Annotated in this window: 54 protein-coding genes, 1 tRNA gene and 1 riboswitch (1 of these 56 cut by a window edge); of the genes, 40 read left to right on the top strand and 15 right to left on the bottom strand. The window is 67.0% G+C overall.

Annotation, left to right across the window (positions count from 1 at the left end):
* Positions 1-563: the 3' portion of an anhydro-N-acetylmuramic acid kinase gene (locus AAG816_RS07830; protein WP_341989023.1), read on the top strand. It extends 550 nt beyond the left edge of the window; only the last 563 of its 1,113 coding nucleotides appear in the window; the start codon falls outside the window, past its left edge; its stop codon occupies positions 561-563.
* Positions 564-626: 63 nt separating this feature from the next.
* Positions 627-2,279, top strand: coding sequence for an APC family permease (locus tag AAG816_RS07825; RefSeq protein WP_341989022.1), 1,653 nt, complete (start codon positions 627-629; stop codon positions 2,277-2,279).
* 105 nt (positions 2,280-2,384) lie between these two features.
* On the opposite strand, the gene AAG816_RS07820 is transcribed toward AAG816_RS07825, so the two are convergent.
* The gene (locus AAG816_RS07820) at positions 2,385-3,059 is read right to left on the bottom strand and encodes an alpha/beta hydrolase (RefSeq protein ID WP_341989021.1); all 675 of its coding nucleotides are present in this window, start codon (positions 3,057-3,059) and stop codon (positions 2,385-2,387) included.
* Between the two features lie 305 nt (positions 3,060-3,364).
* Between AAG816_RS07820 and AAG816_RS07815 the strand changes: the two genes are divergently transcribed.
* From AAG816_RS07815 to gltS, 23 genes are all read left to right on the top strand, one after another.
* Positions 3,365-4,543 (top strand): cysteine desulfurase family protein, encoded by a 1,179-nt coding sequence (locus AAG816_RS07815; RefSeq protein ID WP_341989020.1) that lies wholly within the window; start codon positions 3,365-3,367, stop codon positions 4,541-4,543.
* 49 nt (positions 4,544-4,592) lie between these two features.
* Complete coding sequence (gene sufB, locus AAG816_RS07810) at positions 4,593-6,062, top strand: Fe-S cluster assembly protein SufB (RefSeq protein ID WP_341989019.1); 1,470 nt, start codon at positions 4,593-4,595, stop codon at positions 6,060-6,062.
* Positions 6,063-6,185: 123 nt separating this feature from the next.
* On the top strand, positions 6,186-6,941 hold the full coding sequence (sufC, locus tag AAG816_RS07805) for a Fe-S cluster assembly ATPase SufC (protein ID WP_341989018.1): 756 nt from the start codon (positions 6,186-6,188) through the stop codon (positions 6,939-6,941).
* Positions 6,942-6,948: 7 nt separating this feature from the next.
* Entirely contained in the window at positions 6,949-8,277 is a 1,329-nt protein-coding gene (gene sufD / locus AAG816_RS07800; RefSeq protein WP_341989017.1) for a Fe-S cluster assembly protein SufD, read from the top strand.
* Between the two features lie 126 nt (positions 8,278-8,403).
* Positions 8,404-9,651 (top strand): cysteine desulfurase, encoded by a 1,248-nt coding sequence (locus tag AAG816_RS07795; RefSeq protein WP_341989016.1) that lies wholly within the window; start codon positions 8,404-8,406, stop codon positions 9,649-9,651.
* Positions 9,648-10,022, top strand: coding sequence for an SUF system Fe-S cluster assembly protein (locus AAG816_RS07790; protein WP_341989015.1), 375 nt, complete (start codon positions 9,648-9,650; stop codon positions 10,020-10,022). Before AAG816_RS07795 ends, AAG816_RS07790 begins: the two co-directional genes overlap by 4 nt.
* Positions 10,023-10,026: 4 nt before the next feature.
* A complete protein-coding gene (locus AAG816_RS07785; RefSeq protein ID WP_341989014.1) occupies positions 10,027-10,458 on the top strand; it encodes a VOC family protein in 432 nt (143 codons plus the stop codon).
* 169 nt (positions 10,459-10,627) lie between these two features.
* Positions 10,628-11,476, top strand: a complete 849-nt coding sequence (locus AAG816_RS07780; protein ID WP_341989013.1) for a siderophore-interacting protein — start codon at positions 10,628-10,630, stop codon at positions 11,474-11,476.
* Positions 11,477-11,690: 214 nt separating this feature from the next.
* Positions 11,691-12,074, top strand: a complete 384-nt coding sequence (locus AAG816_RS07775) for an iron-sulfur cluster assembly accessory protein (RefSeq protein ID WP_341989012.1) — start codon at positions 11,691-11,693, stop codon at positions 12,072-12,074.
* 198 nt (positions 12,075-12,272) lie between these two features.
* Positions 12,273-12,641 carry a DoxX family protein gene (locus tag AAG816_RS07770; protein ID WP_341989011.1) on the top strand — a complete coding sequence of 123 codons (369 nt, stop codon included), beginning with the start codon at positions 12,273-12,275 and terminating at the stop codon, positions 12,639-12,641.
* 143 nt (positions 12,642-12,784) lie between these two features.
* Positions 12,785-12,871, top strand: a tRNA-Leu gene (locus tag AAG816_RS07765).
* A gap of 265 nt (positions 12,872-13,136) precedes the next feature.
* Positions 13,137-13,643, top strand: coding sequence for a Na+/H+ antiporter subunit E (locus tag AAG816_RS07760; protein ID WP_341989010.1), 507 nt, complete (start codon positions 13,137-13,139; stop codon positions 13,641-13,643).
* Complete coding sequence (locus tag AAG816_RS07755) at positions 13,636-13,950, top strand: monovalent cation/H+ antiporter complex subunit F (protein ID WP_341989009.1); 315 nt, start codon at positions 13,636-13,638, stop codon at positions 13,948-13,950. The genes AAG816_RS07760 and AAG816_RS07755 overlap by 8 nt, the downstream gene beginning before the upstream one ends.
* Positions 13,947-14,252: a monovalent cation/H(+) antiporter subunit G gene (locus AAG816_RS07750; RefSeq protein ID WP_341989008.1), complete on the top strand. Its 306-nt coding sequence runs from the start codon at positions 13,947-13,949 to the stop codon at positions 14,250-14,252. Before AAG816_RS07755 ends, AAG816_RS07750 begins: the two co-directional genes overlap by 4 nt.
* On the top strand, positions 14,249-15,184 hold the full coding sequence (locus AAG816_RS07745) for a hydrogenase subunit MbhD domain-containing protein (protein WP_341989007.1): 936 nt from the start codon (positions 14,249-14,251) through the stop codon (positions 15,182-15,184). Before AAG816_RS07750 ends, AAG816_RS07745 begins: the two co-directional genes overlap by 4 nt.
* Positions 15,181-15,528 (top strand): NADH-quinone oxidoreductase subunit K, encoded by a 348-nt coding sequence (locus AAG816_RS07740; RefSeq protein ID WP_341989006.1) that lies wholly within the window; start codon positions 15,181-15,183, stop codon positions 15,526-15,528. The genes AAG816_RS07745 and AAG816_RS07740 overlap by 4 nt, the downstream gene beginning before the upstream one ends.
* Complete coding sequence (locus AAG816_RS07735) at positions 15,525-17,048, top strand: proton-conducting transporter membrane subunit (protein ID WP_341989005.1); 1,524 nt, start codon at positions 15,525-15,527, stop codon at positions 17,046-17,048. The genes AAG816_RS07740 and AAG816_RS07735 overlap by 4 nt, the downstream gene beginning before the upstream one ends.
* A complete protein-coding gene (locus AAG816_RS07730) occupies positions 17,045-18,691 on the top strand; it encodes a complex I subunit 5 family protein (protein WP_341989004.1) in 1,647 nt (548 codons plus the stop codon). Before AAG816_RS07735 ends, AAG816_RS07730 begins: the two co-directional genes overlap by 4 nt.
* Before the next feature lie 276 nt (positions 18,692-18,967).
* Positions 18,968-20,059, top strand: a complete 1,092-nt coding sequence (locus AAG816_RS07725; protein ID WP_341989003.1) for an efflux RND transporter periplasmic adaptor subunit — start codon at positions 18,968-18,970, stop codon at positions 20,057-20,059.
* A complete protein-coding gene (locus tag AAG816_RS07720) occupies positions 20,056-23,142 on the top strand; it encodes an efflux RND transporter permease subunit (RefSeq protein ID WP_341989002.1) in 3,087 nt (1,028 codons plus the stop codon). Before AAG816_RS07725 ends, AAG816_RS07720 begins: the two co-directional genes overlap by 4 nt.
* 61 nt (positions 23,143-23,203) lie before the next feature.
* Positions 23,204-24,244: a patatin-like phospholipase family protein gene (locus AAG816_RS07715; protein WP_341989001.1), complete on the top strand. Its 1,041-nt coding sequence runs from the start codon at positions 23,204-23,206 to the stop codon at positions 24,242-24,244.
* 4 nt (positions 24,245-24,248) lie between these two features.
* Positions 24,249-25,703 (top strand): GntP family permease, encoded by a 1,455-nt coding sequence (locus AAG816_RS07710; protein ID WP_341989000.1) that lies wholly within the window; start codon positions 24,249-24,251, stop codon positions 25,701-25,703.
* Between the two features lie 136 nt (positions 25,704-25,839).
* The gene (gene gltS / locus AAG816_RS07705; protein WP_341988999.1) at positions 25,840-27,048 is read left to right on the top strand and encodes a sodium/glutamate symporter; all 1,209 of its coding nucleotides are present in this window, start codon (positions 25,840-25,842) and stop codon (positions 27,046-27,048) included.
* Between the two features lie 6 nt (positions 27,049-27,054).
* Here the strand turns inward: gltS and AAG816_RS07700 are convergent, their stop codons facing one another.
* Positions 27,055-28,206 (bottom strand): alpha/beta hydrolase, encoded by a 1,152-nt coding sequence (locus AAG816_RS07700; RefSeq protein WP_341988998.1) that lies wholly within the window; start codon positions 28,204-28,206, stop codon positions 27,055-27,057.
* A gap of 281 nt (positions 28,207-28,487) precedes the next feature.
* Here AAG816_RS07700 and AAG816_RS07695 point away from each other — a divergent pair, with 281 nt between their 5' ends.
* Positions 28,488-29,033 carry a hypothetical protein gene (locus AAG816_RS07695; protein WP_341988996.1) on the top strand — a complete coding sequence of 182 codons (546 nt, stop codon included), beginning with the start codon at positions 28,488-28,490 and terminating at the stop codon, positions 29,031-29,033.
* A 113-nt stretch (positions 29,034-29,146) separates the two neighbouring features.
* Positions 29,147-30,211: an AI-2E family transporter gene (locus tag AAG816_RS07690; RefSeq protein ID WP_341988995.1), complete on the top strand. Its 1,065-nt coding sequence runs from the start codon at positions 29,147-29,149 to the stop codon at positions 30,209-30,211.
* A gap of 10 nt (positions 30,212-30,221) precedes the next feature.
* On the opposite strand, the gene AAG816_RS07685 is transcribed toward AAG816_RS07690, so the two are convergent.
* Both AAG816_RS07685 and AAG816_RS07680 read right to left on the bottom strand, forming a co-directional pair.
* The gene (locus AAG816_RS07685) at positions 30,222-31,700 is read right to left on the bottom strand and encodes an alpha/beta hydrolase (RefSeq protein WP_341988994.1); all 1,479 of its coding nucleotides are present in this window, start codon (positions 31,698-31,700) and stop codon (positions 30,222-30,224) included.
* Positions 31,701-31,825: 125 nt separating this feature from the next.
* Positions 31,826-32,575 (bottom strand): SDR family oxidoreductase, encoded by a 750-nt coding sequence (locus AAG816_RS07680; protein ID WP_341988993.1) that lies wholly within the window; start codon positions 32,573-32,575, stop codon positions 31,826-31,828.
* Positions 32,576-32,661: 86 nt separating this feature from the next.
* On the opposite strand from AAG816_RS07680, the gene AAG816_RS07675 reads away from it, so the two are divergent.
* Together AAG816_RS07675 and AAG816_RS07670 are read left to right on the top strand one after the other, a co-directional pair.
* Positions 32,662-33,282: a TetR/AcrR family transcriptional regulator gene (locus tag AAG816_RS07675; protein WP_341988992.1), complete on the top strand. Its 621-nt coding sequence runs from the start codon at positions 32,662-32,664 to the stop codon at positions 33,280-33,282.
* Positions 33,283-33,452: 170 nt separating this feature from the next.
* Positions 33,453-34,673, top strand: a complete 1,221-nt coding sequence (locus AAG816_RS07670; RefSeq protein WP_341988991.1) for a YbfB/YjiJ family MFS transporter — start codon at positions 33,453-33,455, stop codon at positions 34,671-34,673.
* Between the two features lie 314 nt (positions 34,674-34,987).
* Here the strand turns inward: AAG816_RS07670 and AAG816_RS07665 are convergent, their stop codons facing one another.
* Entirely contained in the window at positions 34,988-35,290 is a 303-nt protein-coding gene (locus AAG816_RS07665; RefSeq protein WP_341988990.1) for a hypothetical protein, read from the bottom strand.
* A 291-nt stretch (positions 35,291-35,581) separates the two neighbouring features.
* Here AAG816_RS07665 and AAG816_RS07660 point away from each other — a divergent pair, with 291 nt between their 5' ends.
* Complete coding sequence (locus AAG816_RS07660) at positions 35,582-35,962, top strand: hypothetical protein (protein WP_341988989.1); 381 nt, start codon at positions 35,582-35,584, stop codon at positions 35,960-35,962.
* 81 nt (positions 35,963-36,043) lie between these two features.
* Here AAG816_RS07660 and AAG816_RS07655 read toward each other — a convergent pair whose 3' ends face one another.
* The 5 genes from AAG816_RS07655 to AAG816_RS07635 all read right to left on the bottom strand — a co-directional run bounded on the left by AAG816_RS07655 (position 36,044) and on the right by AAG816_RS07635 (position 41,125).
* Positions 36,044-37,555 carry an amino acid permease gene (locus AAG816_RS07655; protein WP_341988988.1) on the bottom strand — a complete coding sequence of 504 codons (1,512 nt, stop codon included), beginning with the start codon at positions 37,553-37,555 and terminating at the stop codon, positions 36,044-36,046.
* A 132-nt stretch (positions 37,556-37,687) separates the two neighbouring features.
* Positions 37,688-38,467, bottom strand: a complete 780-nt coding sequence (eutC, locus tag AAG816_RS07650; RefSeq protein ID WP_341988987.1) for an ethanolamine ammonia-lyase subunit EutC — start codon at positions 38,465-38,467, stop codon at positions 37,688-37,690.
* On the bottom strand, positions 38,464-39,852 hold the full coding sequence (locus AAG816_RS07645) for an ethanolamine ammonia-lyase subunit EutB (protein ID WP_341988986.1): 1,389 nt from the start codon (positions 39,850-39,852) through the stop codon (positions 38,464-38,466). Before AAG816_RS07645 ends, eutC begins: the two co-directional genes overlap by 4 nt.
* Before the next feature lie 90 nt (positions 39,853-39,942).
* Positions 39,943-40,344 carry an NUDIX domain-containing protein gene (locus AAG816_RS07640; RefSeq protein WP_341988985.1) on the bottom strand — a complete coding sequence of 134 codons (402 nt, stop codon included), beginning with the start codon at positions 40,342-40,344 and terminating at the stop codon, positions 39,943-39,945.
* Between the two features lie 175 nt (positions 40,345-40,519).
* Entirely contained in the window at positions 40,520-41,125 is a 606-nt protein-coding gene (locus AAG816_RS07635; protein WP_341988984.1) for a glutathione S-transferase family protein, read from the bottom strand.
* A gap of 424 nt (positions 41,126-41,549) precedes the next feature.
* Here AAG816_RS07635 and AAG816_RS07630 point away from each other — a divergent pair, with 424 nt between their 5' ends.
* From AAG816_RS07630 to AAG816_RS07610, 5 genes are all read left to right on the top strand, one after another.
* Positions 41,550-41,984 carry a MarR family transcriptional regulator gene (locus AAG816_RS07630; RefSeq protein WP_341988982.1) on the top strand — a complete coding sequence of 145 codons (435 nt, stop codon included), beginning with the start codon at positions 41,550-41,552 and terminating at the stop codon, positions 41,982-41,984.
* A gap of 190 nt (positions 41,985-42,174) precedes the next feature.
* Positions 42,175-42,274, top strand: a riboswitch (TPP riboswitch).
* Positions 42,263-43,468, top strand: coding sequence for a glycine oxidase ThiO (gene thiO / locus AAG816_RS07625; RefSeq protein ID WP_341988981.1), 1,206 nt, complete (start codon positions 42,263-42,265; stop codon positions 43,466-43,468). (Overlaps the previous riboswitch by 12 nt.)
* 7 nt (positions 43,469-43,475) lie before the next feature.
* The gene (gene thiS / locus AAG816_RS07620; protein WP_341988980.1) at positions 43,476-43,760 is read left to right on the top strand and encodes a sulfur carrier protein ThiS; all 285 of its coding nucleotides are present in this window, start codon (positions 43,476-43,478) and stop codon (positions 43,758-43,760) included.
* 95 nt (positions 43,761-43,855) lie between these two features.
* On the top strand, positions 43,856-44,653 hold the full coding sequence (locus AAG816_RS07615) for a thiazole synthase (protein WP_341989094.1): 798 nt from the start codon (positions 43,856-43,858) through the stop codon (positions 44,651-44,653).
* 32 nt (positions 44,654-44,685) lie between these two features.
* Entirely contained in the window at positions 44,686-45,303 is a 618-nt protein-coding gene (locus AAG816_RS07610) for a thiamine phosphate synthase (protein WP_341988979.1), read from the top strand.
* A gap of 14 nt (positions 45,304-45,317) precedes the next feature.
* On the opposite strand, the gene AAG816_RS07605 is transcribed toward AAG816_RS07610, so the two are convergent.
* Positions 45,318-45,728: a DUF2019 domain-containing protein gene (locus AAG816_RS07605; RefSeq protein ID WP_341988978.1), complete on the bottom strand. Its 411-nt coding sequence runs from the start codon at positions 45,726-45,728 to the stop codon at positions 45,318-45,320.
* Positions 45,725-46,552, bottom strand: coding sequence for a hypothetical protein (locus tag AAG816_RS07600; protein ID WP_341988977.1), 828 nt, complete (start codon positions 46,550-46,552; stop codon positions 45,725-45,727). The genes AAG816_RS07605 and AAG816_RS07600 overlap by 4 nt, the downstream gene beginning before the upstream one ends.
* Before the next feature lie 329 nt (positions 46,553-46,881).
* Here AAG816_RS07600 and AAG816_RS07595 point away from each other — a divergent pair, with 329 nt between their 5' ends.
* A complete protein-coding gene (locus AAG816_RS07595) occupies positions 46,882-47,586 on the top strand; it encodes a sulfotransferase family 2 domain-containing protein (protein WP_341988976.1) in 705 nt (234 codons plus the stop codon).
* Here the strand turns inward: AAG816_RS07595 and AAG816_RS07590 are convergent.
* Both AAG816_RS07590 and AAG816_RS07585 read right to left on the bottom strand, forming a co-directional pair.
* On the bottom strand, positions 47,574-48,794 hold the full coding sequence (locus AAG816_RS07590) for an FAD-dependent monooxygenase (RefSeq protein ID WP_341988975.1): 1,221 nt from the start codon (positions 48,792-48,794) through the stop codon (positions 47,574-47,576). The genes AAG816_RS07595 and AAG816_RS07590 overlap by 13 nt on opposite strands.
* 105 nt (positions 48,795-48,899) lie before the next feature.
* On the bottom strand, positions 48,900-49,148 hold the full coding sequence (locus AAG816_RS07585; RefSeq protein ID WP_341988974.1) for a zinc-finger domain-containing protein: 249 nt from the start codon (positions 49,146-49,148) through the stop codon (positions 48,900-48,902).
* Positions 49,149-49,576: 428 nt separating this feature from the next.
* Here AAG816_RS07585 and AAG816_RS07580 point away from each other — a divergent pair, with 428 nt between their 5' ends.
* Positions 49,577-51,148 (top strand): 2-isopropylmalate synthase, encoded by a 1,572-nt coding sequence (locus AAG816_RS07580; RefSeq protein ID WP_341988973.1) that lies wholly within the window; start codon positions 49,577-49,579, stop codon positions 51,146-51,148.
* A 124-nt stretch (positions 51,149-51,272) separates the two neighbouring features.
* On the opposite strand, the gene AAG816_RS07575 is transcribed toward AAG816_RS07580, so the two are convergent.
* A complete protein-coding gene (locus AAG816_RS07575; protein ID WP_341988972.1) occupies positions 51,273-51,863 on the bottom strand; it encodes a TetR/AcrR family transcriptional regulator in 591 nt (196 codons plus the stop codon).
* Positions 51,864-51,937: 74 nt separating this feature from the next.
* On the opposite strand from AAG816_RS07575, the gene bdcA reads away from it, so the two are divergent.
* The 3 genes from bdcA (at position 51,938) to AAG816_RS07560 (ending at position 54,621) form a co-directional block, all read left to right on the top strand.
* Entirely contained in the window at positions 51,938-52,651 is a 714-nt protein-coding gene (gene bdcA / locus AAG816_RS07570) for an SDR family oxidoreductase (RefSeq protein ID WP_341988971.1), read from the top strand.
* Positions 52,652-52,701: 50 nt separating this feature from the next.
* Positions 52,702-53,778, top strand: a complete 1,077-nt coding sequence (locus AAG816_RS07565; RefSeq protein ID WP_341988970.1) for a DMT family transporter — start codon at positions 52,702-52,704, stop codon at positions 53,776-53,778.
* A gap of 75 nt (positions 53,779-53,853) precedes the next feature.
* On the top strand, positions 53,854-54,621 hold the full coding sequence (locus AAG816_RS07560; protein ID WP_341988969.1) for an AAA family ATPase: 768 nt from the start codon (positions 53,854-53,856) through the stop codon (positions 54,619-54,621).
* The last annotated feature ends 613 nt before the right edge of the window (positions 54,622-55,234 follow it).

Raw genomic sequence — 55,234 nt, 5'->3', positions numbered from 1 at the left:
ACGCGGATCCCGTCGCCTGCGATACCGGGCCGGGCAATGCCCTGATCGACGATTTCATGGCCGCACGCACCGGGCGCCCCTATGACGATGGCGGGCGCATCGCCGCCCAAGGCACTGTGGACGAGGCGGCGCTCGCCCGGCTTCTGGCGCATCCCTTCTTTGCGGCGCCTCCGCCCAAGTCGCTCGACCGCAATGCCTTCCGCGCCTTCGTGGCGCAGCATCTGGGACTGGGCGGCGCGTCCACGGCGGACGGCGCCGCGACGCTGACCGCGCTCACCGCCGCCAGCGTGGCGGCGGTCGTGCCCTTGCTGGCGCGGGCGCCGGCGGTGTGGATTGTCGCCGGCGGCGGCGCCAGAAATCCGACCTTGTGCGCCATGCTGGAGCAGCGCCTGGGGCGGCCGGTGCGGTCCGCGGACGCGGTGGGATGGTCCGCGGACGCATTGGAGGCGCACGCTTTCGGCTTCCTGGCGGTGCGGACGTTGCGGGGTTTGCCCCTGACCTTTCCCTCCACCACGGGCACGCCGCATCCCTTGACGGGAGGTAAGATTTTTCGTCACTGCTGAGCTCTGGGATTGGCGCGCTTTCTGCCACGGCTTTTCGCCGTGGAAGGAAGGCAAGGGGGCCGTATGACGAACCATCTCAAACGCGATATCGGATTGCTGGGCCTCACCTTTGTGGCGGTCAGCGGGGTGATCGGCTCCGGCTGGCTGTTCGCCCCCCTGATGGCGGCGAAATACGCCGGACCGGCCTCGCTGGTGGCGTGGGGCATCGGCGGCATCGCGGTGCTGCTGCTGGCGCTGACCTTCGCGGAGATCATGGCCATCCTCCCCGTAGCCGGGGGCATCGCGCGGGTGCCCATGTTCAGCCATGGCAACACGGTGGCCATGGCCATGGGGTGGAGCGCCTGGGTGGGCTACAACACCACCGCCCCCATCGAGGTGGAGGCGATGCTGCGCTATCTCTCGCCCTTCCTGCCCTGGGTCTATGAGGATGCGGGCAGCCGCGTCCTGTCCTGGGCCGGGGTGGCGTGTGCCGGTGCCATGCTGGTGCTGTTCACGGTCATCAATGCCTTGGGCGTGAAATTCTTCGTGGCGATCAATTCCACCGTCACCTGGGTCAAGATCGGCATTCCGCTGGTGGTGGCGGCGATGCTGATCGCATCGCGCTTCGAGCCCGGCAACTTCGTCGCCGATGGCGGCTTTGCCCCGCTGGGCCTGCCGGGCATTCTGGCGGCGGTGTCTTCCGGCGGCATCATCTTCTCGTTTGTCGGCTTCCGGCACGTGGTGGACATGGCCGGCGAAGCGAAAAACCCCGGCTTCACCGTTCCGGCCGCGCTGATCATCTCGATCCTGATCTGCTTTGTGATCTATGCCGGCCTGCAACTGGCCTTCATCGGGGCCTTGCTGCCGACGGACATCGCGCAGGCCGGCTGGGCCAATCTGCGCCTGCCGGGCAACGATGGCCCGCTGGTGGCCCTGGCCACCTCCATCGGCTTGATCTGGATGGTCAGCCTGCTGAGCGCCGGCGCCGTGGTGGCGCCGTTCGGCGGCGCGCTGGTGTCGGTGGGCTCCAATGCCCGCCTCGCCTTCGCGCTGGCGGAGAACAAGCTGTTCCCCTCGGCGCTGGCAAAGCTCTCCAGCCTGGGCGTGCCGGTGGTGGCGCTGCTGGTCAATCTGGTGGTGTCCACGCTCGCCTTCGTGCTGCTGCCGTTCGATGAACTGCTGAAGCTGAATTCCTCCGCCATCATCCTGTCGTTCGTCGTCGGGCCGGTGGCGGTGGTGGCACTGCGCTCGCTGCTGCCCCGGGTGCGTCGCCCGTTCCGCCTGCCGGCGGTGCATGTGCTGGGCACCATCGCCTTCGCCATCTCCACGCTGGTGGTCTACTGGAGCGGCTGGCCGACGGTGGAGCGGCTCGGCATCTGCCTGCTCGTGGGGCTGCTCACCTTCGTGGGCTATTCGCGCACCCAGCTGCGGGGCTCCATGGACCTGCAAGAGGGGCTCTGGCTGGTGCCGTATCTGATCGGCCTCGGTTTGTTGTCCTATCTTGGGACATTCCAGGGAATTGGCGTTCTTCCCTTCGGGTGGGACATGGTGGTGGTGTGCATTTTCTCCACGGCGGTGTTCTGGCTGGCGGTGCGCAGCCGGCTGCACGGGGCCAAGTTCACCGCGCGGATGGCCCGGGAGCGGGAGATCGAGATGCTGGAAGGCGGGAGCGCGCTCGACGCGCTGTTCAGCGAGCCCGAACTTGCGGCGGCCCGGCCCGGCCCGGGCGCCCGCTGAAAGCCGCGGCAGCCGCAAACAAAAAAACCGCCGCGTGCAGGGTGCATGCGGCGGTTTTATTTTGAGCAGACTGCCGGAAGGTGAAAACCGGCGTCCCGTCGAAGCTCAGGCGGCGCTGTCCTTGGGGCTGTCCTTGCGGCTGCCGGGCAGGCGCTTGTCCAGATAGCCGCCCACCAGACCCATCAACTCCTCGGTCTTGCCGTCGAAGAAGTGGTTGGCGCCGGGGATGATCTGCTGCTCGATCACGATGCCCTTCTGCGTCTTCAGCTTTTCCACCAGGGTGGCCACCGCGGAGGTGGGCACCACCGCATCCTTGTCGCCATGGACGAACAGCCCGGAGGAGGGGCAGGGGGCGAGGAAGGAGAAGTCATACAGGCTGGCCGGCGCGGCGATGGAGATGAAGCCCTCCACCTCCGGACGGCGCATCAACAGCTGCATGCCGATCCAGGCGCCGAACGACACGCCGGCGATCCAGCAGGCGCGGGCATCGGGATTGACCGACTGCGCCCAGTCGAGGGCGGCGGCGGCATCGGCCAGTTCGCCGGTGCCGTGGTCGAACGAGCCCTGGCTGCGCCCGACGCCGCGGAAGTTGAACCGCAGCACCGAGAAGCCCCGGTTCACGAACTGATAATACAGATTGTACACCACCGGATTGTTCATCGTGCCGCCGAACTGCGGGTGCGGATGAAGAATGATGGCGATGGGCGAATTGCGCGTCTTGGCGGGCTGGTAGCGACCCTCGAGCCGCCCTTTTTCGCCAGTGAAGATAACTTCGGGCATGGACGTTCGCGACCTCTAGGACGCGACCGCAAAGTCAAAGGCACCATCTTTCGGGCCAGAGCCGGAAAGCAGACGCCCCTCGGAGCACATCTTCATGGCGGACACCCGCAAAGCCTGCAGGTATGCCTGAGATGTCTTGACTTGGCTCGGACGCCGCCCTATCTGTTTAGAATAATTCTAATTTATCCCGGCCAGACGCACATCGGGAAGCGCGTCACAGGGCTGGAACAGATGAAGTTTGATGATATGGCCGATAATAGGCGCAATTGCAAGCCTCGCATCGTGCCGGCCTCCGGGGGCCGGGCATGACGGTTGCGCGCGCCTATCTCGATCACAATGCCACATCGCCGCTGCGCCCTGAGGCGCGCGACGCCATGATCGCAGCGCTGACCGAAGGTGGCAATCCCTCATCGGTGCATGCGTCCGGGCGCGCCGCGCGCGGGCGCCTGGAGGCGGCGCGGGGGCAGGTGGCGCGGTTGGCGGGCGCTCCGGCTCGTGGCGTGGTGTTCACCTCCGGCGCCACCGAGGCCAATACGCTGGCCTTGCATCCTGCCTGGGACATTGCCGGTCATCCGGTCACCTGCGACGTGCTGCTGACCAGCGCCGTGGAGCATGTGGCAGTGCTGAACGGGCATCGCTTCGGACCGGATGCGGTCGAGATTCTGCCTGTGGATGCCATGGGGCGGCTTGATCTCGCAGTCCTGTCCGCGCGGCTGGAGGCCCATGCCGCTGCCGGACGCCGGGCGATGGTCTCGCTCATGCTGGCCAACAACGAGACCGGCGTGATCCAGCCGGTGGTCGAGGCGGCGCGCCTTGCCCACGCCCATGGCGCGGTGGTGCATTGCGACGCGGTGCAGGGCGCCGGTCGGCTGGATCTCGATATCAATGCGCTCGGCGTGGATCTGCTGTCACTGTCCGCGCACAAGATGGGTGGCCCGCAGGGCGCGGGCGCCCTGGTGGCCGCCAGCGCCGATACCCGGTCGCGCGCACCGTTGCTCTCGGGCGGCGGGCAGGAGCGCGGTCTGCGCGGTGGAACGCAGAATGTGCCCGCCATCGCCGGTTTCGGTGCGGCGGCCCTGTGCGCCCTTGAGGATCTGCCGGGAGAGGCTTTCCGCCTCGCGCACTTGCGCGACGGGCTGGAACAGGAGATTGTCGCCGCCCTTCCTGAGACGATGGTTGTGGGAGCGAGCGCAGCGCGCCTCACCAACACGACATGTATCGCTTTCGGAGGATTAAAGGCCGAGACCCTGGTGATCGCGCTCGACCTTTCCCACGTATTGGTCAGTGCCGGCTCGGCCTGCTCCTCAGGGAAGGTCGGATCCTCGCACGTGCTCTCGGCCATGGGGTTGGAGAGCGAACTGGCGAGCGGGGCGATCCGCCTCTCGCTGGGTTGGTCGAGCACCCAACAGGATGTGGACACGGCACTGGCGGCCTTGCGCCGGGTGGTGCCGCAGGTGAGAAGCCGTTCGCTTCGGGCGGCATGAGTGACTTGACCCGCGGGCTTTGACCCCGCGCGGGAGAGGAGACAGGAAGATGGCAGCGGTCCAGGAGACGGTCGAACGCGTTCGGTCGATCGACGTCGATCAATACAAGTACGGGTTCGTCACCGATATCGAGAGCGAGAAGGCCCCCAAGGGCCTGTCCGAAGACACGGTCCGCTACATCTCGGCCAAGAAGAACGAGCCGGAGTGGATGCTGGAGTGGCGGCTGGATGCCTACCGCCGCTGGCTGACCATGGAGGAGCCCACCTGGGCCCGGGTCAGCTATCCCAAGATCGACTTCCAGGATTATTATTACTTCTCCCAGCCCAAGCCGAAGCTGAAGTCGCTGGACGAGGTGGATCCCGAAATCCTCGCCACCTATGACAAGCTCGGCATTCCGCTGCGCGAGCGTGAGGCATTGCTGGGCGTGGAAAGCTCCGCGCCGCGGATCGCCGTGGATGCGGTGTTCGACAGCGTGTCGGTGGCCACCACCTTCAAGGCGGAACTGGCCAAGTCCGGCGTCATTTTCTGCGCCATCTCGGAAGCCATTCGCGAGCATCCAGAGCTGGTGAAGCAGTATCTGGGCTCCGTGGTGCCGGTGTCGGACAATTTCTACGCCACGCTGAACACCGCTGTGTTCTCCGATGGCTCGTTTGTCTACATCCCCAAGGGCGTGCGCTGCCCCATGGAATTGTCCACCTATTTCCGCATCAATGAGCGGAACACCGGACAGTTCGAGCGCACTCTGATCATCGCCGACGAAGGCGCCTATGTGAGCTATCTGGAAGGCTGCACCGCCCCGCAGCGCGACGAGAACCAGCTCCATGCGGCCGTGGTCGAGCTGGTGGCGCTGAAGGATGCGGAGATCAAGTACTCCACCGTCCAGAACTGGTACCCCGGCGACAAGGACGGCAAGGGCGGCATCTACAATTTCGTCACCAAGCGGGGCGACTGCCGCGGCGACAATTCCAAGATCTCCTGGACCCAGGTGGAGACCGGCTCGGCCATCACCTGGAAGTATCCCAGCTGCATCCTGCGCGGCGACAACAGCCAGGGCGAGTTCTATTCCATCGCCATTTCCAACGGCTACCAGCAGGTGGATAGCGGCACCAAGATGATCCACCTCGGCAAGAACACGTCGAGCCGGATCATCTCCAAGGGCATCGCCGCCGGCCATTCGGACAATACCTACCGGGGCCAGGTGACCGCCCACCGCCGGGCCACCAATGCGCGCAACTTCACCAATTGCGACTCTCTGCTGATCGGCGGGACCTGCGGCGCGCACACGGTGCCCTATATCGAGACCAAGAGCGCCTCGGCGGTGTTCGAGCATGAGGCCACCACCTCGAAGATCTCGGAAGATCAGCTGTTCTATTGCCTTCAGCGCGGTCTCTCGCCGGAAGAGGCGGTGGCGCTGATCGTCAATGGCTTCGTGAAGGACGTTCTCCAGCAACTCCCCATGGAGTTTGCCGTGGAGGCCCAGAAGCTGATCTCCGTGAGCCTGGAAGGCTCGGTCGGCTGAGCGCCGGTTCACGCGCGGCCCGAACAGTGGGACGCGCTGGTTTTCACGTGCGGCGGGATGCGGCGCGCGGCCTTTCAGGCGGCGCACCTCCCCAGCCGACGAACTCTACGACTGGAATGCACCATGGCATTGCTTGAAATCAAAAACCTGCACGCCTCCATCGACGGCAAGGAAATTCTCAAGGGCCTCGATCTCACCGTGCCTGCGGGCGAGGTCCACGCCATCATGGGGCCGAACGGCTCCGGCAAGTCCACCTTGTCCTATGTCCTGTCCGGCAAGCCGGACTATGAGGTCACCGAAGGCACCGCTTTGCTCGACGGCCAGGATATTCTGCAGATGGCGGCGGAAGAGCGCGCCGCGGCCGGCCTGTTCCTGGCCTTCCAATATCCCATCGAAATCCCCGGCGTCGCCACCATGACCTTCCTGCGCACGGCGGTGAATGCCCAGCGCAAGGCGCGCGGCGAGGCCGAACTCTCCACCCCGGAATTCCTGCGGGTGGTGAAGCTGAAGGCCGGCCATCTGGGCATCACCCAGGAGATGCTGCGGCGCGGCGTCAATGTGGGCTTCTCCGGCGGTGAGAAGAAGCGCAACGAAATCCTGCAGATGGCGCTGCTGGAGCCCAAGGTGGCGATCCTCGACGAGACCGATTCCGGCCTCGACATCGACGCCCTGAAGGTGGTCTCCGAAGGCGTGAACGCCTTGCGCTCCAAGGATCGCGCCATGGTGGTCATCACCCATTACCAGCGCCTGCTGGACCATATCGTCCCCGACGTGGTGCATGTGATGCACCAGGGCCGCATCGTGCGGACCGGCGGCAAGGAACTGGCCCTGGAGCTGGAAGCCTCGGGCTATGCCGGCTACGGGCAGGATGCGGCGTGAGGATCCGATGATGAACATCGCCACACCTCAGATCCGAACGGCCGCCGAGCAGGGGCTGGCCGCCGCCGTGGACCAGCGCCTGGTGGACGTGCCCATGGAAGGCCGGGTGGGCGAATTGCGCCGCGCCGCGGCCGCCGCCTTTGCCGCCCATGGCCTGCCGCACCGGCGGGTGGAAGAGTGGAAATATACCGACCTGCGGGCCATCCTGCGGGATGCCCCCCCGGTGGCCGGTCCGCTGGACGCCGCCTCGGAGGCGGAAGGCAACTTCAAGGCCCTGAGCCTCCCTGATGCGAAGCGCATTCTGTTCGTCAATGGCGTTCTGGCCCGCAGCGCCTCCGACCTCCTGACGCTGGAAGCCGGTCTCACGGCCATGCCGCTGGGCAGCGCGCTGGCCAGCAACCATGCGGTAGCGGAACGTCTCGGCGCCTTGGCGCCGCAACGCTATGATGCGCCGCTGGCGCTCAACACCGCGTTCCTTGGTGAGGGCCTGGTGGTGCATGTGGCCGCCGGCGCCAAGATTGCTGCGCCTTTGCACGTCGCCCATGTCTTCACCGGCGACGAGCCCGCCGCCAGCTACGGCCGGCTGGTGGTCGTGGTGGAAGACGGCGCCGAAGTCACCCTGGTGGAGAGCTTCCAGGGCCGCGACGGCGTTGCCTATCAGACCAATACGGCGCTGGAACTGTTCGTCGGCGATACCGCGCATGTGGATTACGTCCGCATGCAGGAGGAGGGCGACGCGGCCCTGCATCTCGGCACCGTCATGCTGGAGATCGGCCGGGACGCGCAGTTCCATTCCTTCGGCCTCACCACCGGCGCCCATGCCTCGCGCATCAGCCTTTATGGCAAGTTCGCCGGCACCGGCTCCCATGCGGGCCTGCGCGGTGCCACCTTGCTGACCAAGCGCCAGCATGCGGACATCACCTTGCTGCTGGACCATGCGGTGGCCCATTGCGAAAGCCGCGAATTGTTCAAGACCGTGCTGGCGGACGAAAGCCGGGGCGTGTTCCAGGGCAAGATCGTGGTGCGCCCCGACGCCCAGAAGACCGACGGCCGGATGATGAGCCGGGCCCTGCTGCTGGGCGAGGCCTGCGAGATGGACAACAAGCCGGAACTGGAGATCTTCGCCGACGATGTCCAGTGCGGCCATGGCGCCACCGCCGGCGAACTGGATGAAGACCTGTTGTTCTATCTCAAGGCACGCGGCATTCCGCAAAAGGAAGCTGAAGCCTTGCTGGTGCAGGCCTTTGTCGGCGAGGCCATCGAGTTTGTGGAGAATGACGCGCTGCGCGATCTGTTGATTGCGCGGGCGGAAGCATGGCTCAAGAAGCGGGCTTAAGCCCCTGCGGCGCCGGGAACGGCGCCGCGCTCAGCCTTCGGTGAGGAGTTCATGGAACCAGGCGCCGACGCGGCGCCGCGACCGGCTGCGCGGTGCGCGCCGGATCGCCAGAAGGGACGAGAGCCGATGACGACGAGCCACCCCGCCGTTTCGAACGGCAGCTATGACGTGGAACAGGTCCGCGCGGATTTCCCGGCGCTGGCCATGGAAGTCCACGGCCACCCGCTCACCTATCTGGACAATGCCGCCTCCGCGCAGAAGCCAGTGCAGGTGCTCGACCGCATCCGCCGGGCCTATGAGAGCGAATATTCCAACGTCCACCGCGGCTTGCATTTCCTCGCCAACGCCATGACGGAAGCCTATGAGGGCGCCCGCGAGAGCGCCCGGCGCTTCCTCAATGCGGCATCCCTGGACGAGATCATCTTCACCCGCTCCGGCACCGGCTCGGTCAATCTGGTGGCCAATTCGCTGGGGCAGTCGATCCAGCCGGGGGATGAGATCGTGCTCTCCATCATGGAGCACCATTCCAACATCGTGCCCTGGACCTTCCTGCGCGACCGCAAGGGCGCGGTGATCAAGTGGGCCCCAGTACACGAGGATGGGTCATTCGACTTCGAGGCGTTCGAACAGCTGCTGACGCCCCGCACCAAGATCGTGGCCGTGACCCACATGTCCAACGTGCTCGGCACGGTGACCCCCATCAAGCGGATCATCCAGGCCGCCCACCATGTGGGCGCGAAAGTGCTGGTGGATGGCTGCCAGGCAGCAGTGCACCTGCCGGTGGACGTGCGCGATTTGGACGCGGACTTTTATGTGGTGACCGGCCACAAGCTCTATGGCCCCACCGGCATCGGCCTGCTGTATGGCAAGCGCCACCTGCTGGCGGAGATGCCTCCTTATGAGGGCGGCGGCGAGATGATCCGGGAAGTGGAAGAGACCCGCGTCACCTATGCGGAGCCGCCGCACCGCTTCGAGGCCGGGACCCCGCCCATCGTGCAGGCGGTGGGGCTTGGGGCAGCGCTCGACTATATGGATCTGATCGGCCGCGAGCGCATTGCCGCCCATGAGCATGCCATTTCCGCTTATGCCCATGAGCAGCTCGGCGCCATGAACAGCCTGCGCATCATCGGCACCGCGGCGGACAAGGGCGCGATCATTTCCTTCGAGATGAAGGGCGCCCATCCCCACGACGTGGCCACCATCATCGATCGTTATGGCGTGGCGGTGCGCGCGGGCACCCATTGCGCTCAGCCGCTTTTGGCCCGATATGGCACTACAGCCACATGTCGCGCGTCTTTCGCGCTCTATAATACGCGCAGCGATGTGGACCGTCTGGCGGCGGCCCTCCTCAAGGCGCAGGATTTGTTCTCATGACCGAACCCGTTGCCACCGATACCCCCAACGCGATGCAGGTCCAATCGGCGATTCCCGAGGCGGAATTGCTCGCCCTGACCGACAGCATCGTCGAGGCGATGAAGACCGTCTACGATCCTGAGATCCCGGTCGACATTTACGAACTGGGCCTGATCTACAAAGTCGACATCGCCGACGATCGCTCGGTGGCGGTGGAAATGACCCTCACCACCCCCAATTGCCCGTCGGCGGCGGAACTGCCGGGCATGGTGGAAAACGCGGTGGCCACGGTGGCCGGGATTTCCGGCGTGACCGTGGAGATCACGTTCGATCCCCCCTGGGACCAGGGCCGCATGTCCGAAGAGGCCCGCGCCACGCTCAATCTGTGGTGACGGCGTGAGCGGAGCGGCCGCACCGGCGCCGGCACTCGGCCACGTGGTCGAGACCGGCATCTATGTGGAGGATCTGGACCGGGCCTGCGCCTTCTACGAAGGCGTTCTCGGTCTCGCCCCGATGCTCTCCGATGCGCGCTTCCGGGCCTATCCCCTGGGTCGCACGGTGCTGCTGCTGTTCAAGCGCGGCTCGGCGCTGGAGACCATCCAATTGCCCGGCGGCACCATCCCGCCCCATGACGGGGCAGGGCGCTTGCATTTCGCTCTCGCGGTCGCCGCCGCTGACATTGGTCCGTGGCGCGTGCGCCTTGCGGACCACGGCGTGGAAATCGAGGGTGAGACCTGCTGGCCGAAAGGGGCGGTGAGCCTTTATTTCCGCGATCCCGACGGCAATTTGCTGGAACTGGTCAGCCCCGGCCTGTGGGCGAATTACTGAAAACCCCGCTTGTGTCGTCTCCCCGATGGCAGTACCAAGCGCGGCATTGCGGGGGCGGACCCGCACGTAGGCGTTAACGTGAACCAACGCGCAGCTCCCACCGGAACCCGGTGTCGGACCCTGCGCCTTGTGCTCATGGCCGACCCGGGATCCTTTTCAGGAATGCCCGATGACCACTGAAAGCCAGGATGTGAAGAGTGCCGATCCCGCGCCGCGCCACGCTGGCACCCGTGTGCGCTATACGCTGAAGGCCCGCATGCTCACCGTGCTGCGGACGCAGCGCCTGACCCCTTCGATGCTCCGTGTGGTCTTCACCGGCACGGACATGGACGGCTTTGAGAGCCGCGGCGCCGATGACCATGTGAAGCTTCTGTTCCCCGTGGACGGGCAAGACATCCCATTGCTGCCGACCTTTACTCCCAACGGCCCCGTGTTTGCCGAAGGCGCGGTGCGGCCGGAGGTTCGCGATTACACCCCGCGCGCCTACGACCCGGAATCGGGCGAACTGACCATTGATTTCGCCCTCCACGAGGCCGGCCCCGCCACCCAGTGGGCCATGCACGCCGTGCCCGGTCAGCGCATAGGCATGGCCGGTCCCAAGGGCTCCATGCTGCCAGCGGATGATTTTGACTGGTATCTGATGATCGGCGATGAGACCGCTTTGCCGGCCATTGCCCGGCGCCTGGAGGCGTTGCCATCGGGCATCCCGGCTTTGGTGTTCGTTGAAGTGGCGGGGCCCGCCGACGAACTTCCGCTGCCGAGCCGAGCGAACCTGACGCTTCGTTGGATTTACCGTGGCACGGCCGCAGCCGGCGAGGGGCAAGATCTGGAGGCAGCCGTGGCCGCTTGCGCGCTCCCCACTGGCGAGGGCTATGCCTGGGTGGCCTGCGAGGGCACCGTCGCCAAGCGTCTGCGCCGCATTCTTGTGGAGCAGCATGGTCATCCCGCCGTGTGGCTGAAGGCCTCCGGCTATTGGAAGCGCGGCGCACAGGGGGAGCACGAAACCATTTCCAGCTGACGCGGCATTTGCGCTCCTCAGTTGGCGCAGGCTTCGGCCCAGCTTGGCCTGCCAGCTTGCGTCCTCAGGGGAAATTCTGGCGAAACAGTCGGATGGGACACGCCGTGCGCTATTATCTGTTGGCGGCCGCGCCTTGCTCTCGGCGGGTTCATCCCCCATTTTAAGACAGATCGTATCCGCCGGCCTTGAACCGGCGTGGTTCGGAGAGAAATTTATGGCTTCCGCTTTGCGTGCTCGTCCCGCTGTCATGCGCATCACCGATGCGGCTGCGGCGCGTATCCATCAGATCATCGCCCGCACGACGCCGCCCCCGGTGGCGGTGCGGGTCGGGGTGAAGAATGGCGGCTGTGCCGGCATGTCCTACACCCTCGACTATGCCGCCGAGATTGCGCCCACCGACGAGGTGGTCGAGGACAAGGGCGTGAAGGTGATCGTCGATCCCAAGGCCATCCTGTTCCTGCTGGGCACAGAAATGGACTTCAAGACCGATAAGCTCTCCGCCCAGTTCGTGTTCAATAACCCCAACCAGACCTCCGCCTGCGGCTGCGGCGAGTCGGTGGCCATCACCCCGGTGGAAGAGGGTGCGCTCGCCGGCTGACCACCGGTGACGCCGGGGGCGCCCAAGGCCCAGCCGGGCCCGCGTCAGCGGCTCTTGAGAGCCTGCGTCGCTTGACGTTGACGTAGCGTTCGGCATTCGCCAGAAACTCCCTCTGCTCTGGGGGAGGTAGGAACGATGGCACTGAGGACGGCGACACCTGGGATTTTGGCGGGTCTGCTGGCATCTTCTGCATTTGGCGTGTTCGCGCGTGTAGTGTTTACGTTCGTCTTTTGGGGGGCGGGCCTCGGGAAGATCGCCGACTATCGCGGCACATTGGCCGAGATGGCCGCGTTCGGCCTCACTCCACCGAGCCTCTGGGCGCCGGCGGTGATCGCCACGCTGCTGATCGCCTCCGCCCTCATTATCCTCAACCGCTTCGCTTGGCTCGGATGCGGCATGCTGGCGGTTTTCGTGGCCCTCACCATTCCCATTGCCCATCCCTTCTGGGCGTTTCCGGAGCCGGAGGCGACCCACCATTTCCATGTGTTCGGCGAGCATGTCACGGTGATTGGCGCCCTGATGGTGGCGGCAATCCTGTGCCATCGCCTGGAGCAGGAACGCCGCTGAGCGGCCACCGCGGCTGCGGTCGGCGCCATCGCATGGGCGCGGCGCCGGGGGCCATACAGCTGGGATGATCCACCGCGTTCCACGACCTTTGCGCGCCAGGGCGTTTTCTCGGCGCGCGAACCCCCCTATGGTGCCGGGCGGATGCGGACGTGGCGAAACTGGTAGACGCAAGGCACTTAAAATGCCTCACCCGAAAGGGTATGCGGGTTCGATTCCCGCCGTCCGCACCATCCGAGCGCATAGGCTCGCGCTGTTCTCTGTGATCCCGTTGAGCCCCTGCTGTGCCATTGCGCACGGTCGAGCGCTGTCGCCGTTGCCATGGCCGTGCAACGCAGAGCTTCAGCGTTGCAACCCCGGGGCGTGAGCGGTACACATGGCATGAAGGTTCTAGAGCCTCTCGGGCCACTGCTTTGCTTGTCTGGCAAATATAGGGGTGAGACGGATGCGCCCTGGTCAAGTAAAGCCGCTCCTGCCCCTCCCGCGGCGGGCGCCGTGATGAGATGGACCGAGCCGCGCGCACGCTGGCAGCTCGCATTTGCGACACGCTGGTGCGGTTTTTTTCTGCTCTGGATCAGCCTTGGCCGAACCGGCGTCGCGGATCTGGTGGCCGGCGCCCTGGCGGCAGCACTCTCTGCGGCGGCCAGTCTGGCGCTGTTACCCGCAGGCGTTGGGCGTCTTCGCCCCCGCGCCGCTGCCCGGTTTGCGGGCCATTTCGCCGTGCGCTCGCTGGTGGCTGGTGTCGAGGTGGCCCGGCGTGCCTTCGCCCCGCGGCTGGATTTGCACCCGGGCTTCCTCACCGTTCCCACACGGTGTCCTCAGGGCCTCTCGCGCCAAGCCTTCCGGGCGATCATGAGCCTGCAGCCGGGGGCGGTTCCCGTTGCCCAGACCGAGACCACGCTGGTCCTGCATTGCCTGGACACCACCGGGGCCACGGCTGAGGATGTCTCTGCGGACGAGAGACTTTTCCTGAATGCGGGCCGAGCCGGCGGCGCTCATGGCTGAGGTCCTGCTGGTCGCAGCCGCCTGCATTCTGGTTTTCACCGCCGTGGCGATGGTGGGCATGTGGTGGCGCGGCGGCGTCGCGGACCAGATGATGTCCGTCCAGCTTCTGGGCAGCGGCGGCGTCGCGATCCTGCTGCTGCTCGCGGTGGCCAGCGGCCAGTGGGCAGTGCTCGATGTGGCGCTGTTGTTTGCGGTTCTGGCCGCGTTTGCGGCCTCCGCCTTCCACGGGGCCGCGGGGCGCCGTGACGACGCAGGCGCCGTGCGGCGGCCCGAGGGCCAATCGCCGAGTGGAGGCCCGCCCCCATGAGCCTTCTGACAGATCTTGTGACGATCACCTGCGTCCTCGCGGGCGTGGTGTTCTTCCTCGCCGGCACCCTGGGCCTGCTTCGATTTCCCGATACCCTCACCCGTCTGCACGCCTTGACCAAGGCCGACAATGTGGGGCTGGCCCTGATCGTCCTGGGGCTGCTGCCGCAGGCCGGGACTTTCCTGGACGCCCTCAAGATGGTGGCCATTTGGCTGCTGGTGCAACTGGCATCGGGCGCGGTGGCGCAACTCCTTGCGGAGGTCGCCCTCCGTTCGGCGCACGCGGCGGAGGCGAAAGAGTGAGCGGGGCGCTGGATGCCGGGATCGCGGCGCTGCTGCTGGGTGTGGCCTTTCGGGTGCTGCTGGCGCGCGATCCGCTTGGGGCCGTCATCGGCTTTGTTGCGCTTGGCCTGGTGATTGCGCTGGCCTGGGTCCGGCTTGCGGCGGTGGATGTGGCGCTGACCGAAGCGGCCATCGGCGGCGGCGTCACCGGCTTGGTGATGGTGCGTGCCGCCGCTCGCCTGCCGAAGCGGGAAGGCGCGCGGCAGACTGCAGATCGGGGCACAAACTGGATCGCGGCCGGGCTGTGCGTGCTGGTGTTCATCGGCCTCAGCGCCGTCGTGCTGGGGCTCCCGGAGCCAGCGCCGACGCTTGCGCCCGAAGCGGCGGCGCATCTGCCGGGGACGGGCCTGGGCAATCCGGTAACGGCGGTGCTGCTGGTCTATCGCGCGCTCGATACGCTGCTGGAAGTGGTGGTGCTGCTGCTGGCGCTGATTGCGATCTGGTCGCTTTCCGCCGATGCGTCCTGGCGCGGCGCGCCACCGCCACCTGGTCCGCGACAGCCCACCGAAGCGCTGGTCTTCCTGGCCCGCGTCCTGCCGCCCGTGGGCGTTCTGGTGGCGATCTATCTGTTCTGGGCGGGGGCGGACGTGCCCGGCGGCGCGTTCCAGGGCGGTGCGGTCCTGGCGGCCATGGGGCTGCTGGTGCTGCTCGCGGGGTTGTGCGCGCCCCCAAGGATCGGTGATCGCGGACTGCGGCTGCTGGTGCTGGCGGGGCCGGTGGTGTTCCTCGCGGTGGGCATGCTGGGCTGGGCGGTGGCGGGCGCCTTCCTGGGCTATCCGGAAGGGGCGGCGAAGCCGGTGATCATTGCGGTGGAAGCGGCGCTGACGCTCTCCATTGCCGTGATGTTGGCGCTGCTGGTGCTGGGGCCGCCCGCTGGGGCACGACAGCCATGAGTGGATCCTTCAGCCTGTCCGTGTTCGGCCTCGCCGGTGCTGGGCTGGTGGCCATCGGCCTATTCGGGCTGATCGTGCAGGGGGCGGCCTTTCGCAAGATCCTGGCGTTCAATCTGCTGGGTGGGGGCATCTTCCTGCTGATGGGGGTGATCGCCCGCCGTGGTGCCGCCGCGGGCTTCGGCGGTGATCCGGTGCCGCAGGCGCTGGTCATCACCGGTATCGTGGTGGCTTTCTCCGCCACGGCTTTGGCGGTGGCGTTGCTGCTCAGGCTCCAGGATGCCGGGGAACAGAATAGCGCAGCGGTGGACGATCGGGACCGCGCCGCCCGGCAGGGGGACGCATGACCCCTGCGGCGAGCCTGAGTTCTGCATCTTCCGCCTTCGGGGCGCTGCTGGTCCTGGCCGTGATCGTGCCCCTCTGCGGTCTCGTGCCCATGTTGCTGTGCGCCCCGCGGCGGGTGGAGCAGGTGGCGCTGCTGCTTCTGGGGTTGGGGGGGCTGATCGTCGGCGCTATCGCGGTACGGGTCGCCGCCACCGGTGCGGCGTTGGATGACGTGATTGGCGGCTGGGCGCCGCCTTTGGGCATGGCGCTGCGGGCGGACGGTCTGTCGGTGGTCATGCTGGTCATGACCGCCGTGGTGGTGGTCGCCACCGGGCTGTTCGCGCGCACCGACCGTGCGGCGCCGACGTCGGCGATGCCGCCGGCATTCTGGATGCTGCTCATGGGGCTGTGGAGCGCGCTCAATCTGGTTTTCGTGGCCCAGGACCTGTTCTCGCTTTATGTGGCGCTGGAACTGCTGACCTTCGCCGCAGTGCCCCTGGTGTGCCTTGATGGCAGCCGCAAGACGCTGGATGCGGCGCTGCGCTACCTGTTGTTCGCGCTGTTCGGCTCGGTGCTGTACCTGCTGGCCACCGCGCTTCTGTATGGGGCCTACGGCACCCTGGATCTCCCACAACTGGCGCAGCATGTCCGGGCGAGCGGGACACCGGAGCCGGCCCTGGTGCTGGCCTTGGCCTTGATGAGCGTGGGCATGGCGGCCAAGGCCGCGCTGTTTCCGCTGCACCTGTGGCTGCCGCCCGCCCATGCGGGCGCGCCGGCTGCGGCCAGCGCGTTGCTGTCGGCACTGGTCATCAAGGCGCCGATCTACCTGCTGGTGCGGATCTGGTGCGATCTGGCCGGACCGCCACTGGCGGCGGCGGGTGCCCCGCTGCTGGCGATCATGGGCGCGGGCGCGGTGTGGCTCTGCGGGGTGATGGCGCTGCGACAGGGGCGGCTGAAGCTGCTGATCGCCTATTCGACCGCGGCGCAGATCGGCTATCTGTTCCTCATGTTTCCGCTTGCCGGAATCGCCGGCGCCGCCCCCTGGGAGACCATCGCCTGGACCGGGGGCGCGCTGCAGCTTGTCTCTCACGCTTTCTCCAAGGCCGCCATGTTCATGGCGGCCGGTCTGATCGCGGAAGCCCTCGGGCACGACCGGATCGCGGACTTCGGCGGACTGGGACGGATTTTGCCGGTGAGTGTGTTCGCCTTTGGGCTTGGCGGCCTGTCGCTCATGGGCCTGCCCCCGAGCGGAGGGTTCGTGGCCAAGGTAATGCTCCTCACCGCCGCCGTGCAGCAGGAGCGGTGGTGGATCGCCGGAGTGATCCTGGCGGGTGGCTTGTTGGCGGGCGGCTATGTGCTGCGGGTGGTGGTTCCGGCGCTGTTCCGCACTGGCGGGGCGGTGGCGGTGGCACAGGTCTCCCCGCGACGCCAAGGGGTCGCGCTGGGGCTCGCCCTGGTGGCGGTTGTTCTCGGTTTTGTGCCGTTGCAGCCGATCGGGTTTTTGGCGATCGGGCGTGCGGCCCTGATCGGGTCGGCGCCATGAGCGGCGCCTCGGGTGTCCTGTCCCTTCTTCTGCCGGCGGCGCCCGCGCTGCCGTGCCTGCTCGCCTTGCTCTGCGTGGCGCCGAAGGTGCGGCGATGGGCGCCGGCGATGATGGCGCTCGCGCCGGTGCCGGCACTGCTGGCGGCGCTGCTGGTGCCGCAGGGTATTTCGCCTCTGTCGGCGCCCGCGCCCCTTCGCATCACCCTGACCCTGGATGCGCCGGGCGCGCTTCTGCTGGGGACCTCGGCGGTGCTGTGGATGGCCGCCGGGGCCTATGCCGCCGTCTATCTGCGCGATGATCCGGCGCGACCGCGCTTTGCCATCTGGTGGCTGCTCACCATGGGTGGCAGCTTCGGCGTGTTCATCGTGGCCGACCTGTCGAGTTTCTATCTCGCCTTCGCCTTGGCCAGCCTTTCAGCCTATGGGCTGGTCGCCCATGACGACACGCCGGAGGCCCGCCGGGCGGGTGCGCTCTACCTCGGTCTGACCCTGTTCGGTGAGGCGTTGCTGATAGCCGGCTTCGTGATGCTTGCGGCCGGCAGCCCGGATGGCAATCCGCTCATCGCCGATGCGGTGGCGGGGCTGGCCGTCTCCCCCTGGCGCGACGCCATCGTGGCGCTGCTGGTCGCGGGCTTCGGGCTCAAGATGGGCTTTGTGCCCCTGCATGTCTGGATGCCCATCGCCCACGGCGTGGCGCCGGTTCCGGGTTCCGCGGTGCTCAGCGGCATCGTGGTGAAGGCGGGGGTGATCGGTCTCATCCGCTTCCTCCCCATGGATGGGATGCTGTCCGCCTGGGGCGCGGCCATCACCACCATGGGCATCGTCACCGCCTATTACGGCATCGCCATCGGCCTCACCCAGTCCCATCCCAAGCGGGTGCTGGCTTATTCCACCGTGAGCCAGATGGGTGTGGTGGGGGCGGTGATCGGTGCCGGGCTGTGGAGCGGCGACGCGGCGGCACCGGTGATCGCGGCCTTTTATGCCGCGAACCACATCCTGCTGAAGGGGGCCATGTTCCTGGCGGTTGGCATCGCCGCCGCGAGTGGTGCGCGCTGCCTATGGCTGGTTCTGGCCGTCAGCGCGGTCCTGGGTCTGAGCCTTGCGGGCCTTCCGCTGACCGGCGGCGCGTTGGCCAAGATCGCCATCAAGGGACCGCTGGGGGAGGGGATGGCGGGAAGCCTGTTGGCGCTGTCGGCGGCAGGCACGACGATGCTCATGGCGCGCTTCGTTATCCGGCTGCAGGCGTCAGCGGACGGCAGCAGCCATCGCTTCCCACCCCTCGCGTTGGGGGCGCCCTGGCTGGCGTTGTGTGGCGGTGCTTTGGTGGTGCCGTTCGTGCTGTTCCAGCCGGTGACGGGCGCGAGCCTGGCCAGCGCATTCAGCGCCGGCAGCCTATGGAAGGGCCTCTGGCCGGTGGCCCTGGGGCTGGTCGCGACGACGGCGCTGGCGTGGCGCGGGCCGCGGCTGCGGGAGATTCCGGCCGGTGATGTATTGCTGCTGGCCGAGCGCCTGGCGCCGGCGGTTTCGGCGCTGTCGGAGGGCGTGGGACGTTTGGATGAGGGACTGCGTCGATGGCCCGTCGCCGGGCTGCTGGTGCTGGCCTTGATCGTTGCCTTTGCGACAGCATTGGAGGCGACGCGGTGATGCGGGCGCTGATGCTATTCGCTGGCCTGGGCTCTGCGCGTGGAAGGCTGATCGTTTCCCGGCTTTGGTTTTCTGCGATGTCACGACACCTTCGAATAGGGTCCTCTATAAAGCGTCACGCGTGAAATTTTATCGGTCGCAACCGATTCAATGACTTGCTAAGGATTGCCTTCATGTCAAGCGGCTGTCAGGCTGAGCTTGTCGGTAGACAATAGGTGCGCATGACATTGGATCTAGCCAATGTCTGTGCCCCTGAGACATCATAGGGCGGGTGGGATGTTCCGATCGGTCGGCGGGGCGCCGTTGCTTGTATTGGCGCTGGTGGCGCCTTTCCTTCTGGCTGGCTGCGGAAAGGAAAAGGAGCCTGTCGCGTCCGATCCGCGACCGGTGCGCACGGTGGCCGCCACGCCCCGCCCCGCCGGGGACGCCATTTCTCTCACCGGCCATGTGGAAGCCCAGAACGAGGCGACCTACGGCTTCCGCGTCGGCGGGCGAATTATTGAGCGTCTGGTCAATGTGGGCGATGTCATCAAGCCGGGTCAGGTCCTTGCCAGGTTGGACCCGCAGAATGAACTGAACGCATTGCGCTCCGCCGAAGCCGGCGTGTCGAGCGCGGAAGCGCAATTGAGCCAGGCCCGCAATGCCTATGAGCGCCAGCGCACGCTGCTGGACCGCGGCTTCACGCCCCGCGCTCAATTCGAAGTGGCCGAGCAGGCGTTCCGGACCGCACGCGCTCGGATGGACGACGCACAGGCGCAATTGAAGACCGCCCAGGATCGGCTGGGCTTCACCGAACTGAAGGCCGATGCGGGCGGAACCGTCACCGCCCGCCGGGCCGAGCCTGGTGAAGTGGTGCAGCCGGGCCAGGCCGTGCTGCAGGTGGCCCGCAGCAATGGCCGCGACGCGGTGTTCGACGTTCCCGCCTCCGTCCTGCGGACCATGCCGGGCGATCCGGAGATCATCGTCAGCCTGACCGATGACGCGGGCGTCACCGCCATGGGCCGGGTGCGCGAAGTGGCGCCCCAAGCCGATCCGGTGACCCGCACATTCCAGGTGCGGGTCGGGCTGATCGATGCGCCGGAGGCGATGCGGCTGGGCTCCACGGTGACCGGCCGGGTCAAGCTCGACACCGGCCCGGTGATTGAAATTCCCGCCTCCGCTCTGACGCGGGTGAAGGACCAGCCGGCGGTGTGGATCGTGGATCCCGCCACCAAGACGGTGTCGCTGCGCAATATCGAGGTGCTGCGCTTCACGCCCGCGGCGGTGACCGTTGCAGATGGGCTCAAGCCCGCCGACATCGTGGTCACGGCCGGTGTGCAGGCGCTGCATCCCGGCCAGAAGGTGCGCCTGCTGGGAGCGGCTCTGTGAGGGGCCTCAACCTGTCGGAGTGGGCGCTCCGCCACCGTTCGGTGGTCATCTATTTCATGGCCGTGGCGGTGCTCGCCGGCCTCCTGGCCTATAACCGGCTCGGGCGCGGGGAAGACCCCACCTTTATCATCAAGACCATGGTGGTGCAGGCGGCCTGGCCCGGTGCCACGGTCGAAGACACGGTCAAGCAGGTGACCGAACGCCTGGAGCGCACGCTCCAGGAAACCCCCAAGCTGGATTTCCTGCGCAGTTATACCAGCGCCGGTGTCACCACCATCTTCGTTAATCTCAAGGGCAGCGCCACCGGCCAAGAGGTGCCGGACATTTGGTACCACGTGCGCAAGTCCATCGGCGACATGCGCCACACCTTGCCCGCCGGCATCGTCGGGCCGGGGTTCAATGACGAGTTCGGCGACACCTTCGGCATCATCTACGGCTTCACCACCGACGGCTTTTCCCAACGCGAATTGCGCGACTATGTGGAGGAGGTTCGCTCCAAGCTGCTGCAGGTGCCGGACGTCTCGAAGATCGAGATCCTCGGCGTGCAGGACGAGCGCATCTTCATCGAATTCTCCATGCAGGAACTGGCCAGTCTCGGCATCGATCGCTCGGCGGTGCTGGCCGCACTGCAGCGGCAGAATATCGTCAGCCCCGCCGGCATTATCCAGACCGGCGACGAAGCAATCTCCGTGCGCGTCACCGGCGCGTTCAATTCCGAGCAGGACATCGCCAATGTGAATTTCGTGGTGGGCGGGCGGCTGCTGCGGCTCAGCGATATCGCCACCGTGCGCCGGGGCTATGCGGATCCGCCCAAGCCGCAGTTCCGCGCCAATGGCGTGCCCGCCATCGGCCTTGCCATCGCCATGCGCGACGGCGGCGACATCCTGGCGCTCGGCAAGGCCATCAAGACCGCCATGGCGGAGATCACCGACGATCTGCCCATCGGCATCGAGCCGGTGCTGGTGGCCGATCAGGCGGTGACGGTGGACCATTCCATCGCCGAGTTCATGTCCTCGCTCTGGCAGGCCATCGGCATCATCCTGGTGATCTCGTTCATCAGCCTGGGCGTGCGCGCGGGGGCGGTGGTGGCGCTGTCCATCCCGCTGACGCTGGCGGTGGTGTTCGCCATCATGGAGCTTGCGGGCATCGACATGCAGCGGATCTCGCTGGGGGCCCTCATCATCGCTTTGGCGCTGATGGTGGACGATGCCATGACCACCACCGACGCCATGATCAACCGTCTGGCGGCGGGCGATGACAAGGAGGTGGCCGCCACCTTCGCCTTCAAGACCTATGCCTTCGCCATGCTGGCGGGAACCTTCGTCACCGTGGCCGGCTTCGTGCCCATCGGTTTTGCGGCCTCCTCGGCGGGCGAATACACCTTCTCGCTGTTCGCGGTGGTGTCCATTGCGCTCTTGGTGTCGTGGGTGGTGGCGGTGGTGTTCGCGCCGCTGCTGGGGGTGATGATCCTCAAGCCGCCGAAGAAGAGCGCCGCGACCGGCCCCGGCCGGGTGATCGGCCTCTATGTGGGCCTGCTGTCCTTTGCGCTGCGCTGGCGGTGGGCGACCCTCGCGGTCACCGTCGCGCTGTTCGCAGCGGCGGTTCTGGCGCTCCCGCTCATTCCCAAGCAGTTCTTCCCGGCCTCGGACCGGCCGGAACTGCTGGTGGATCTGCGCCTGCCGCAGAATGCGTCCATCTATGCCAGCGAGGATATCGCCAAGCGCTTCGACGCAGTTCTGAAGAGCGACCCGGACGTGGAGCGCTGGAGCACCTATGTGGGGCGCGGCGCCATTCGTTTCTATCTGCCGCTCAACGTGCAACTGCCCAACGACTTCTTCGCCCAGGCGGTGATCGTCGCCAAGGACATCGACGCCCGCGAGCGGTTGCGGGTGCGCCTGGACAAGCTGCTCGCCACTGATTTTCCGAGCCTGATCGGGCGGGTCTATCCGCTGGAATTGGGCCCGGCGGTGGGATGGCCGGTGCAATATCGGGTCAGCGGACCCGATGTGGAGAAGGTGCGCGAGATCGCGTTCGATCTGGCGCGGGTGGTGGCCAGCGATCGCGATGCGGAGAAGGTCAATTTCGACTGGATCGAGCCGGCCCGCGAAATCCGCATCCGGGTGGACCAGGATCAGGCCCGCCTGCTGGGCCTGAGCACCCAGAGCCTTGCCGGGGTGCTGAATACGGTGATTTCCGGCGCGCCGGTGACCCAGGTGCGGGACGACATCTATCTGGTGGATGTGGTGGCGCGGGCCACCGACGAGCAGCGGGTATCGCTGGAAACCCTGTCCACCCTGCAGATCCCCCTGGCCAGCGGGCGCACCGTACCCCTGAGCCAGTTGGCCACTTTCGAATATGCCCAGGCCTATCCGGTGATCTGGCGGCGTGATCGCGTCCCCACCCTCATTGTCCAGGCGGATGTGGTCACCGGCGCCTTGCCGGAGGGGGTGGTCGCGGCGCTCGCGCCGCAGATTCAGGACCTGACCAAAGCGCTGCCGCGCGGCTACCACATCACCGTGGGCGGCACCGTGGAGGAGAGCGCGCGCTCCAGCGCTTCGGTGTTTGCGGTGGTGCCGGTGATGCTGCTGCTGATGTTCACGGTGCTGATGTTCCAGCTCCAGAACTTCCAGCGCCTGTTCCTCGTTTTGTCGGTGGCCCCATTGGGGCTGATCGGAGTGGCCGCGGCGCTGCTCTTGTCGGGCCGGCCCCTGGGCTTCGTCGCCATCCTCGGCATCCTGGCCCTGATCGGGATGATCACCAAGAATGCGGTGATCCTGATCGGCCAGATCGAGGCCGAGCGTGCGCTGGGGCACACGGTGTGGGATGCGGTGATCACCGCCAGCAGCTCGCGCTTCCGGCCCATCATGCTCACCGCCGTCTCCACCGTTCTGGGCATGATCCCCATCGCACCCACGGTGTTCTGGGGGCCAATGGCCTTTGCGATCATGGGCGGCCTTCTGGTCGGGACGCTGCTCACGCTGGTGTTCCTGCCAGCGCTCTATGTCACCTGGTTCGGGCCTAATGCCCGCACCCCAGCGATGAAGCCGACTTCCGCACCGGACGGCGTCACGTCCCACGGCTGAGGCCATACGGCCGCCGCCCGTCCTGGGCGGCGGAAACCGATCGTGAAAAGGGATGCGGCACATGCCGGACCAGACAGTCACAGGCGAACGCGCACCCGTGCTCGTGGACTTTGCCCTTCAGGGCGGCGGCTCCCACGGTGCCTTCACCTGGGGCGTTCTTGACCGGCTGCTGGAGGAGCCCTGGCTCACCATCGACGGCATTTCCGGCACCTCCGCCGGGGCGATGAATGCGGCCGTGCTGGCGGACGGCTTTGCGGCCGGCGGAGCGTCCGGTGCCCGAGAAGCGCTGCAGACCTATTGGAAGCGGGTGGCCGAGGCGGCGCGGTTCAGCCCGTTCCAGCGCGGCCCGATCGACAAGATGATGGGTCGCTGGACGCTGGACAACTCGCCTCTGTTCGTGACCCTCGATCTGGTCTCGCGGCTCTACTCACCTTACGACCTCAATCCCGGCAATTCCCACCCGCTGCGCAGCATCCTTGAAGACCTGATCAATTTCGAGCGTCTGAAGACCTCGCCGATCCGGCTGTTCATCACCGCCACCAATGTGCGCACCGGGCGCGGCCGGGTATTCCGCAATGGCGAGATCACCCCCGATGTGCTGCTGGCTTCCGCCTGCCTGCCCACCATGTTCCAGGCCATCAAGATCGATGGCGAGAGCTATTGGGACGGCGGCTATTCCGGCAATCCCACCATGACGCCCTTGGTGCGGGAACTAGACTCCGATGACACCATCCTCATTCCCATCAATCCGGTGGAGCGGCCGGGCACGCCCAATTCGGCGCGAGAGATCCTCAATCGGCTGAATGAAGTGTCGTTCAATGCGGTGCTCCTGAAGGAACTGCGCATGATCGCACTGATGCGGCAGGTGGCGGATCCCGGGCATACGGAGGGTGCGCAATGGGCCAAGATGCGCATCCATATGGTGCCCAATGCGTTGATGGCGACGCTCGGCTCTTCCTCGAAGCTCAATGCGGAATGGGAGTTCCTGACCATGCTGCGCGACGAGGGGCGCAAGTCCGCCGAGACGTTCCTCGCCACCAGCGCGGACAATCTCGGCAAACGCTCCTCGCTCGATCTCGACCTGCTGCTGGAAGGCGTGTGACACCATGGGCCTGCTCGGCATCCTGATCGGCCTCGGCCTCCTGCTGTTCCTGGCCTTCCGCGGCTGGAGCATCCTGTTGCTGGCGCCGGCGGCGGCGCTGGTGGCTGCGGCGTTCGCGGGCGAGCCGCTGCTCGCCCACTGGACGCAGACCTTCATGTCGAATGCGGCGAGCTTCATCGCCCAGTTCTTCCCGCTGTTCCTGCTGGGGGCGCTGTTCGGCAAGCTGATGGACGACAGCGGCTCGGTGACGGTGATCGCCGACGAGATGACCCGACGCCTCGGCGAGAAGCGGGCGATCCTGGCGGTGGTGCTGGCCGGGGCCATCGTCACCTATGGCGGCGTCAGCCTGTTCGTGGCTTTCTTCGTGCTGGCGCCCATGGCACAGGCACTGTTCCGTGCCGCGGGCATTCCCCGGCGCCTGATGCCCGCGGCGATCGCGCTGGGCACCTCCACCTTCACCATGTCCGCCATGCCGGGCACACCGGCGATCCAGAACGCCATCCCCATGCCGTTCTTCGGCACCACGCCCTTTGCGGCGCCGGGCCTTGGGATCATCGCGTCGGCGGTGATGCTGGGCTTCGGTATGTGGTGGCTGAACCGGGCCGAGCGCATCGCCCGCAGCCGGGGCGAGGGCTTTGGCGATACGCTCATCGTGGATGCGGCGCAGGTGGCCGACGATGAATTCATCCGCGAGCGGGCCACCGGCTCCCACGAGTTCGACACTGCCGAACTGACCCATGGCGCCCATAGTTCCAAGGGGCCGCCGCTGTGGGCCGCGGCGCTGCCGCTGGTGGTGGTGGTGGCGGTCAATCTGGTGATGTCGCTGGTGGTGCTGCCGCGGCTCGACGTGAGCTTCCTGGCGGAGGTACGCTTTGGCGAAACCTCGCTGTCGGCGGTGGGCGGCGTGTGGTCGGTGGCCACTGCTCTGGCGGCGGCGATCCTCGTCCTGATCGGGCTGAACTTCAGCCGGCTGCCCAATCTGCGCAGCAGCATGGATGCGGGTGCCAATGCCTCGGTGTTGCCGGCCTTCAGTGTGGCGAGCCTGGTGGGGTTCGGCGCGGTGGTGGCGGCGATGCCGGCGTTTGAACTGGTGCGCACCTGGGTGCTGGGCATCGAGGGCGGGCCGCTGGTGTCGCTGGCGGTGGCCACCAATATCCTGGCGGCGCTCACCGGATCGGCCTCGGGCGGCCTGACCATCGCGCTGGATGCGCTGGGCGCCTCCTACATGACATTGGCGGCGGAGATCGGCCTCGAGCCGGCGCTGATGCACCGGGTGGCGGTGATCGGCTCGGGTACGCTGGATAGTCTGCCGCACAATGGCGCGGTGGTGACCTTGCTGGCGGTGTGCGGCTCCACCCATGCCAAGAGCTATTTTGACATCGTAATGGTGGCTGTGGTCAGCGCGCTGCTTGCCCTCGTTGCAGTCATCGTGATTGGAAGCGCCGTCGGCTCGTTCTGAGGTGGGCGCAGATGTGGTTCCACGCCGCCGGGCTCGGATCTGGCCCAGCGGCTTTTTCATGCGTATGGCCACGATGACGGGTGGGCTTGGTATGCTCCCCGGAGCGTGACGGGCGCCCGGGCGGATGTAAGCGACGATGCCGACGACAGTTCAGGTTACAGGATTGCTGACCTTCACCATCGCCATCCTGGTGTTCTTCCTGGGGGCGGGCCTCAACCGCGCGGTCGGCCCGCTGCGACGCTGGAATATCCCCGAGGCGGTAACGGGCGGCCTGATCGCGGCGCTCACAACCCTGTTTTGCTATGAGGTCCTGGGCCTTGCTGTGAGCTTCGATCTCGCCGCCCGCGATATGCTCCTGCTGTATTTCTTCGCCGGCATCGGCCTCAATGCGCGCCTGTCGGATCTGGTGGCGGGCGGTCGGCCGCTGGTGGTGCTGCTGATCCTGACCGTGGTGTATCTGGCGGTGCAGAACGGTTTGTCCGCCGGCACGAGCTTTCTGCTGGGCCTGCCGTCGGGCATGGCACCGCTGCTGGGATCGGTGTCGCTGATCGGCGGGCACGGCACCACCATTGCCTGGGCGCCGCTGATCACCGAGCGCTTCGGCCTCTCCAATGCGCTGGAGGTGGGCATTGCCTCGGCCACGCTGGGGCTGGTGATGGCCAGCCTGGTGGGCGGGCCGGTGGCCGGGCTGCTGATCTCCCGCTTTCGCCTGCACGGCAATGATGCCGCCGCACCCATGGTCGGGCTGCCGCAGGATGATGCTGGCCGCGAGTCCGGCAGCGTGACCCATCTCGACCTGCTCAGCACGCTGCTGGTGCTGAACATCTGCATTCTCATCGGCTACGCCTTGGAGGAGGCGGTGGAGCGCACCGGGCTGAAGTTGCCGCTGTTCGTGGTGTGCCTGCTGGTGGCCATCGTGCTGACCAATACGGTTCCGCGTGCGCTGCCACGCCTGACATGGCCGACCCGCTCGCGCGCGCTTGCCCTGGTGTCGGACCTGTCGCTGAATGTCTTCCTCGCCATGTCGCTCATGAGCATGCAGCTCTGGACGCTGGGCGGATTGGGGCCGGCCCTGGTGGTGGTGCTGGGCGTTCAGACCGTGGGCGCCGTGCTCTACATCCTGTTCGTGGTGTTCCCGGCCATGGGCCGCAATTATCAGGCAGCGGTGCTCGCGGCCGGTTTCACCGGCATCAGCCTCGGGGCCACGCCCACCGCCATCGCCAACATGACGGCGGTGACCAAGGTCCATGGCGCGGCGCCCACCGCCTTCATCATTCTGCCGCTGGTGTCGGCCTTCTTCATCGATATCGCCAATGCGGTGGCCATCGGCTTCTTCCTGCGGTGAAGGAACTCAGTTCCGCCCGCCGCCGGTAAACACCAGGATCGGGCTGGCCACCACCGTGCCCACCGCATTCCCCAGCGCCTGGGCCGCGCCGGCGCCGGTGGCGGCGGCGCTCTGATCATTGATGTTCTGGCCCGAACTCAACCGGGTTCCCAGCAGTTGCACCACTTCCGGACTGGTGGCGAACTTGCTGTGGTTTAGGGCATCGCCGTTCTGGAGGGCCGACAGGTCGAGCGCGACAATGCCTTCGCTCGCCTCCAGTTCAGCCAGTGTAGCCTCCTGGGTCAGATCCACCGCCCCGACCCGCGTGACCCCGCCCGAGATGAACCGCGACAGCGCCAGCGCGCGGTCGTTGCGCGAGACGAAGATGGTGATGCGGGGGCGCTTGGGGCCCATTTCGGCAATCTGGCGGCGGAAGACATCGAGGTCGAGATCGGGCGAGGCGAGAATGACGTTGGAGATCTTCGCCGGCACCCGTCCGTCCTGGAGCGCCAGTTGGCGCAGAGATTCCACCGTCAGCCACGCGCCCATGGAGTGGGCCATCACCACCACCTCATCCACAGCGGGGCTGCGGGCGGTCTCGCGCAGCACATAGGCGAGGTCGTTACGGGAGAAATTGGTGCTTTCGCGGTCATAATTATAGTCGAAGACTTGGCCGCGCGATGGCCAGGAGAACAGTACGGGCGCCAGATCCGCATGCATGTCATGGACGATCTGGGCGAAGCGGAAAACCGCGGAATCAAAGCGGGTATTGAAGCCATGGACGAAAATCAGCACGCGCTTCTTCTTCACCGCGTGGCCCTTGTACCAAGCCAGGACGCCGGAGCGCGGCACGTCGCTCAAGGATGTGACCGCGAATTCCGTCGCCGGGTCGGCGATGGCCTGACGGGGCCACTGGATGGAGCCGACTTCGCGGTTCGGGGGAATGGAGACGACCACATTGGTGAAGGAGAGGCCGCTGCCCCGTTCGCCATTATACACGACGCCGGGCAGGTCCGAGGGCGCGCGGGTGGTGGCAGCAAGTATATCCACGGTGGTGGCACCGGGTGCCGTTTCGGCCACGGGGGTGAGAGCGCCGCGGTCTGAGGGGGCGCAACTGACCGCCAGCAGGGCTAGCGCCAGGGCCAGGATGCGCGGCACCGCGGTTTTGGAACAAGACACCACGCAGCCCCCGCCACATTTGAACAGATTGATGCATCAAGCCTTTGGCTCGTGGGCGGTGCCCAAGCGCGGCGGCACCTTAGAGCACGGCGCTTGCCGGGGGAAGGCACGCCCGCCGCGCCGGCCATCAGGCCGGCAGGAGCAACACCCCTTCGGAAAGGGGCGTTGGATGCTATAGGAACAGGATAAAGCCACACGACCGGCCGGCGCTGCTTGCGTTCTTCTGCACGTCGCGACCGCCGCGTGAGGCTCCTCCCCGATCTTCAGTTGCGTTGCAGGCCATGACCGCTCCCACCGAAATCCGCCTCCGCCTCTCCACCCTGCGCACCTTCTTCGATGCGGAGGAGGCCGATCCGTTCGATGGCGTCGATACGGATCTTTCCGGCATCGACCAATTGATGGCCGTGCTGACCGCCCGCGGGGCTAGCGTCCACCGGCTGGTGGTGGACGTGCCGGAGCGTCCGGACGAAGACGATCTGGCCGCCCGGCTGCCGCGCGCATTGCGGACCTATTGCCACAACAAGATCAAGTATTGCCGCAGGGAGCGCAGCGCCGTTTGGAGCGAGGGGCGCCGGGCGTTGCGCGTCGGCATCGTGTTTTTGGCGGTGTGTCTCGGCCTGTCCGCCGGGATGGAGCATGTGCTGCGGGAAGCATCCGCAATCAGCTATCTGGTCTCCGAAGGGCTGCTGATCGCCGGCTGGGTGGGTCTGTGGCACCCCATGGAACTGCTGCTCTATGCGTGGTGGCCGTTCAGCCGTGACATCAAGCTCTATCAGCGGATCCAGGGGTTGACCGTCCAGGTGCATCGCCGCCCGGCCGAAGGCTGAGGCCAGGTCGCGGCAGCGGAAGCTGTGCGGCGCCCGAGGTCATAGGGCGCGGGGGCTTGCCGGGGACGTACGCCTTCGCCAATGCTGCACGCGGGCGTTGTGAAGGGGATGACATGGGCAAGGATCCGGTGATCAGGGCATTGGTCGGGCTCATTGCCCTGGTGGCCGTGGGGGCGGCGGTCAGCCTGGCCCAGTCGATCATTGCGCCGGTGGTGTTCGCGCTGTTCATCATCGCCATTGTCTGGCCGTTGCAGCGCGGCATGCAGCGGCACGTGCCGAAGCTGGCGGCGATGGCGGTCACGCTCATCGTGACGCTGCTGGTGGTGGGCTGCGTCCTCAGTATCGTGGTGTGGGGTTTCGCTCGGGTGGGGCAATGGACCCTGGCCAATGCAGGGCGCTTCCAGAGCCTCTATGGCCAGGCCGGAGACTGGCTGGAAGGCCACGGTTTCATCCTGGCCAGCATGGTCGCGGAGCATTTCGATGTCCGCTGGTTGCTGCGCCTGTTCCAGGAGATCTCCAGCCGGGTGCATGGCCTGTTCAGCTTCCTGGTGGTGACGTTCGTGTTCGTGATCCTCGGCCTGCTGGAGGTGGATGTTTTCGTGCGCCAGCTGGCGCGCACGCGACGCGGGGATGCCGGCGGCTTCATGCTCCGGGCCGGCGCCGATATCGCCGGCAAGATGCAGAAATACATGCTGGTGCGCACACTCATGAGCATCGCCACCGGCCTTGTGGTGTGGGGCTTCACATTGGCGTCGGGATTGGAACTGGCCACCGCCTGGGGCGCCATTGCGTTCGCGATGAACTATATCCCGTTCATCGGGCCATTCGTGGCAACCCTGCTGCCCACCTTCTTTGCTTTGGTGCAGTTTGAATCCTTCGAGATGGCGGCGTTCGTCTTCCTCTGCCTCAACCTGATCCAGTTCCTGTCCGGCAGCTATCTGGAGCCGCGCATCGCCGGCAAGGCGCTGGCGGTGTCGCCGTTCATGGTGCTGTTCGCGGTATTCTTCTTCGCCTTCCTGTGGGGCGTGCCGGGGGCCTTCATTGGCGTGCCGCTGCTGATCGCGATCCTGACCTTGTGCGCCCATCACGAGCCGACGCGTTGGGTGTCTGACCTGCTGTCCGGTCAGGCCCCCGCCGATCCCGTGGCCTTGGCGCCGGAGATGCCGCCTTCCGCCTGAGGCCGAAGCTTTATCGGCCGGCTGGTGGCGCCGCGGCGACGGGGATGTCGGCGGCAATCCGCTCCAGCATGAACGGCAGGAACGGGTTCGCGGTCATCCGCACCAGCATGTCCAGATTGACGATCAGCGCGCGCTGCTCGCCGCGGGCGGCGATGGACCCCAACTGAATGCCGAAGTCCTCGGATGGGCTGGTGGACGGCTCCATGCCGTAGAGGCCGTCATCCATGGGGAAGGGCAAGGCGACGTGCGACAGCGAGTAGATGTCGCGCGGATAAGACAGGCCGAGCGGGCGCACCTGTTCGGACGTGGCACCGGCCTCGGTCACCCGTTCCTCCACCTCCGCATCATTCAGGCTGCGGTTGGTGACGATGGTGGTGCGATAGGTGCGCGGGGCCGGTGGCAACAGGCGCGTAAGCACCCGGTCCGCCGCGGGGCGGAGCAATTGGTCAAGCTTGGTGTTGCGGTTGAGATCGAACAGCACCAGTTCGCTGCGCCCATCCGCCAGCAGGGTGTGCAAGGCAGTGATGATGGCCCCTGTGCTGACGGTGGAATCTAGCGCCGACTGGAAGGTGACCACGGGCGGGAAGTCCGGCAATCGTCCGCCGCGGGCGTGGGCGCGGATGCTGCCTTGCAGGGCCTGGGTCAGCAGATAGGACTGGCGGGCGCCGTTCACCGGAAACGAGTTGTACTTGAACGGGTTGAACTCCGGCACGATGCCGAGCCAAGCCGCCTTGGCGAAGGCCGGCAGAATGGCAGGCAGGCCCGCCAGTCCTGCGAAGCGAGCAAATTCCGTGATGCCCACCATGGGCGAGATCAGAACGATGCGGGAGGGCCGGGGCTGGGCGGGATCGTCGCTCGCCTCCAGCGCATTCATCAGCGCCAGGGCGCCGCCGTTGGAAAAGCCCACCAGATGGAGCGGGGCGTCCGGTCCCGCCCGGCGGCGGGCCTCGCGCATGGCCAGGCGCGTGGCGGCGGTCCAGTCCTGCCACGTGGCGGTGGTGAGCGCCGCCGGCACGGTGCCGTGTCCGGGCAGGCGGATGCCGAGCGCCACGAACCCGCGCTCCGCATAGGTCCGCGCCACATGGCGCAAGCTGTAGGGCGAATCCGTCAGTCCGTGCAGCAGCACCACGGCGCCCCGCACCGGCCCCTGCGGCTCCAGAACATAGGAGCGGTTCCAGTCCTGCTGGAAGTGCGGCGGATAGATCGGGCTGCCGTCGAAATAGCGATTGATGGGCAACCGGTCAGCTGGCGGGAGCTTCTCGGTGACTTCCCCGCGCACGGCGTCGAACAGGCGCTGCTCGGTGGCCAGATAAGACGCCCAATCCGCCCGATCCATTTCCGGGATGGTCAGTTCCTGGGGCACATAGGTGTGCCAAGGCTCCAGCGGCGGGCCGCGCTGGGTGTCGTAGATGCGCACTGCAAACACCGTCAGCGCCATGGCGAAGCCCAGGATGGAGAGACGCTTCAAGAGCTTCAACAAGCGCGCCATGGCTGCGGTGTCCGAAGATTGCGGATGAGGGCCGCCGCAGCCGGAACGGGCACCGCAGCCATTGCCGGTGCATATCAGAAAGCCGCGGACGGCGTACAGCACTGCGGGACGCCGCCCTTTAGGCCTCAGGCAGAGGTGCCGCCATCCACCAGCAGGCTGGTGCCGGTGACGTTGTCCGCATCGGGGCTGGCGAAATAGGCCACCGCCGCCGCGACTTCCTGCGCACTGCTGTAGCGCCCCAGGGCGCTGGCGGCGCGCTGGGCATCGGCGCGCGCGCCGGTCGCCGGGTTCATGTCGGTATCGGTGGAGCCTGGGTGCACCAGATTGACGGTGATGCCGCGCGGCCCCAGATCCCGCGCCAGGCCGCGGGTGAATCCCAGCAGGGCCGCCTTGCTCATGGCGTAAAGGGTGACGCCGGGTCGGGGCACCCGCTCCGCCAACTGGCTGCCGATGGAGATGATGCGCCCGCCCTTGGGCAGGTGGCGGGCGGCGGCCTGGGCGCCGACAAAGGCTGCGCGGGCATGGACCGCCAAGGCCAGGTCGATCTGCTCCAGCGTGACCTCTTCCAGCGGCCCGGTGGGGAAGACACCGGCATTGTTCACCAGGATGTCGAGGCGCCCAAAGCGTTCGGCAACCGCATCCACCGCCCGCACCACCGCCGCCGGATCGGCGCTGTCCGCATGCAATGCGAGGCCGCGGCGGCCGAGTGCCTCGATTTCCCGCACCACCTCAGCAGCCGGGCCGGGCGAGGTGGCGAAGGTGAGGGCCACATCCGCCCCATCCTGCGCCAAGCGAACGGCGATGGCGGCGCCGATGCCACGGCTCGCCCCGGTCACAAGCGCCACCTTTCCCTGCAAGGGCATGCGTTCGTTCATCTCAGTGCTCCTTTACGTACCAATCAGTATGAAAATGATTTGATGGGCTTGCGCGATCCGGTCAAGGGATTTATTTAACGATCGGTATGAAAACTAGTGGCGCAGAGCGGGGCCGCCCCCGCAGCTTTGATCGCGACCAGGCCCTCCACCGCGCCATGGAGGTGTTCTGGGCGCAGGGCTATGAGGGCGCCTCCATCGGCGACCTCACCGCCGCCATGGGCATCGAACGCCCGAGCCTCTATGCCGCCTTCGGCTGCAAGGAAGCGCTGTTTCGGCAGGCGGTGGAGCTTTACACGAAGGAGGGAAAGGGCTTGACCAAGCAGGCGCTCGCCCGTGCCCCCACCGCCCGCGCCGCCGTTGCCGCCATGCTGCACGACAATGCGGTGTTCTACGCCGCGCCGGGCAAGCCGCTGGGCTGCCTGGTGGTGTTGTCGGCGGTGGTCGGCACGCCCGCCAGCGCCGAGGTGCGCGCGGAACTGGTGGCCCGGCGCGATGATGTGCGCCGCGCCGTGGAAGCCCGCATCCGCCAGGGCATGGCGGACGGCGACGTGGCCGCCACCGCTGATGCGGGCCTGATGGCCAATTTCTATTGCACCGTGCTGAACGGCCTCTCGCTCCAGGCGCGCGATGGACGCAGCGCGGACGAGCTCATCGCCATCGGCGCCGCCGCCATCGCCGCTTGGGAGATCCTGGCGGGCGCGCCATGAGCGCGCCTTCAGCGGCGGGCGTGCCATGCGTTGCCCATTGGCGCGGCTCCGGTCCGTAGCGGAACCATTCAGGCCGACCCAAGGCGGCCCACTCTTCATTGCCGATCATCCTTCGGCCGGCAGGCCTCCGCTCTTTGTTTCCATTCCCATTGCCGAAGAAGGCCATTGCGATGCCGCGTACTGACGCGTCCCTTATCCTTGACGCGCCCTTGGGGCCATCCGCGGTGCGGCTGACCCTGGCCGGGTTCTGCGCCACCTTCGTCGGCATCGGCGTCTCGCGCTTTGGCTACAGCCCGCTGATCCCGGCGCTGATTTCCGAACACTGGTTCGAGCCGGGGGAGGCGGCCTATATCGGGGCGGCGAACTTGGTGGGGTATCTGCTGGGCGCGGTCCTGGCCGGTGCGCTCGGTTCGCGGCTGCCGCTACGCTGGATCCTGCGTCTCAGCATGACCCTCGCCGCCCTCAGCCTGTTCGCATGCGCCCAGCCGGCGGCGTTCGGCTGGTTCTTCTTCTGGCGTGGCCTAGCGGGGATGGTCGGCGGCGTGCTCACCGTTCTGGCGCCACCGGCGGTCCTGGCCCAGGTGCCGGTGCATCGCCAGGGGGCGGTGGGCGGCATCGTGTTCGGCGGTGTGGGCCTCGGCATTGCCGCCTCGGGGACGCTGGTGCCCCTGCTCATGCGCCTTGGCCTCACCGAGACCTGGCTGGGGCTCGGCCTGCTGGCGAGCGCGGCAACCGCGGTGGCCTGGAACGGCTGGCCGCAGACCCGGCGTTCCCCGGTCGCCGCACCGGAGGCGGTGCGGCCGGTGCGGAACCTCCGGCTCTGGCTGGCGGTGGTCTGCTACGGGCTCAACGGCCTTGGCCTGGTGCCGCCCATGATCTTCCTGGTGGATATGGTGGCGCGCGGCCGCGGCCTGGGGCTCGACGCCGGATCGGCGGTGTGGGTGGTATTCGGGCTCGGCGCGCTGGTGGGGCCGCTGATCTGCGGGCGCATCGCCGACAAGATCGGCTTCGATACGGCGTTGCCGGTGGCCTTCGTGATCCAGGCCGTGGTCATTGTCGGCTTTGTGGCGCCGGTGCCGGTCTGGGTGATCTTCGTCTGCGCGGCCATCATCGGGGCATTCGTGCCGGGCATCGTGCCCTTGGTGCTAGGGCGGGTGCGCGACGTCCTGCCCGGCGATCCGCGGCGGCAGGCGGCGGCCTGGAGCGCCTGCACGGCGGCGCTGGCGCTCGGCACCGCCGGTGGCGGTTACCTGATGTCGTTCATGTTCGCCCGAGGCTGGGGCGGCTATCCGACGTTGTTTCTCATGGGCGCGGCGGCTGTGGTCTTGTCGCTGGCCCTGGACCTGCTGGGCCTTGCCCTGGGGGGTCGGCGGGCGCATCCGAGACGCTAAGATTGCGGGACGGAGGGATCTAGCGACACCGAGGTCTGGGGAGATCAAGGTCGCTGTAAGTTACGGCCTCAGATGGGGAGGTCTCGGCGCATTGGTGTCTCGGCGCATTGGTGTCTCGGTGAATTGGTGTCTCGGCCCGGTGGAGCTGCGGCCCTGCCCGGCTCTGCAGATCGGCTTTGGCGCCACCGTCTTACCGAGCCATGTCGATCCGAGCCATGTCAAACGTGCCGGCATACGCGCCTCTCGCCCGCGTCCGGCCCTGCGGAGTGCCGCGGGGCCGGTGGTCTCTGCGGAGTCCTGCCGTGACCCGAACCTCAGGCGGCGCGGGGTAGCGGGTAGGTGGTCTCGTTCGGCTCCGGCTTCTGGGCCGCGGAGAGCACTTTCGTCTGGACCAGGCTGGCCAGTTCCATCATCTCCGTGCTCCAGGCCATGGCGGACTGCTGGAGGAATGCGGCCTCCTTGGACATCAGATTGGCCGGTCCTTCCTCGCGGGAGAGGCCAGCCAGGAGATCCATCTGTGCCTGCATCTGGCCGGCGGTAAACTTCTGCAGATGGGTCGCAACCGCCAGCGGCGTTTCGAACCAGAAGGCCTGCAGGGCGGCGGCCGGCCACGCCATGGGGGTGGCGCCAGCGTGCAACCCGCGCATTTGATCCTGGAAAGATCGCATGCTGTCTTGAAGGGTGGATGCGAAAGTGGATGCGTCACTCATGAGTCAATCCTCCCCGTGCTATGAGTAACCATACCATAATGGCGGGTCGGAATCTTGCGTTGCCTCAAGACAGATTAAGTTTTCGCATGGCGGTCGGCCTGCGTGCTTTTACGGAGTATGCATGAGCTGGGCTGTCGCGGCATGAAAGCGTCGACATTCGGTGCCGTCCCTGCGGCGGTCCGGCCCAGGAGGAACGTCATGACTGAGCTTCCCCACGCTTTCAAGGAAGTGCGGCTGGAATTGGCGCGCGAGAAGGACCATCCGGAAGGCGCGCGCAATTTCGGCTATGTGTTCGTCGCCCCGCTGGATTCCAATGGTCAGATCGATGCAGACCTCTGGGCCCACCACCGGGACGCCTGCCGGGTGCTGCGCTTCCGTCCGGATGGGAGCGACGAGAGGGGGCATCTGATACGCCGGCCCGGTGGCAACTGGGCGTTTCGCTACGATATTTCCGGCACCGACGACGATGAGACCGGCTATCGCTTCAAGGACGAGCGCTTCGCGGTGGGGGAATATGTGTCGATCCGCGAGGAGGACGTGTTCCACACCTTTCGCGTGGTATCGGTCGAGCGGGTCTGACGGGGCCGGGGCGCCGCATGATGCGGAGCCCCGGCCCGATCTTGAGCCGCCGGTCAGCGGGCGCGTCTCAGTCCCTTGGGCTCAGTAGCTCTTGTAGTCCGCGGTGCCGCCGGAGAGTGCGAACTCCTCCTCCGGCGAGAGCACCAGCTTGTGGCGGCCGATGGCGGCGAAATAGGCGATGCCGATGGCAAACCACAGCGCCACCCCGATCACCCCGCTGCGATAAAGCGGGTCGGAGAGCTGGAAGTAGATCGTCACCAGGGCGATGACGATGGTGGCCACCGCACCGGGAATTCCGAACGGGCTCTTATAGGGGCGCGCGATGTGCGGCATGTTCCGGCGCATGAGGATGAACGAGATCGCCTGCATCACATAGGACAGCATGGCGCCGAACACCGCCATGTTGAGCAGCGTGCCGCCGATGGCCGCCGCGCCCGCATCCGCGCCCAAGGCGAACCAGATGGCCAGCATGATCACCAGACCCACCACCGCGCCGGCGATCATGGCCACGTGCGGCGTCTGGCGGCCGCCGTGCGTCACCGACAGGCCGCGCGGGAAATAGCCGGCGCGCGACAGCGAGTAGATCTGCCGGCCCTGGGCATAGATGATGGTGTGGAACGAGGCGATCAGCCCGATCACCGCCACCAACGCCAGCAATTTGGCGATGCCGGTGCCATAGATGGCCTTGAACCCATCCAGCAGCGGCTCCAGCGAGGTGGACAGGCCGAAGGCGCCATTGGCCACCGAGGAATTCAGCCACAAGATCATGAAGGCGGAGACGATCAGCGTCGCCATGCCGGCCATGATACCCTTGGGCATGTCGGTCTTGGGGTCCACGGATTCCTCTGCCGCCAGCGGCAATTGCTCGATGGCCAGGAACAGCCACACCGCGAACGGCATGGCCGCCAGCGCCCCGCCGATGCCGAACGGCAGGAACGGCCCGCCGCCATTGGGCAGTTCCACCGCGGTGCCGTCCGCCGCGACGCCGATGTTGAGCGCCCAACGGGAGAAATCCATCACCGGGATGGCGCTGACCCAAAACGCCACCAGGCATGCCAGCGCCGCCAGCGTCACCACCAGCGTGACCTTGAACGATAGCTCCACCCCGACCACGTTCAGCCCGACGAAGATGATGTAGCCGAATACCCAATAGACCGGCTGAAACCCCGGTGGCGTGCCGAAGATCGACCCCATGTAGGAGCCGATGAAGGAGACCACCACGGCGGGGGTGATGACATATTCCACATTCTCGCACAGGCCGGTCACGAAGCCGCCCCAGGGCCCCATGGTGGTGCGGGCGAAGGAATAGGCCGCCCCGGTGTGGGGCAGGGCCGGCGACATTTCGGCGATGGAGAAGGTCAGCCCCAGATACATGATGGCGATGATGATGGCGGCGATGAACATGCCGCCCCAGCCGCCGGAGGCAAGACCCAGATTCCAGCCGGAGAAATGGCCGGAAATAACGGCACCCACTCCCAGCGCCCAGAGCGACCAGACGCGGGCGTGGCGCTTCAGCTTGCGCTGCTCGAAATAGGCGACATCGACGGTGGTGTAGCTGATGCCAATGGATTTGGGCGCGTTGGATTCGCTCATCGGACGGTCTCTCCGCATGCCCGCCGCCGCTTCAAAATCCTGCGGGGCGCGCTGGTGAGGGCGGCACGGAATGCCTGCCGCCTCCGCTGCGTCAGGCAAGATCCATGCCTGAGCTTCAGCCAGGCTGGGACGTCAACCGGGCAGGCGCAGTGGCGGATGCCCCTCCACCAGGAAATCGTCGCTCTCGTCCTTCAAATCCACGCCGGTGAGACTGCGGCGGAAGGCTTCCTTCAGCAGCCAGGCCAGCTTGAAGGCGGCGGCGGCATGGGAAAGACCATCCACCCGCACATTGGAGATGCAGTTGCGCTGGGCATCCGAGCAGCCCACCTGCGGTTGGAAGGTGAGGTAGAGCCCCAGGCTGTCCGGGGAGGACAGGCCCGGCCGTTCGCCGATCATCACCAGCACCGCGCGGGCGTTCAGCAGCGCACCCACCTCGTCGCCCAAAGCCACCCGTGCCTCGCGGGCGATGACCACGGGCGAGGTCTTCCAGCCCTCCTGGGTGATCCACGGCTGCAGCGCCGCCAGGAACGGCACTGCCTGGGCATGCACGGCGGCGGAGGACAGGCCGTCCGCCATCACCAACGCCAAGTCGATGGGCCCTGAGGGCGCACGGGCGGCCAGGGCCGCGCGGCTCTCCGGCGACAGCCGGCGGCCCAGATCGGGCCGGCGCAGATAGATGTCGCGGGCCACCGCGCCGCTGGTGACGTCGAGGGTCTCGAAACCCAGCTCCCGCACCTGCACGCCGGTGGCGGCTGCGTCGAACGGGGTGTGCACGGCGTCGCGGGCCTTGGCATGGGCGAAGGCGAATTTCAGCACCTCGGCGGTGGGCAGGCTGGCGCCGGTGCGGCCCAAGGCGATGCGGGCCGGGGTGTGGCGCGAGAAGGCGCTCCAGGGATCACGGGGCGTGCTCATGCCGCGCGTCCTTCCACAAAGCCCAGCAACGGATGGCTGCCGGACGAAGGCAGCAGGCGCCCGTCCGGCCCGGTGATGGCCATGGCCTCCAGCCAGGCCTCGAACTCCGGCGCGCGCTTGGCGCCGAACACCTCGCGCACATAGAGCGCATCGTGAAACGAGGTGGACTGGTAGTTGAGCATCACGTCATCGGCGCCGGGAATGCCCATGATGAAGGTCACGCCCGCCGCGGCCAGCAACGTGAGCAGGGTATCCATGTCGTCCTGGTCGGCTTCCGCATGATTGGTGTAGCAGACGTCCACCCCCAGCGGCACGCCCAGCAGCTTGCCGCAGAAATGATCCTCCAGGCCGGCGCGGATGATCTGCTTGCCGTCATAGAGATATTCCGGGCCGATGAAGCCCACCACCGTATTGACCAAAAGCGGCTCATAGACCCGCGCCACCCCATAGGCCCGCGCTTCCAGGGTCTGCTGGTCGACGCCGTGATGGGCATTGGCGGAGAGCGCCGAGCCCTGGCCGGTTTCGAAATACATGCAGTTCTGCCCCACCGTGCCACGCTTCAGCGCCCGACCGGCCTCGAACCCTTCCTGGAGAATGGCCAGATTGATGCCGAACGAGGCATTGGCACCCTGGGTGCCGGCAATGGATTGGAACACCAGATCCACCGGCGCGCCGCGGTTCATCAGCTCGATGGACGAGGTGACATGGGTGAGGATGCAGCTCTGGGTGGGGATGGCGAAGCGCTGGATCACCTCGTCGGTGAGCTTCAGCAGCCGATCCAGCATGGGCAGGCTGTCGGAGGCGGGGTTGATGCCGATCACCGCATCGCCGCAGCCATAGAGCAGGCCGTCCAGCATGGCGGCGGAGATGCCGGCGGCATCGTCGGTGGGATGGTTGGGCTGGAGGCGCACCGCCAAAGTGCCGGGCAGGCCGATGGTGTTGCGGAAGCGGGTCACCACCCGGCATTTCTTCGCTACCAGGATAAGGTCTTGGTTGCGCATGAGTTTCGAGACGGCGGCGACCATTTCCGGGGTGAGGCCGGGCGCGAGGCGGGCCAGCGCCGCGCCGTCCGCCGCATCGGAGAGCAGCCAGTCGCGGAAATCGCCTACGGTTAGGGCAGAGACCGAGGCGAAGGCGATCGGGTCATGGCGGTCCATGATGAGGCGGGTGACTTCGTCGTCTTCATAGGGCACCACCGCTTCGGACAGGAACGTCTTCAGCGGCAGGTCGGCCAAGGCCATCTTGGCGGCCACATTCTCTTCGGCGCTGGCCGCGGCGATGCCCGCGAGCATGTCGCCGGAGCGCGGGGGCGTCGCCTTCGCCATGAGATCCTTCAGATCCGCAAAGGCAAAGCGCCGGGTTCCGGCTTGGTGGACATAGGGCATGGCGGGCCTCCGGCGCGTCGACAGCAAGGAGCAATGCAACGGACGTGCCCGCCGGGCAAGCGTGGAACGCGGGCGAAATGCCGCCTATGGCTACCAGAGCGCGTCCGGCGGCGCCTCGGCGGTGATCTCCCGCAGACGGCGCGCCGTGGCGGGGCTCAGGTCTGGGGGGAGGGCCTGAAGGGAAAACCACACCACCTCCGCGATTTCCAGCGAGGGGCGCGGCGCTGGCCCAACCTCGAAGCGGGGCACGACGTAGCAGGCCACATGGTCGCGGCGGGCGCCCTGGGTGTTGAGAAACACCCCATGCAAAAGTAGCGGGCCGATGGCGGTGGTATTGGCCTCTTCGCGCAACTCCCGCCGCGCCGCGTCGGCGACGGTCTCGCCCACATCCACGCCGCCGCCGGGAAAGTGCCAGCCCGGCGTATAGGTGTGGCGCACTAGCAGGACACGGTTCTCGCCGTCGATGACGATGGTGCGCACGCCCAGTGTCATCCCGTGCCGGACCCTGCGCAACAGGGATAGGCCCGGTACGCGCGTCAGGTAGGGCATGAAGGGGCGAAGCAGGCGCATCGCCGCATTAGCCGACGGCGTTGAAGGCGACGCAAGGGGTGAGGCAGGCTGAACCCCACGGCGGATAGCCCCTGCGGCGCGCCGCAGGGGCAGGGTCTCAGACCGCGGCTGCTTCAATCGCCTGGGCGCGGGCGAAGGCCGGGCGGGCCTGGCAGCGGGCCATGTAATCTGTGAAGATCGGCAGCGCCGGAAACACCTTCAGCAAATTGATGCCGAAGTGAATGTCGGTGGACAGCAGCACATCCACGGCGCTGAAGCGCTCCCCCAGCACGTAAGGCGACTGCGACAGCCGGGCCTCCAGCACGTCCATCACCCGCTGGAAGCTGCCCCAGCCGGCGGAAACTTCGGGCAATTGCAGCGCTGTCATCTTTTGCAGCATGGCGGGCTCAAGGCAGGTGGCGGTAAACATCAGCCAATGCAGATAGGCGCCGCGCAGAGGATTGCCTACCGCCGGGGCCAGGCCCGCCTCGGGAAACCGCTCGGCCAGATAGAGGGCGATGGCGCCGCTTTCGGCCACCTTGGTCTCGCCGTCTTCCAACGCCGGGACCTTGCCCATGGGGTTCACCGCCCGCAGCGCCGACCCCTCCGGCGCGCCGGCGGAAATGTCGACGCGCGCAAGCTCATACGGCGCTCCGGTCTCTTCCAGCAGCCATAGGATCCTGAACGCCCGCGTGCGCGGCGCCCAGTAGAGTTTCACGGTCATGTTGTCCTCCCAATCAGGAGAAGAACATGACCGGCAGGTCCTCACAGGTCGAGAGATCGGCGGGGCACGTCCCCATCAAATCGTCACGGCGGCATAGGCAGCCGCGGGGCACGGCATCGCGGGATTCGTCCCGCGCCGGCGGGGTGTCGTCGAGGGCGGGCGGCCGCAGGCCGTCCCGGGGAGGCACAGGAGACGTCATCAGGCATGCTCCAAGGCGTGAGAGGGCCGCACCATCCGTGCGGGACCCCTATGGTGTGAGGGCGATAGGGCGCCCTGTGTCCCGCAAATAAATCGCATACAAGCGAATTTTAGGCAATTGAGAAAGCGCCGCTCCCGAAAAAAGATTGAGTGCAATTTAATTGTCGCGGCCCTATAAAACGCGGATCGAACCCCTTTTGGCGCGTATCGCGCTCCGGCCCGTCCCATGAGCACCTTCTGCCTTGATGATATGATCTGCTTCGCCGTCTATTCGGCGGAGCATGCGTTTACCCGGGCCTATCGCCCGCTGCTCAAGGCGCTCGACCTGACCTATCCGCAGTATCTGATCCTGATCCTGTTGTGGAAGACGGACGGCCAGAGCGTGAAGGCGCTGGGCGAGCAGATGCATCTGGATTCCGGCACGCTGACGCCGCTGTTGAAGCGGCTGGAGGCGGCGGGCCACGTGCGCCGTGTGCGCAATGCTGCCGACGAGCGGGTGGTCAACATCAGCCTCACCGAGACCGGCCGCGCCCTCCAGGTGAAGGCGCAGGAGGTTCTGGCCAGCATGGGAGCGGCCATCGGCCTGTGCGATGAAGAGCGCGAGGAACTGCGCCTGCAAATGATCGAGCTGCGCGACCGGCTGAATAGCGTCGTCGCCTGAGCTCATTCCATCGCGGTTCTGGGACCGTGGGCTTTGTGGCCTCCCCCCGCCTGGCACATGGACGCCCGCCGCGAAACATGCCACAGCCCGCAACACGGACCGCCGCCTCGCCGCCCGCACGGCGCAGCGGGCCGGGGCTCAGGTCCAAAATGGTTTTGCTTGCCGCCGAAGCATCGGTCGGCGATAATGCCTTGACGGCCTGGGGTGCCGCGCGTCACGCGCGGCTGAGATCATACCCATTGAACCTGTCTGGGTCATTCCAGCGTAGGGAGAAGCCGATGAGCGAGAGCTTATCGTCCATTGTTTCGGTGAAGAGTGCCTCTGATGCGTCGCCCGTGCGGGCCGCGTCCGCGCGTCCGTGCGTGGCGGTGGTGGGCGCGGGCGTCATGGGCTTGGCCATCGCCTGGCGGCTCGCCGAGGCGGGCTGCACGGTCGATGTGTTCGACCAGGGCGTGAGCGGGCAGGGCGCCAGCCATGCTGCCGCCGGCATGCTCGCCGCCTGCGCGGAGGCTGAGCCGGGCGAAGACAATCTGCTGGGCCTCAACCGCGCCAGCCAGACGCTCTGGCCCGCCTTCGCGGCGGAACTGGAAGCGGCCTCCGGCATAAGCGTGGATCTGCGCACCGAAGGCACCATTGTGCTGGCGCTGAATGCGGACGACGGCGCGCGGCTGCGCCATCTCATCGCGTTCCAGCAGGGCCTCGGCCTGCCGGTGGAATGGTTGAACGGCGCAGACGTCCGCCGCCGCGAGCCGCACCTCGCCACCAAGCTGGCCGGCGCCGTCTGGTGCCCGGAAGACCATCAGGTGGACAACCGCCTGGTGGCGGCCGCGCTCAAGATTGCCGCCCAAGCTGCCGGTGCGGTGCTGCATGAGCACAGCCCGGTGGAGCGGGTGGAGACCGTGGACGGCCGCGCGCGCGGCGTCGTGGTCAATGGCGTGCGCCATGGGGCGGATGTGGTGGTTCTGGCGGCGGGCGCCTGGTCGCGGGGCGTCACCATTGCCCCCGCAGCCCCGCTGCCGGTGCGCCCGGTGAAGGGCCAGATGCTGGCCCTGCGCATGGACCCCGCCGCGCCCATCCTGAGCCATGTCATCTGGGCGCCGGGTACCTATCTGGTGCCGCGCAAGGATGGCCGCCTGATCGTCGGCGCCACGGTGGAGGAGAAGGGCTTCGACACCGACCTCACCGCTGGCGGCCAATTGGCGCTGCTCACCCATGCCTGGCGGGCGCTGCCCACCATTGAGGAATTGAGCATCATTGAGCAATGGGTCGGCTTTAGGCCAGGCAGCCGCGACGATGCCCCCATTCTCGGCGCCAGCGCCGACGTGGAGGGGCTGATCTTCGCCACCGGCCACCACCGCAACGGCATCTTGTTGCTGCCGGTGACCACCCAAGCCATCGCCGCTCTGGTGCTGGAGGGCCGGGCCGATCCGCTGATCGCGCCCTTCACCGCCGAGCGTTTTCGCCCCCGCGCGGAGGCGGAGTGAGGCGGCCATGGCACAGCCTTCGTCGCAGCTTCGCGAAACATCGAACGGAACCGAGTTGGACGTGACCTCGTTGGCCCTGAATGACCCCAAAGACCTGCTGGTGAACGGCAAGAGCGAGCGGTTCGCCGTCGCCACCGTCGCCGACCTGCTGACGGCGCTCGATCTCGACACCAGCCGCAAGGGCATCGCCGTGGCGCTCAATGGCGCCGTGGTGCCGCGCCGCAGCTGGGAGGCGGCGGCGCTCACCTCCGGCGACGCGGTGGAGATCATCCACGCCAAGCAGGGCGGTTGATCCGCCGGGCAGACCTCGCCGACACGAATTGATCACAGAGCATGTGATCCAGCGCCGGGCGCCAAACCGGTGGGAGACATCAGACCATGAGTGCCATGCCGACCCCGAGCCCCTTCGCCGCCTCCGCCGATCCGCTGGTGATCGCCGGGCGCACCTTTTCCTCGCGGCTGTTCCTGGGCACGGCGGGCTATCCGAACCAGAAGGTGTTTTTGGACGCCCTGGAGGCCTCCGGCTCGGAGATGGCCACCGCCTCCATCCGCCGCATCAGCCTGGCCGGCTATGAGGAGAGCCTGGCGGACCTGCTGTCCGACCGGGTGCACATCCTGCCCAACACCGCCGGCTGCCAGACCGCCAAGGACGCGGTGCTGACCGCGGAACTGGCCCGCGAGGCGCTGGAGACCAATTGGGTGAAGCTGGAGGTGATCGGTGATCGCGAACTGCTCTATCCCAATGTGGAAGAGCTGCTGAAAGCCACCGAGGATCTGGTGGCGCGCGGCTTCGTGGTGCTGCCCTATTGCAATGACGATCCGGTCACCTGCCAGAAACTGGCGGATCTCGGCGCCGCCACCGTGATGCCCTTGGGCTCCATGATCGGCACCGGGCTCGGCATCGCCAACCCGCACATGATCGAGCTGATCTGCGCCCGCTCGCCGGTGCCGGTGGTGCTGGACGCGGGCATCGGCACCGCTTCCGATGCCGCCCTGGCCATGGAGCTGGGCTGCGCGGCGGTGCTGCTGAACACCGCCGTCTCCAAGGCGCACGATCCGGTGCGCATGGCGCGGGCCTTCCGTCTTGCAGTGGAGGGCGGGCGCCTTGCCCGCCTGTCCGGCCGCATCCCCAAGAAGCTGCATGCGGAAGCCTCCAGCCCCGAGTTCGGGCTGGTGGGCAGCTGAGCGGGCGCTTTGTTACTGCGGAGAGCTGCGCGATGACGCTGCCTGTTCCCCCCATCCTGCTGGTCACCGACCGCAGCCAGGCGAAGGGGGATCTCGTCACCATCGTGGCGGCGGCTCTAGCCGGGGGCCTGCGCTGGGTGAGCTTGCGGGAGAAGGATCTGCCGGAGGCTGAGCAGGCGGCGCTGGTGCGCGCGCTGCGGCCCGTGATCGATGCCCATGGTGCGCGCCTCATGCTGCACGGTAGCGCCGCCCTGGCGCAGAGCGCCGGCGCTGATGGGGTGCATCTGCCCGGCGGCGCTGATGCCGTCGCTGCCCGTGCTCTGCTGGGGCCGGGCGCGCTCATCGGGCAATCCATCCACGGCGTGGGCGAGGCGGCTGCGGCGGATGTGGCGGCGCTGGATTATCTGGTGGCGGGTCCGGCGTTCGAGACCGCCTCCAAGCCCGGATACGGCCCGGCGCTGGGCGTGGACGGGCTGCGCGCCTTGCGGGTGGCGAGCCCTCTGCCGCTGATCGCCATCGGTGGCATCGGCGTGGCCCAACTGGCGGTTTGTCGCGCGGGCGGAGCGGCTGGCGTTGCGGTGATGGGGGGGCTCATGCGCGCCGTGGACCCGGTGGCGGAAGCGCGGGCGCTGATCGCGGCCTGGGGCTGAACGCCCGGGTGCTCTCAGGTGGGGATGTAGCGCCCCTCGTCTATGGCTTCGACGCTGTGCAGTGCCTCGATCTGCTCCGGCTCCCAGGCCACGTCCAACGCGGCGATGGCACGCAGCATCATGAGCGCATCGGGCGTGACGGCCAGGGTCGCCAGGGAGGCGTTCAGGCGAACCTGGAGGTTTGGGTGGAAAATAAGAGGGATCAGAATGGATCTCTGATCACCCGGGCGCGATTTGAGTTCCTTTTCTATGACTTGAAGAATTTTATAAATTTTATTATATGTATATATATCCATGTATGAATCTGCTTCTGTTCTTTTTTTGCTAAGTGCGATAAAGTATTCTATTATATTTTCGTTCGTCATTTTTTTTATTTTTTCTTTGCGAGGTATGAACTCGATTCGTTCGGAATCTGCATTGTTCATGGCTTGAGGGTCCCCGTCTCGATCATAATTTGAATGCCAATTTCACGTCGTTCGTCCCAGCTCTTATCCTCCAGATATCTTCTCAGTGTTGGCGGAAATGTTCTATTCGCCCGAGCGTATTCCCTGTTGATCAGTTCGTGCCTGAAGCGCGAAATACGCACCAGATTCTCTGGACCGTTGATGCGGCTCGCGGGGAAGCCCGCGGCCTTGGCGGCGGCTTCTTCCACGATGTGGTGGACGTCCGTGCCGGGCCGCGGCGTTTGGACATCCTGCTGCAGTTCGGCGAGCGTCTTTGGAGGCGCCAGATATTCGGAGATCAACGGCTCGTAAGTATCATACAACCAAAAGCCAGCTTCAAGCCCGAGTGGACCAAGCAGTCGCGCTACTGGGTGGCCCATGGATACCCCACGCACGAGCCAGCGCACCACGTCGCGGGCGATGCGTAATTGCGACCTGAGGCCCGGCGGTGGTGTTTCGGGAATGGCCGGCGGGGCCTCCAGTGGCGGGCCGCCGGCGGAGGGCCAGATCTCGATATGCAGGCGCGGCCGCTGCGGTGCAGATTCACCGGCAGGCGCTTCGCTTCCTTCCTGCGGAAGGCTGCCCGGGAGCCCGCTTGAAGGGCCGCCGCCCTCTCGTGTCCACTGGCCGCCGTTCGGGCTGCCAGCGGGGCTGCGGGGTTGGTTGGGATCGAAGTTCGCCTTGCGGAGTGTCTCCCGCAGGATCAGCGCCCGAACAATGAATTGGGTCGCAAGAATATCTGCCTTCAGCGCAAGCAGCTCTTGTAGGTACGGGTCCCATCTATCGAGAGTGTGCTCCCACCCCATGTCCGCCTCCGTGTCAGGGGCATAGGATGGCAGTGCCGGAAGGGGCGAGGGATAATATTCCTATATTCTGCGCGATGGTGTCTGCGCTCGCACGAGGCGAGATGCGTAAAAAATAAATATAATCAATTATTTATTAGATTTTTTGTCATTCGTTTCGTTGGAGTGCGTCCCTCGGTGGAGGAAACTTATCCCCCTGCCTTGCTGGGCGCGATGGCTTAAGCCGATGCTGCTGGACTTGGCGGCTCTCGCCGTCTCCATCCTCTCCCCCGTTGACGGCGGCCCATACACGGGCGCAGGAGGCGCAGAGGTCAGTCAAGGAAGAGGGGCACATGGTTCAGGCTGTCTTCGTCCATATCCCAAAGACCGCGGGCACGAGTTTCCGCGAGGCTCTGTGCGCGGGCTTCGGCTCAGAGGCCGTCAGCCCGGCCTTCGCCGCCAGCCGCATCTCGCCGGAGGAGGCTGAAAGGTTCGGCGCCTACCAGGTGATTTCCGGCCATATCAGCATGGCCGATGTGACGCGCCATTTCCCCAACGCCGCGCCCTTCACCATTCTGCGCGCGCCCATCGACCGCACCTTGTCCTGGTATTCTTTCGCCCGCCAGCAGGCCGGCGGCATGCATGCGGATGTGGATGCGGCCAAGGCCCATGATGTGGAGGCTTTCTTCGCGCTGGATGAGGCCATTGTGTTTCGCAACATCGTCAACCGGCAAGTGCGCCAGCTTGGTGATCACGTGCTGAATACGGAGGTGGATCTCCCTGCCGCGCTCGATCGCGCGAAACGGGCGCTGGAGGCGTGCGTCTGGGTCGGGCGGCAGGATCATCTCGATGCAGATCTGGGCCGGCTGCCGGCGGCGCTGCCGCAGATGGCGGGCGTTGCCCTGGCGAAGCTCAATGTCACGGCGGAGCGGCGGGCGATCAGCGAGATCGACGCGGCGCTGGCCGAGAAGATCGCCCGCTACAATCGCTACGACCTGGAGCTTTATGCCCACGCCTGCGCCATGCTTGGTACGCCGCCCGGGTCTCAGCCGGCGTAGATCCAGTCATAGCGCGAGAGCAGGCGCGCGCCGGTGGCGCGCAGCACCACATCGCGGGCCATGCGGGCCGGCCCCTTCAGATGATAGACGCCGGCATTCCCGCGGGCGCCGCGCTGGATGCGGGCGGTGCGGGGCTGGCGCGCTGCCTCATAGGCGCGCAGCGCCGCCTCAGGCGGGCCGGGGCGGGCGAGGGCGGCAGCGAGCGCTGCAGCGTCCTCGATGGCCTGGGCGGCGCCCTGGGCCAGGAACGGCAGCATGGCGTGGGCGGCATCGCCGAGCAGGGTGGCCCGGCCCCGGCCCCAGCGGGGCAGGGGGGCCATGTCGTAGAGGCCCCAGCAGAGAAATTCCGGCGCATCGCGCAACAGCGCGCGCACCTCCGGCGCCCAGGCGGAAAAGGCGGTGTGGACGGCGCTGGCTTCCCCCACCTCGCTCCAGCGGGCCACCGGACGGTCCTGCCGTACGATGGCGACGATGTTCACCGCCGCCCCGGCTTTCACCGGATAGGTCACCAGATGGGCATCGGGGCCGAGGAATAGGCGCACGTCCGGCGGGGTGTCGGCGCGCACGGGGATGGTGGCGCGATAGGCAACGCGCCGGGCGAACATCGGCTGGGCCGACACCCCCAGATGCTCGCGCACCACCGAGCGCACGCCATCGGCACCCACCAAGATGTCGGCGGTGGCCGTCACCAGGCGATCGGCCTCGCTGAGGTCACGCCGCTCCCGCCGCGCCGCTGCCATGGTGGCGAGGGCGGGGGCATCCTGCCGGGCGACCGCACGCATGCCGTTGGGCAGGGCCTCGATGCTCTCCAGCCGCGCCCCCAGCAAGGTGGTGCAGCCGGCGGCGAGGGCGGCGTCCGCCAGCAGGCGCTGGAGATCGGCCCGGTGCACCACCAGGAAGGGCGCGCCCAGGCGGGCTTCGGCGGGGGCATAGTCGCAGTGGGCGAGCAGCGTGAAGCTGCGCCCGTCGCGCACCTCCAGCGCGCGTGGCGCCACGGCTACGGCGCGCAGAGCGTCCAGCAGGCCCAAATCGCGCAGGATGCGGGTGGCATTGGGGGACAGCTGGAGGCCGGCGCCCACCTCCGCCAGTTCGGACGCCTGCTCCATGAGCCGCACGTCGAGGCCGGCGCGCCGCAGGGCGATGGCACCGGCCAGGCCGCCGATGCCGGCGCCGACGATGAGGGCGCTGCGCGCCTCAGCCTGTTCCACGATGGGGAATGTCCAAGATCCGGGGGGCCGCAAAACGGGTCCGCCCTGGGCTGGCGAAGGGCGCCCCGGTGGCGCCGGGGGCTGAAGCGTGCGGTGTCGGCGGACTCAGGCCGCCGGGCGCTCGTGCCACACGGCATCGGCGGGCTTGGCCTCGCCGGGCTTGAGCGCGGGATTGTAGCGATAGAGGGTGGAGCAATAGGAGCACACCGCCTCGGTATCGGAGCCGAGATCGATGAAGATGTGCGGATGGTCGAAGGGCGGCGTCGCCCCGATGCACATGAATTCATGGGCGCCCACTTCGATCACGCTCACGCCGAGATCGTTGCGAAAGTGAGGAATGCCTGTTTCCGCCATGGCCAGTCTCTTCGTGCCGGTGTGGGTGTGCCCCGAATGTGCGGCGAGCTTAGAGCATGTTCGCGCCCGGTTGAACACCTCCCGGCCGGGCATGCGGCCGCAGGGGTGGTTCTGTGCCGCCCGCCGTCCCCCTTGCGCCGGGGGCCGGTTTGCGCGTATCAGAAATCTCAGAGAGCCTCTTTTGGTGAGCGAGCCGCGTCCGTGTCGTCTATTCCGACGAACCAAGCTGGTACCGCCCCCCGGATCCACGTGATTCCGGGCAACGCTCTCATTGCGCGCGCGCTCCTTCTTCTTAGCCGCCCCTGAGGGCCGGCCGGGCGCATGCGCCTGGGCACTCAGGGGATGAGCACCGAAGCCGACCCCGACGCATTCTTAAGGCCTCTCTCCCGTCGGATCGAGATGGCCAAGACCCCAGAAGGACTAGCTCCATGACCAGCCAGACCCCCGCCGCCCCCGTATCCGGCGCCGACCGCGTCATCATCTTCGACACCACCTTGCGCGATGGCGAGCAGTGCCCCGGTGCTTCCATGACCTTCGAGGAAAAGCTCGAAGTGGCGGCCATGCTGGACGAGATGGGCGTGGACGTGATCGAGGCGGGCTTTCCCATCGCCTCCATAGGCGATTTTGAATCCGTGTCCGAGATCGCCCGCCGCACCGAGCGGGCGGTGATCGCCGGTCTCGCCCGCGCCATTCCCGCCGACATCGCCCGGGCCGGCGAGGCGGTGCGCCATGCCAAGCGCGGGCGTATCCACACCTTCGTCTCCACCTCGCCGATCCATCTGGAACACCAGATGCGCAAGACCCAGGAACAGGTGCTGGACATCATCACCGCCACGGTGACCCAGGCGCGCAATCTGGTGGAGGACGTGGAGTGGTCCGCCATGGACGCCACCCGCACCCCGCTGGACTATCTGGCCCGCTGCGTGGAAGCGGCAATCAAGGCCGGCGCCACCACCATCAATCTGCCGGACACCGTGGGCTACACCACGCCGGACGAGTATCGCACCATGTTCCGCACCATGCGCGAGAAGGTGCCGAATGCCGACAAGGCGATCTTCTCGGTGCACTGCCATAACGATCTGGGCCTGGCGGTGGCCAATTCGCTGGCCGGCCTGGAAGGTGGCGCACGGCAGATCGAATGCACCATCAACGGCATCGGCGAGCGCGCCGGCAATGCGGCACTGGAAGAAGTGGCCATGGCGCTGACCGTGCGCCGCGACGTGCTGCCCTACACCACCGGCATCGATACCAAGATGCTCACCCGCACCTCCAAGCTGGTGTCGGGCGTGACCTCGTTCCCGGTGCAGTACAACAAGGCCATCGTCGGCCGGAACGCCTTCGCCCATGAGAGCGGCATCCATCAGGACGGCATGCTGAAGCACAACCAGACCTATGAGATCATGACTCCCGAGAGCGTGGGCGTCACTAAGACCTCGCTGGTCATGGGCAAGCATTCCGGCCGCGCCGCTTTCCGCGACAAGCTGAAGGCCCTGGGCTACGAACTGGGCGAGAACGCCCTGAACGACGCCTTCACCCGCTTCAAGGATCTGGCCGACCGCAAGAAGGTGATCTACGACGAGGACATCGAGGCGCTGGTGGATCAGGGCATCGCTTTGGCCCATGACCGCACCAAGCTGATCTCGCTGTCGGTGATCGCCGGCACCCACGGCCCGCAGCGCGCCACCATGCGCCTGGAGGTGGATGGTGTGGTGCGCACCGAGGAAGCCGAGGGCAACGGCCCGGTGGATGCCACCTTCAACGCCATCAAGGCCTTGGTGCCGCACACCGCCAAGCTGGATCTCTATCAGGTGCATGCGGTGACCGAGGGCACGGATGCCCAGGCGGAAGTCTCCGTGCGGCTGTCGGAAGGCGACAAGGTGGTGACCGCCCGCGCCGCCGATCCCGATACGCTGGTGGCCTCGGCCCGCGCCTACATCACCGCGCTGAACAAGCTGGACGTGAAGCGCCAGTCCATCAACCCGCAGGCAGCGGTGGGCTGACCTTAGCCCCTTTGGTGATCCATAGAGCCCGCGGCGATGGTCCATCGCCGCGGGTTTTTTTCTGCGCGGGCGGCCGCCCTGCGAAGGGGATGCATCTCAGCATGCCGCCCCTGGCGCCGGTTGGTCAGGCGGGAAGGGCCTGCGCGAGGGCCAGGCCGGCGAGGCGGGCCGTGACGAGGAGTCGATCCTCCTTATGCCCATCGCGGGCCTTGGCGGAGAGGCCGGCCATGGTGGTGCTCACGAAGTCGGTGATGCGCTCGGCGGCGTCCGGGTGGCGGGCAGCCACATAGTCCCGGATCGTGTCCTCTGCCGCGCGGAGGAACACCCGCGCTGCGGCGCGTGCCTCGCCATCGTTGCAGCGGGTGCCTTCCAGCACCAGGCACCCGCCGGCCGCGGGTTCGGCGGCGTATCGGCGCGCCGCTTCCTCCAGCACGGCCGCGAGCGCCTCTGCCACCGGGCGATCCGGGCGCAGGATGTCGGCGAGGGGGATAGCCCCGGTCTTGGTCCAGTGTTCGAGACTGCGGGTGTAGAGACCGAGCTTGCTGCCAAAGGCGGCGTAGAAGCTGGGCGGATTGATTCCCAGCGCCTCAGTGATGTCCGCGACGCTGACCGCATCGAAGCCCCGCGCATGAAAATGCTGTTGCGCCGTGGCGACAGCCGCATCGGGGTCGAAGCGGCGGGGGCGGCCGCGCGGGCGGATTTTATTTGTAGTCACCGTTACAAAAACCTTGACCTAGCCATTCCTATCTTTATGTAGCGCATCCTACATTAAGCTCAAGGATGGGTGCGATGACCGCATTTCAGGGAAAGTCCGTATTGGTCCTCGGCGGCAGCCGAGGGATCGGGGCCGCGATCGTGCGCCGCTTTGCAGACGAGGGGGCGGTGGTGACCTTCACTTATGCCGGGTCCCGTGAGGCGGCGGAGCGTCTGGCGGCGGAGACGGGGAGCACGGCGGTCTTGACCGACAGCGCCGACCGCGATGCGGTGATCGCGCGGGTGCGCGACAGCGGGCCGCTCGACATATTGGTGGTGAATTCCGGGATCGCGATATTTGGCGATGCGCTGGAGCAGGATCCGGACGCCATTGACCGGCTGCTGCGCATCAACGTCCATGCCCCCTATCACGCTTCGGTCGAAGCGGCGCGGCGCATGCCGAATGGCGGGCGCATTGTTGTGATCGGCTCCGTCAATGGCGACCGGATGCCCGTCCCGGGGATGGCATCCTACGCCCTGAGCAAATCCGCCTTGCAGGGCATGGCGCGCGGGCTGGCGCGGGATTTCGGGCCACGGGGCATCACCATCAACATTGTGCAGCCGGGGCCGATCGATACGGACGCGAACCCGGAGGACGGGCCGATGCGGGAGCTGATGCACAGCTTCATGGCCATCAAGCGCCACGGGCGGCCCGAGGAGGTCGCGGGCATGGTGGCTTGGCTGGCGGGGCCGGAGGCGGGCTTCGTCACCGGCGCCATGCACACCATTGACGGTGCATTCGGGGCCTAGTTGGTTCATACCCCGCCGGTGCCCGGATCCACTCCCGGCAGGAGCTTGCCATGAACCGGACCGGTATTTTGCTGGCGCTGGCCTCAGCGGTGTTGTTCGGTGCCAGCACGCCGTTCGCCAAGCTGCTGCTGGGCAGCATCGATCCCTGGATGATGGCGGGGCTGCTCTATCTGGGCGCCGGCGGGGGCCTTGCCGCCGTGCATCTGTCGCGGGCGGCGTTGCAGATGCCGGCGGCCGAGGCGCCGCTGCACCGTTCCGATCTGCCCTGGCTGGGGCTGGTGATCCTGGCGGGCGGGGTGGGCGGGCCGCTGCTGCTGATGTTCGGCCTGGCCCGCACCGATGCAGCCACCGCCTCGCTGCTGCTGAATCTGGAGGGATTGGCGACGCTCGCCATCGCCTGGCTGGCGTTCCGCGAGAATGTGGACCGGCGGCTGCTGATCGGCGCCTTCGCCATCCTGGCGGGGGCGGCGCTGTTGTCCTGGCAGGGCAGTGCGCATCTGCAATGGGGCGCGTTGCTGATTGCCGGCGCCTGCCTGTGCTGGGGGCTCGACAACAATCTCACCCGCAAATTGTCCTCCGCCGATCCGGTGCAGATCGCCATGCTCAAGGGGCTGGTGGCGGGGACGGTGAATCTCGCTTTGGCGCTGGCCAGCGGGGCGCATTTTCCCACGCTCGGCCTCGGGCTGGCGGCAGCATTGGTGGGCTTCTTCGGTTATGGGGTGAGCTTGGCTTTGTTCGTGTTGGGCCTGCGCCATCTCGGGGCGGCGCGCACGGGCGCCTATTTCTCGCTGGCGCCGTTTGTGGGCGCGGTGCTGGCGGTGGCGCTGTTGGGCGAGCCGGTGACGGCGACGCTGGTGGTGGCCGGCGGCCTCATGGGGCTGGGTCTGTGGCTGCATCTCAGCGAGCAGCACGCCCACACCCATGCCCATGAGCCCCTGGCGCATGCGCACCGTCATCGCCATGACGCGCACCACCAGCATGCCCACAACGCGGACACGCCGCTGGGTGAGCCGCACAGCCATTGGCATCGTCACGCGCCGCTGGTGCATCGCCATCCGCATTATCCGGACCTGCACCACCGCCATGGCCATGGTCCATCGGACCATGAGCACGGCCCGACCGCTTGAAGACACGGCGCGCCCTGGCAGGGCGCGCGTCGTGGGCTAAGCTGGGGGGAATGTCTCCTGGTGAGGTCCCGGCCCATGCGCGCGATGGATGCCCGACACTATTGGCTCTCCGCCCGCCTGGAGCGGCGGGAGGGCTGGGATGAGGCGCGCTATCCGTTCAATCTGCCGGTGGTGCGCAATCTGGATGAACTGACCTTCCACCCCAAGGTGACCTTTCTGGTGGGGGAGAATGGCTCGGGCAAATCGACCCTGATCGAGGCGCTGGCGGTGGCCTGGGGCTTCAATGCGGAAGGCGGCAGCAAGAATTTCCGCTTCGATACGCGCGCGTCCCATTCCGAACTGCATCGGTTCGTGCGCCCTATCCGCTCCACCAAGCGGGCGAAGGATGGCTATTTCCTGCGCGCGGAAAGCTATTTCAACGTGGCCACCCAGATCGAGGATCTCGATCGCGAGCCGGGTCTGGGCGCCAGGATCATCGATTCCCACGGCAGCGCCTCGCTGCATGAGCAGTCCCATGGGGAGTCGTTCTTCGCGCTGCTGGAGCACCGCTTCCGCGGGCAGGGGCTCTATATTCTCGACGAGCCCGAGGCGGCGCTATCCCCCAGCCGGCAATTGAGCTTCCTGGCGCGGCTGCACGAACTTGTGGGGCAGGGCTCGCAATTCATCATCGCCACACACTCGCCCATCATCCTGGCTTATCCCGAGGCGTGGATCTACCAGACCTCGCCGCGGGGGCTGGAACGGATCGATTACGAGGATAGCGACCACTATCAGGTGACGCGCAACTTCCTGAACCGGCGCGACGCCTTTCTCGACGTGTTGCTGCGGGACGAGGAAGCCTAGGGGATGAACCAGGACATTTGAGGACCGAATGTCCTGAGGTTTTATCCCCCAGATCAGTGCCTTGCGGACGGATTAATCCAATCGGTCGCCCCATGTGTCCGGACGGCTCCTGGTGTCACCCGGCCCGCCCTGTTCTCACGGGCGCGGGCCGGGGGGACGCCTATTGCCCGTTGGGCTTGGCATCCGGCGCATTGGGTGCGTCGGGCTTGCCGCCGCCGGGCGCTGGCGGGCGTCCTGCGGGCGGGCCGCCGGGAGGCGGGGCCGAACGCGCAGCGGGCGGTGCGGCCTGGGGGGGAGCGCCCTGGGGTGGAGCGGCCGGAGGCTGGGCTGCCGGAGGCGGCGCCTGGCGCTCGCGCGCCGGCTCCGGCGGTCGGGCCTGTTCCGGGGGACGCCCCTGGTCCGGACGCGGCTGGGCGGGCACTGCGGCCGGACGCTCCGGCGCCGGTGCGCGCTCGGGCGCCGCAGGCCGCTCGGCCGCAGGGGGACGCTCTGCGGCGGGTGGACGCTCAACCGGAGGGGGGCGCTCCGGACGGGGCGCGGTTGCCGGAGGCGGCGGCGCAGCGGGACGCTCGGGCCGAACCTCCGGCGGGGCACTGGCGGGCGGGCGGGTCTC

The organism is Azorhizobium sp. AG788, assembly GCF_943371865.1.
In the GTDB taxonomy this organism is placed as follows: Bacteria; Pseudomonadota; Alphaproteobacteria; order Rhizobiales; family Xanthobacteraceae; genus Azorhizobium.
Note: the sequence above shows the minus strand (reverse complement) of the source record. Positions and strands in the feature narration are given on the sequence as shown.

Excerpts from the sequence above, each read along its gene's own strand:
- AAG816_RS07825 (WP_341989022.1), top strand. The coding sequence starts at position 627 with ATGACGAACCATCTCAAACGCGATATCGGATTGCTGGGCCTCACCTTT.
- AAG816_RS07820 (WP_341989021.1), bottom strand. The coding sequence starts at position 3,059 with ATGCCCGAAGTTATCTTCACTGGCGAAAAAGGGCGGCTCGAGGGTCGC.
- AAG816_RS07815 (WP_341989020.1), top strand. The coding sequence starts at position 3,365 with ATGACGGTTGCGCGCGCCTATCTCGATCACAATGCCACATCGCCGCTG.
- sufB (WP_341989019.1), top strand. The coding sequence starts at position 4,593 with ATGGCAGCGGTCCAGGAGACGGTCGAACGCGTTCGGTCGATCGACGTC.
- sufC (WP_341989018.1), top strand. The coding sequence starts at position 6,186 with ATGGCATTGCTTGAAATCAAAAACCTGCACGCCTCCATCGACGGCAAG.
- sufD (WP_341989017.1), top strand. The coding sequence starts at position 6,949 with ATGATGAACATCGCCACACCTCAGATCCGAACGGCCGCCGAGCAGGGG.
- AAG816_RS07795 (WP_341989016.1), top strand. The coding sequence starts at position 8,404 with ATGACGACGAGCCACCCCGCCGTTTCGAACGGCAGCTATGACGTGGAA.
- AAG816_RS07790 (WP_341989015.1), top strand. The coding sequence starts at position 9,648 with ATGACCGAACCCGTTGCCACCGATACCCCCAACGCGATGCAGGTCCAA.
- AAG816_RS07780 (WP_341989013.1), top strand. The coding sequence starts at position 10,628 with ATGACCACTGAAAGCCAGGATGTGAAGAGTGCCGATCCCGCGCCGCGC.
- AAG816_RS07775 (WP_341989012.1), top strand. The coding sequence starts at position 11,691 with ATGGCTTCCGCTTTGCGTGCTCGTCCCGCTGTCATGCGCATCACCGAT.
- AAG816_RS07760 (WP_341989010.1), top strand. The coding sequence starts at position 13,137 with ATGAGATGGACCGAGCCGCGCGCACGCTGGCAGCTCGCATTTGCGACA.
- AAG816_RS07755 (WP_341989009.1), top strand. The coding sequence starts at position 13,636 with ATGGCTGAGGTCCTGCTGGTCGCAGCCGCCTGCATTCTGGTTTTCACC.
- AAG816_RS07750 (WP_341989008.1), top strand. The coding sequence starts at position 13,947 with ATGAGCCTTCTGACAGATCTTGTGACGATCACCTGCGTCCTCGCGGGC.
- AAG816_RS07740 (WP_341989006.1), top strand. The coding sequence starts at position 15,181 with ATGAGTGGATCCTTCAGCCTGTCCGTGTTCGGCCTCGCCGGTGCTGGG.
- AAG816_RS07735 (WP_341989005.1), top strand. The coding sequence starts at position 15,525 with ATGACCCCTGCGGCGAGCCTGAGTTCTGCATCTTCCGCCTTCGGGGCG.
- AAG816_RS07730 (WP_341989004.1), top strand. The coding sequence starts at position 17,045 with ATGAGCGGCGCCTCGGGTGTCCTGTCCCTTCTTCTGCCGGCGGCGCCC.
- AAG816_RS07725 (WP_341989003.1), top strand. The coding sequence starts at position 18,968 with ATGTTCCGATCGGTCGGCGGGGCGCCGTTGCTTGTATTGGCGCTGGTG.
- AAG816_RS07715 (WP_341989001.1), top strand. The coding sequence starts at position 23,204 with ATGCCGGACCAGACAGTCACAGGCGAACGCGCACCCGTGCTCGTGGAC.
- AAG816_RS07710 (WP_341989000.1), top strand. The coding sequence starts at position 24,249 with ATGGGCCTGCTCGGCATCCTGATCGGCCTCGGCCTCCTGCTGTTCCTG.
- gltS (WP_341988999.1), top strand. The coding sequence starts at position 25,840 with ATGCCGACGACAGTTCAGGTTACAGGATTGCTGACCTTCACCATCGCC.
- AAG816_RS07695 (WP_341988996.1), top strand. The coding sequence starts at position 28,488 with ATGACCGCTCCCACCGAAATCCGCCTCCGCCTCTCCACCCTGCGCACC.
- AAG816_RS07690 (WP_341988995.1), top strand. The coding sequence starts at position 29,147 with ATGGGCAAGGATCCGGTGATCAGGGCATTGGTCGGGCTCATTGCCCTG.
- AAG816_RS07685 (WP_341988994.1), bottom strand. The coding sequence starts at position 31,700 with ATGGCGCGCTTGTTGAAGCTCTTGAAGCGTCTCTCCATCCTGGGCTTC.
- AAG816_RS07680 (WP_341988993.1), bottom strand. The coding sequence starts at position 32,575 with ATGAACGAACGCATGCCCTTGCAGGGAAAGGTGGCGCTTGTGACCGGG.
- AAG816_RS07675 (WP_341988992.1), top strand. The coding sequence starts at position 32,662 with ATGAAAACTAGTGGCGCAGAGCGGGGCCGCCCCCGCAGCTTTGATCGC.
- AAG816_RS07670 (WP_341988991.1), top strand. The coding sequence starts at position 33,453 with ATGCCGCGTACTGACGCGTCCCTTATCCTTGACGCGCCCTTGGGGCCA.
- AAG816_RS07665 (WP_341988990.1), bottom strand. The coding sequence starts at position 35,290 with ATGGCGTGGCCGGCCGCCGCCCTGCAGGCCTTCTGGTTCGAAACGCCG.
- AAG816_RS07660 (WP_341988989.1), top strand. The coding sequence starts at position 35,582 with ATGACTGAGCTTCCCCACGCTTTCAAGGAAGTGCGGCTGGAATTGGCG.
- AAG816_RS07655 (WP_341988988.1), bottom strand. The coding sequence starts at position 37,555 with ATGAGCGAATCCAACGCGCCCAAATCCATTGGCATCAGCTACACCACC.
- eutC (WP_341988987.1), bottom strand. The coding sequence starts at position 38,467 with ATGAGCACGCCCCGTGATCCCTGGAGCGCCTTCTCGCGCCACACCCCG.
- AAG816_RS07645 (WP_341988986.1), bottom strand. The coding sequence starts at position 39,852 with ATGCCCTATGTCCACCAAGCCGGAACCCGGCGCTTTGCCTTTGCGGAT.
- AAG816_RS07640 (WP_341988985.1), bottom strand. The coding sequence starts at position 40,344 with ATGACACTGGGCGTGCGCACCATCGTCATCGACGGCGAGAACCGTGTC.
- AAG816_RS07635 (WP_341988984.1), bottom strand. The coding sequence starts at position 41,125 with ATGACCGTGAAACTCTACTGGGCGCCGCGCACGCGGGCGTTCAGGATC.
- AAG816_RS07630 (WP_341988982.1), top strand. The coding sequence starts at position 41,550 with ATGAGCACCTTCTGCCTTGATGATATGATCTGCTTCGCCGTCTATTCG.
- thiO (WP_341988981.1), top strand. The coding sequence starts at position 42,263 with ATGAGCGAGAGCTTATCGTCCATTGTTTCGGTGAAGAGTGCCTCTGAT.
- thiS (WP_341988980.1), top strand. The coding sequence starts at position 43,476 with ATGGCACAGCCTTCGTCGCAGCTTCGCGAAACATCGAACGGAACCGAG.
- AAG816_RS07615 (WP_341989094.1), top strand. The coding sequence starts at position 43,856 with ATGCCGACCCCGAGCCCCTTCGCCGCCTCCGCCGATCCGCTGGTGATC.
- AAG816_RS07610 (WP_341988979.1), top strand. The coding sequence starts at position 44,686 with ATGACGCTGCCTGTTCCCCCCATCCTGCTGGTCACCGACCGCAGCCAG.
- AAG816_RS07605 (WP_341988978.1), bottom strand. The coding sequence starts at position 45,728 with ATGAACAATGCAGATTCCGAACGAATCGAGTTCATACCTCGCAAAGAA.
- AAG816_RS07600 (WP_341988977.1), bottom strand. The coding sequence starts at position 46,552 with ATGGGGTGGGAGCACACTCTCGATAGATGGGACCCGTACCTACAAGAG.
- AAG816_RS07595 (WP_341988976.1), top strand. The coding sequence starts at position 46,882 with ATGGTTCAGGCTGTCTTCGTCCATATCCCAAAGACCGCGGGCACGAGT.
- AAG816_RS07585 (WP_341988974.1), bottom strand. The coding sequence starts at position 49,148 with ATGGCGGAAACAGGCATTCCTCACTTTCGCAACGATCTCGGCGTGAGC.
- AAG816_RS07580 (WP_341988973.1), top strand. The coding sequence starts at position 49,577 with ATGACCAGCCAGACCCCCGCCGCCCCCGTATCCGGCGCCGACCGCGTC.
- bdcA (WP_341988971.1), top strand. The coding sequence starts at position 51,938 with ATGACCGCATTTCAGGGAAAGTCCGTATTGGTCCTCGGCGGCAGCCGA.
- AAG816_RS07565 (WP_341988970.1), top strand. The coding sequence starts at position 52,702 with ATGAACCGGACCGGTATTTTGCTGGCGCTGGCCTCAGCGGTGTTGTTC.
- AAG816_RS07560 (WP_341988969.1), top strand. The coding sequence starts at position 53,854 with ATGCGCGCGATGGATGCCCGACACTATTGGCTCTCCGCCCGCCTGGAG.